Raw genomic sequence first — 57671 nt, forward strand, 5'->3', positions numbered from 1 at the left:
TCGTGGACCGTAACGGGCTGGTGGAGAGCGGGACGGAACTGGTCATGAAGCCGCTACTCCCCGATCAGCTCCTCGGCGCGGTCAGGGAACGGCTGGACGCTCCCCGCAAAAGGAGCTAGCCGGGCGCGTCCCATCCCAGCGACAGGCGGACGCTCCGCCGCCACCTTTCCAGAAGCTCCCTCCTTCTTTCTTCGCCGATCCCCGGCTCGAATCTCTTCTCCAGGCGCCAGCAGGCGGCCGCCGCCTCCGCATCGAGCACCCCGGCTCCGATCCCCCCCAGAAAAGCCGCCCCGAGCGACGTGCTCTCCGTGCAGGCCGGGCGCAGCACCGGCGCCCCCACCACCCCCGCCATGAATTCCAGCAGAAGGTCGTTGGCCGCCGCCCCGCCATCTACCCTCAACTCGGAGAGGGATACCCCGCAGCCGGCCGCCATGGCGGCGGTGGCGTCGGCGGTCTGGTAGGCGATCGCCTCCAGCGCGGCGCGGGCCAGGTGGGCGCGGCTGCTCCCGCGGGTCAGTCCGGCGATCACCCCGCGGGCGTGCGGGTCCCAGTAGGGGGTGCCGAGCCCGGAAAGGGCCGGGACGAAGAAAACCCCGCCCGCGTCGGGGACGCTCCTCGCCAGTTCCTCCACCTCGGCCGCCGACCCGATGATCCCCAATCCCTCCTTGAGCCATTGCACCGCCGCACCGGCGATGAAGATCGATCCCTCCAGGGCGTAGGTCACCGGTTCCCCCGGGAGCTGCCAGGCCACCGTGGTCAGTACCCCCTCCCCTTTCCCCCCTTCCCTGCCGCTGTTCATCATCACGAAGGCGCCGGTGCCGAAGGTGGCCTTGGCCATCCCGGGCTTCAGGCACCCCTGCCCGAAGAGGGCCGCCTGCTGGTCTCCGGCTACCCCGGTGATGGGGACGGACATCCCGGTCACCGCCGGGTCGCAATGGCCGAAGAAAGAGGCGCTCGGGAGCACCCGTGGGAGGATGGCGGCCGGGAGCCCGAAGATCCGGAGGAGCTCCTCGTCCCACTCGAGGGTGTGGATGTTGAAGAGGAGCGTGCGGCTCGCGTTGGAGAGGTCGGTCAGGTGGAGGCGGCCGCCGCTTAAGCGGTAGATCAGCCAGGAGTCGACGGTACCGAAGCAGATCTCCCCCCGCTCCCCCCGTTCCCGGAGCCCCGGCACGTTGTCGAAGAGCCAGGCGAGCTTCCCGGCCGAAAAGTACGGGTCGAGGAGGAGGCCGGTCCGCCGTGCGATTTCCGGCTCGAGCCCTTGGGCGGCCAGCCGGTCGGTCAGCGGCGCGCAGCGGCGGTCCTGCCAGACGATGGCGCGGTGCAGCGCTCGTCCGCTCTCCCGCTCCCAGACGATGGTAGTCTCCCGCTGGTTGGTGATCCCCAGGGAGGCGATGGAGGAAAGGGGGACCGGGGCGCTGGCCAGCACCTCCTTGAGGGTGGCGAGCTGGCTCTCCCAGATCTCCTCCGGATCGTGCTCGACCCAACCCGGCTCCGGGTAGTGCTGGGCAAAGGGGCGGGAGGCGGTGGCCACCGTTTCGCCGGTGGCGGTGAAGAGGGTGGTCCGGCTCGAGGTGGTCCCCTGGTCTAAGGCAAGCAGATAGCTCACTTGAACCTCCAGATGATGCGGGTCCCGATCCGCTCCTCCTGCTGGACGGGGCCGAGCAGGGAGCCGGCGATCTGGCTCTGGTCGTAGTAGAGGGTGAGGTCGCTGGAGCGGCCGAGATGGATGCCGAGCTCGCCGGTCCAGGAGGGGGTGGAACGGAAGGGACGGGTGAAGTCGTAGCCGCGCCGGCTGCCGAGGTCCTGGCCGGTGTAATTGGCGGCGTTCTCGACGGTCAGCACCGGGAGCTTGGCGGCCGCCGAGAGGTACATGGTTTCCGACAGCGAAAGGCGCCCTCCCGCCTGGGCGTGCAGCATGTGGATCGACTCGTCGAGGCCGCCGGTCTGCTCCCGCTCGGCGATCCGGTAGCCGATCCCGAGCTCGGGCTCCAAGGTGAACTGGGGTGCCTCGAACTTCACACCACCGGTGGTAAGGAGCCGGTCGGTGTCGAAGAAGCGGGCGGCGGAAAGGGGGGGCGAAAGGGTGGGGGTGCCCAGGCCGCCGGCCAGGGCCGGGGAGGCTGTCGCGAGAACCATGAGGAGTGTGGCGGAGACCCTTTTCATGAGGCGAAGTGTAGCAGAAAATCGGGGAGGGTGCTCAAACTTTCATGAGCGTGTGATGGAAAAATCGGGGAGAGGAACGACCCGGCAGGAAATCAGCGGGTAACCGGCGGGGGGATAACCGGCTCGGTCTCGGAGGAGACCAGGCGGGCGGTGACCCGTCCGACCGGCAGCGTGGTCTCGATACGGACCGGGACCTTGCGGTCGTCGTCGGTCATCCAGATCACCAGGTCGGCGGTACGGCGGAAGATGACGCCCGAAGCGGCCAGCGGGCGGATCACCAGGGTCGGGACCCGGGTGAGGTTCGGAAGCGTGATGACCTCGCGGCGCACCACCTCTACCGGCACCTCCGCGTAGCGCTCGGAGTCGTAGATCTGGAGCGTCTCGTTGCTGCCGACCTTGAGCGGCCGGGTACGGAGCGAGTAGATCCCCGAAAGGGAGTCGAGCACCTCGGAGTTCGGGACCTCGGTCACCTGGCTCCGCGCTCCGATGAGGTCGAACCAGGAGACCCGCTTCTTCCGCAGGTTGATGGTGAACATCTCGTCGCTCGCGAAGTTCCCCTCCTGCTGGCGGATCTTGGTCTGGATGTACATCCCGGCCACCTGCTGGGTCTCGATGACATCGTCGACCCGGTAGAAGGCGGAGACGGCGGGAGAGGTCTTGACCCGCAGGGTGATGGAGGTGATCCCCTTCTCGTTCTTCGCCTCGAGAAAGGCGTCGCCGATGGGAAGGCCGTGCATCATCATCTGGTAGGTGAGCTTCTCGTGCTTGGCGCCGATGAACTCTCCCACCCCCGTCAGGGGGGTACTCCCCACCACAAGCGCCTTGGCTCGTGCGGGGACCGGCTTGGCGGCCTTCACCGGATGTGCCTCTTCGGGAACCGGGGGCGCGGGCGCGGGGGCCTGGGCGGCCACCTTCTCCGGCCCGGCCGGAGCAGCAGCAGCCTGGACGCTCGCAGGCGCCTGGGCAGGGGCCGGTACGGGAGCATCGGCCTCGCGCTCCTGGGCGGGATCCGGGTCACTGGCGGCCGGGGACGGTTCCTGGGCGGTTTCCTCGGGAGACTCCTCATCGTCCGCCGCTGCCGGCTCCTCGGCCGGCTGGCTCGCCGTAGAGAGATCAGCCAGGTCGACGGTCACCGCGGGGGGGGCCCCCACCGGTTTGCCGAAATCGTAGTGCCCGAACAGGGCGATCAGCTGGACGAAGAGGATGTGGGCCGCCACCGAAAGGAGACAGCAGACCAGAAGGAGGCGAAGCGAGCGGAATCCGCCATGGAGGGCGTGACGGGGACGATCGGTGCACTCCCGGGGGATCAGATCGGCAGAGGCCGAAGCTATGTTGGATGGCGGAGGGGTCATGGTCGTAGCAACTTTACCAGCAATGCCGCCCCCTTCAAGGGAGCGTATCCCGGGACGGCAGACAGCCGCCTGCCGCCCCGGGAGTTACGGACATTAAAAGGCCCCGCCTCTTGCGAGGCGGGGCGGATACTGCGGGTGGTCTACCTCGGAGTCCTTACGGGCGTTCCGGAGAAGACCATGCACCGGTGGAGCGGCTCCAGCCGACCAGGTAGAGCATGCTCTCGGTGGTGCCGTTAGCCAGCACGGTAAGGGTGCCGTTGGTGTAGGCGGTGGACCCTTTGGTGTAGAGGCCGGCGACCGGGTTGGCGATGCCGTTGACATTGCCGCTGATGGCGGAGATGGCAGTAGCGGTGCCGCTCACCGACATGTCGAGCTTGCCGTTATCGAGGAAGTCGATGGAGTCGTAGATCAGCCTGCGGCTGTAGGTCCTGGCGTGGGCGAAGCCACCCTGGTCCTTGGCGAAGAAGGCCAGGTTGGAGAGGGCGCCCACGAACTTGGTGTAGCCAGCGTCACCGGCGGACTGCGAGTAGCCAAGGGCGATGGCGGTGTTGGTCCAGTCGGTGGAGTAGTACGGGTAGGTGGTGGCCGCCGGAGCAAGGTAGTTGGCGTAGGTGGTGCCCGGAGCGGCGTAGGTGCTGCTGGTGGTGCTGGAGCTGGCGGTGAAGATGGTCCCTTCGGTCGGGTCGTAGGTCGGGTAGGTGGCATTCCCTGCCGGCTCGAGGAACTTCACGAAGGAGAGCTTACCCGGCTGCACGGAGGTGAACGGGTTGATGGCGACCAGGAACTGGAGCGGGTTGGTGGTGCTGTAACCAAGCGCGTTCGGGGTGCTGGTCAGCGCGGCGTTGTAGTCGGCAATCTTCTTGTTCACAACGGTGGCGCCCAGGGCGATGGCGTTGTTGTACACCTCTTTCTGGGGATCGAGGAAGAACTGCTCGAAGGCCGCCTGGGTAGCGATGGCCTGGCCGTTCTCCGAGGTGTGGCAGTTGCTGCAAACCGCGTTGATGGCGGCCTGGTCGATCCTGAAGCTGTGGCTGCCGGTGACGTGGCAGGTAGCGCACGGGCCGTTGCTGTCGAGGTTCCCCGGGACGAAGAAGGACGGGTTGTGGGAATCGCCATGGATAGCGTTGGTGCCGAGCTTGCGGTGGGTACTGCCGATGCCGCCGACGGCCTGGCCGTAGCCCGGATCCTGGTCAGAGGTGAGGCCGTTAAGGTAAGCGTTGCTGGTCACGCCGGTGACGCCGGTCGAAAGGTTCATGAAGCCGAACTTCACGTACATGACGGCGGCAGACGGCATGTTGTGCTGGGAAATGGTGGAGGAGCGCTTGAGCTTGAGAGCCGAGGTGCTGTTGGCGAAGTACGGATCGGAGCAGCCGAAGCTGGTGGCCGAACCTTCGGTGGTGCCGGCGTGGCAGACGATGCAGACGTTGGAACCGGCCATATCCGGGTAGTACGCCTTCTTGTTGGGGTTCAGCTTGTTGTACGGAGCGAAGCCGTAGCCGGGGTTGGAGGTGGTGTAGGCCCTGAAAGCGCTGGCGCTGGTCCCCGGGAGGTTACGGATCTTCCCGAGCGGTGCGTTGCTGTGGCAGGCGTTGCAGGTGACCATCTGGTCCTGGGCAGTCATGGTGCCGCCCACAACCTTGGTCGGATTGGCCATGGCGGCGATGAAGCCGGCCGCGTTGTGGCAGCGGGTGGAGCAGCCGCTGCCGCCGCCAGCCAGGCGGGCGAAGTCGGTGCTGCCATGTGCGGACTGGGCCCAGGTCTTGCGCTCCATGTTGCCCGCCAGGGTATTGTGGACCTGGTGGCAGGCGGAGCACTCGGTGCCGTTATTGAAGTAGTAGTTGCCGTGGTTGGCGACCAGCTGGGTGTTGGTGTTGTTGATGTTGTGGCAGTCGAAGCAGCGGGCCTGGGTCCCGTTGGCAGACGGATCCGGGATGTTGTGCGACGGGCCGTGGCAGCCGACGCAGCCGGCGCCCTGGCCGTTGGCATCCTGGAAGGTGGTGTTGGTGTAGTGGCCGGACTGCTTGTAGTTGGCCACGACGCTCTGGCCGGTGAGGTCCAGGGTGGTCTCGTGGCAGCCGAGGCAGGGGACTTCCTCACTCTTGACGATCGGGACGGTCATGTTGATCGTGCCGGCGTTGGTGGTGGCGTTGGGGGCGACGTCGAGGTTGATGGCGTACCCTTCGTACACCATGGCGCCGGTGGAGTCGAGGGCCTTGACGGCCACGGCGACGGTGCCCGGGTAGATGCCCGGGATGGAGCCCGAGGCGGAGTTGGCAGCCGCCACGGTGGTTTTCACGACCGGGATCGGGCCGTTGGTGCCGGTGCCGGTCACGGTGAAGACGACGTTAGCGACGTTGGAGGGGATGGAGGAGGTCGCTTTCGCCTTGGCGAGCTTGGTGCCGTTAGACCAGGTCAGCTTCGCGGTCACCGAACCCGGGGCGGCGGAGGTGCCGGTTCCGGCATTGTTGGCGCCGCACCCCGTCATTGCCGCCAGCAACAGTACTAACAGAAGGTGTTGCAGCATAAAAAACGTTTTTCTCATCTTGCTCTCCTTACTTTGGGTGTTGGATCGTCTCATTACTGCCCGATTGCAGGTTTAAGGTCTCCGGGAGGTCCCGGGGAAGTAGGCCCCGCCCGGAGGCGGGGCTTCGTTCTTACTGGTGGTGTCTCGACACCGCGAATACCCTACGGGCGCTCGGGGCTCGACCAAAGGCCAGTGGAGCGGCTCCAGCCGAGCAGGTACAGCATCGCTTCCGAGGTCCCAGTGTAGATGGTGGTGATGGCACCGGCAGAGACGTTGTAGGCATTGGTGCCTTTGGTGAAGAGGAGGTTGCCGTTGGTATCGGTCAGCCCGGAAGCAAGGGCGGAGGCGCCGGCCGAGAGGTTCATGACGCCGTCGTCGAGGAAGTCGATGGAGTCATACAGCAGTCTCCTGGAGTAGCTGCGGGCATGGGCGTAAGCGGCCGGATCCCTGTTCAGGAGGTTGATGTTGAAGCAAGCACCCATCATCTTCTTGCCGAAGGCCTGGTTGCCGGTCCCCAGCGTCCAGTCTTTCACCTGGTTGGCGTTGGTGTGGGCCAGACCGTGCTTGAAGAAGTACGGGTAGGCGGTGGAGTCGTAGTCGATCCCTTTGGCGGCCAAAAGGGTGACGGCCAGCTTGATGGTGCTCTGGAAGGCCGAGGACTGCGGCTCGATGAACACGCTCTGGAAGTTGGTGGAGTTGAGCGGGATGGTGTTTTCAGAGCCGTGGCAGTTGGTGCAGACCTGGTTGTAGGTGTTGGCGTCGATGGCCAGGGTGTGGCCGTGGGCGGCGCGGTCGCCGGCCGGGGCGCCGTTGGCGTTCAGGTGGCAGGTCACGCAGGGGCCGTTGGCGTCAAACTGGCCGGGGATGAAGACGGCCGGGTTGTGGGTGTCGCCGTTGATGAGGGTGGTGCCGAGCTTACGATGGGTACTGGAGACGCCGCCGGCGATCCCGAAGCCGGGGACGGTGACGTTGTCCGGGGAGAGGGTCTTCCCGTAGGTGGTGGTGCCGAGGACGGCGCTAGCCGAGGTGAACTGGGTGAAGCCGGTCGACATGTACATGAGGCCGGCGGCGGCCAGGTAGTGCGAGTTCTTGAAGGAAGCGTTGGTGAAGTCGGTCACCGCGTCGACGCCGTTCTCGCGAGCGGAGTGGCAGGCGATGCAGAGGTTGGACTCGCCGACGTCCGGGAAGGTGGCGGTCACCGAGTTGTTGTTGATCTTGTACTGGGTGGTGAAGGCGCCTACCTGACGGACCGCGAAGGTGTTGTCGGTGTGGCAGCCGTCGCAGCCGAGCACTTCGCGCTTGTGGTCGCCCACTGCGGCGATCGAGGTGGTCGGGAAGGTCTGGAAGTTGCTCTTGGCGAAGTTCTTGAAGCCGGTGCCGGTGTGGCAGCGCTGGCAGGCGATCTGCCCCGGAGCCTGCATGTCCTCGGACGCCCAGGCGGCGCCGTTGATGTCACCGTGGGCGGAGGCGGCCCAGGCTACCCGCTCGGGGTCGGCCACCTGGGAGTTGTGGAACTGGTGGCAGGAGGTGCAGGCCTCGTTGGTCGGCACGAACATGGCGGCATGGACGCCGGCGCCGGTGTAGTTGTTGAAGTGCATGGCCACCTTGTCGGTGTGGCAGTCGAAGCAGCGGGCGGCGGCACCACCGGCGGAGGGATCCGGGATGTTGTGGGAGGCGCCGTGGCAGCCGACGCACCCTACCCGCACGCCGTTGGCGTCGGTGAAGGAGACGTTGGTGTAGTGGCCGGCGCTCTTGTAGTTGGCCACGATGTTCTGCCCGGTGGCGTCCAGGGTGTTCTCATGGCAGCCGAGGCAGGTCTGCTCCTCCGCCTTGACCACCGGCGGGGTCATGGCGATGTTCCCCACGTTGGTGGTGTTGTTGGCGGTCACCGCCACGTTAAGGGCGAACCCTTCGTAGACGAGCTGGTTGTTGGAGTCGAGCGCTTTGACCGAGAGGGCCACGGTGCCCGGGTACACGCCGCCGATCGAGCCGGTGGTGGTAGAGGACGGCAAGAGGCTCTTGACCACGGGGACCGGGGACCCATTGGTGCCGGTACCGGTCACGGTGAAGAGAATGTTGGCCACGTTGCCCGGCACGGTGGCGGTAACCAGGGCATGGGCTGCGTTTCCGACCGGCCGCCACTGCAGCTTGGCGGAGATGGACCCGGGGTCGCCACTGGCGGCGGGGGTGGCGGCATTGTTGGCACCGCAGCCTGTCATGGCGACCATGAACAGGACAAACAGAAGGTAGTGTAGCTTGGTCAGACTGTTTCTCATCGTGCGCTCCTTACCTTTGAGTGTTGGAAACCTCGTTCCTTTGTCGTTGATTACCGATGTCCCTTCACAGCGATCTCGGGAAAACTTCAGCTTCAATGGCACCTCCGTATGGATTGGGTATCTCTGCTTCCCTTTCATATGCATGGTTGGCATCCGTCAGCCGTCCTACCAGGTGAGCGTCCCGCTGATGCTGCCGCTCGGGTAGCCGATGGTACCGCTCACCGTTCCGGCCGGGTAGAGTACGCCGCCGGAGATGATCCCGGCCGGGTAGAGCACGCCGCCGATGACGACGCCGGTGGGGAATCCGATCGAGTTGGTGATGGTCCCGCTCGGGTAGGTCACCCCGGTGGTCACCGCGCCGGTCGGGAAGGCCACCCCGCCGACGATGGTGCCCGGCGGATACTGGACCCCGCCGATGATGACGCCGTTGGGGTACTGGATGCCGCCGATCACGGTACCGGTCGGGTAGCTCACCCCGCCGATGATGGTCACCCCGCCGTAGCTGATGCCGCCGATGATGGTGCCGTTGGGGTAGGTGGTCCCGGTATTGAGGGTGCCGACCAGCACGGTGGCGAAGTTCTGGCCGGTCACGTTGGCGCCCGCCACGGTGACCGTCCTGGTGATCGGGACGAAGCTGTAGAACCCGGCGGCCGAGGCGCTCAGGGTGTACGTGCCGTTGGGGACCGCGGGGAAGGAGAAGTTGCCGTTCTGGTCGCTGGTCGCGGTGGTGGCGTTGCTGCTGGCGTCGGTCAGGGTCAGCATGACCCCGGAGAGGCCGGCGTTGTTCAGCACCACCTGCCCGTAGATGGTGTAGGTGTTGGGCGGCGGAACCGGGGTCTGGACCTGGACGGCGCTGCTGGGCGGCGAGAGGTTGCCGGCGGCGTCGTAGGCCTCGACGGTGTAGCTGTAGGTGACGCCACCAACCACGGTGGGATCGGTGAAGGTGGTGCCGGTGGTGATGTTCGCCACCTGGACGCCGTCGCGGAATACCAGGTAGCCGGCCACGCCGTCGCTGACGCTGTTGGCGGTCCAGGTGAGGACCACCGAGCCGCTCGTGGGGGCGGAGGCCGCCACGCCGGCCGGTGCCGACGGCGGGGTCGTGTCGCTCAGGTCGACGGCGGCCGGTACCGGCGCGAGCCAGATCGCGCTCGGTGCGGAGTAGATGCCGGCATCGGAGAAGGCGAGCACGCGGTAGCTGTAGGTGGTCGACGGGGAGACCGTGGTGTCGGTGTAACCCGGAACCCGAGTGGAGGCGATGTTGACGAAGTTGTTGCCGGTGGCGTCACCCCTTTGGACCAGGTAGCCGGTCACCGGGTTGCCCCCCACGAGCGAGCTGTTCCACATGAGCGAGACGCCGCCTGCGTTCACCGAGACCGCGACGAAGTTGGTCGGGGTGTCGGGGACGGTGGCGCTCGGGTTGTTCGGGTTGGCCGGGGTGGTGACGGTCAGGACGTTGCTCGGTACCGATTCGCCGCCGTTTTTCACCGCGGTCACCGTGTAGTGGTAGCCCGTGTTGGGGGTCACCGCGGCGTCGCCGTAGGAAAGACCGGTGAGCCCGACGGCGACCGGCGAACCGTCGCGGTAGACGGTGTAGGTCACCCCGGCGTCGGCCGAGGCGGTCCAGCTCATGGAGACCAGGTTGTAGGCCGCGGTGTCGGTAAGGCCGCTGGGAGCGCCGGGAGCGGTGGCGGTCGGGGAGGCGTCGGTCCGCACGGTCAAGAGGGCCGAGGCGTCGGAGAGGTTGCTGTCGCTGTCGGCCGCCTTCACGAAGTAGATGTAGGAGGTGACCGGGCTGACCGTGTTGTCGATATACGAGGTGGTCGGGACGGTGGCGATCAGCTGGTAGTCGCGGTAGACGTTGTAGGCGGCGGCCGGGGTCACCGACCCGTCGGCGTTGGTCTTGGTGGAGGCCTGCCAGGTGAGGGAGACCACCTTGTCGTTGAAGCCGCGGCAGACGAGCCCTACCGGGGTGGACGGGGCCACGGTGTCGTAGGGGGCCGGGGTGGTCACGTCGATCTCGTTGCTCGCCTCGGAGTAGTTGCCGATGGCGTCGATGGCGTAGACCTTGTAGACGTAGTGGGTGACCGGCTCGGCCAAAAGGTCGAAGTAGGTGAAGGAGGAGGCGGAGGAACCGCGGGTGTCGACGAGCGCGACGGTGGCGGCCACTCCGACGTCGTTGACGCGGCAGACGGCGTATCCGGCTACCCCGTTGGAGGTGGAGGCGTTCCAGGTCACCCGCACCTTGCGGGCGGCCAGGGCGCTCGCGGCTGCCCCGGTGGGCGCGTTCGGGGGCGCTGCGTCGGTGACGGAAGGCACGGTCACCGGTGCGGTCATGGCATTGGAGAGCGCGGTGTTGATCACGGTGCTCGGAACGTACTCGGGGGGGACCGTCCCTTCCTGGGCCAGCTGGGAGGTGGAAACCACGATGGCGTTCTTAAGGGCGGCGGCCACGTTCCCCATCCCGTTGGCGGAGAGCATGGAGGCGACGATGTCGGCCAGGGTCGGGGTGGTGGCGGCCAGCGCGTGGGCCGCCGAGACCGAGACCTGGCCGGAGGTGACCAGGTTCACCGCACGGATGCTGACCGCGAGGTCCTGCTGGGCCTTGGAGGTGAAGCGGTCGTTGATCCGGCGCGGGGGCGCGGTCTGGTAGAAGCCCAGCCCGAACAGGTTCTCGAGGGCGGCGTAGGACTTCTTGATGTTGCCGGAGGAGAAGCCGGTCGCGGCGTAGTTCTGCTTGATGAACTCGACCGAGGCCTCGGTGGCCAGGCTGACCATCACCGGCGGGATGTTGGCGCGGGTGACGAAGTTGGCCGGTACCGCGGCCCGGATGGTGCTCAGCCCGCCGACGAAGAGGGCCCTCCGGAGCTGCCTCAGCGCGCTGCCGCCGGAAACCTTGCTCTCTACCACCAGGGCTCCCGTGTAGCTGGTCGGGATCTGCAGGCGGTAGGCCCCTTTGCTGTCGGTGGTGGCGGTGACCGGGTAGATGCTGAGGGGGGTAGTCGACTCGACGCCGTTCTGGTCGACGGGGTAGGCGGTCACCGTTGCCCCCGCCAGCGGCAGCCCGGTTGCCGGGTCGGAGACTATCCCGGACAGCGTTTTCGCGGGCACGTTGGGTGCCGGTGTGTTGCCGGCGAAGTCGCCACATCCGGAAAGGAGCAGCGCCAAAGAGGCGAGCACCAAGGCTCCGAAGGTGAACCTCTTCCAGTTAATCGACATACAACTCCTCCTTCTGCTTATGGTTAGGCTGATTGCGTGTCATGGTCCCAGGCGCCCCCGTTGGCAGCGGGCGCCTAATCTTTTTCACAGGGTCACGGTGATGGCGCCGGACCCGGAGTTCGCCGAGGAGGCGGAGATCGCGTTCCCGGTGTTGTCCTGGCCGTTGACGTGGACCAGGAGCGGGTTGGGAACGAAGTTGTACCCGGAAAGGGCCGGGGTCATCGTGTAATAGCCGTCGGGGATCCCGGCGAAGCTGAAGGCCCCGTTGGCGCCGGTGGTGGTCCGGTAGCTCGCCCCCGCCTGGTCGGCCAGCACCAGGGAGACTCCCGCCAGGGCGCCGCCGCCCGAGACGCTGACGCTTCCCGAGATGGCGTAGGTGGCCGCTGCCGCAGCGGTGAAGTCGGCCGTCTGGCTGGCGCCGGAGAGGGTCACGGTCTGGGTGGCGGACGGCGAGAAGCTGAAGCCGTCGGGATGGGAGACCGCCACGTGGTAGCTGCCGGCGGTAAGACCCGCCGCCGCGTAGTGCCCTGCCCCGTCCGTCACCAGGCTCGCCACCTGCTGGCTGGAGGCGTCGGTGATGGTCACCGTGGCGCCGGCCAGCCCGGCGTTGTTGCCGGAGGAGACCGTCCCGGAGATCGAGTAGGTCGGGATGGGGACGGCGGTGAAGTCGGCCGCCGCCCCGTTGTTGTTGATGGACACCGTGACACTCGCCGGGGTGAAGGTGTAGCCGGCCCGCGAGGGGGTCACCGTGTAGCTCCCGTTGGAGAGCTGGGTGAAGCTGAAATTGCCGTTGCCGTCGCTGAACTGGTTCCCCACCCCGTTCACCGCGAGGGTCACCTGGCCGAGGCCGGCGCCGTTGAGGGTGACCTGCCCGGCGATGGAGTACGCTGCCGGGGCACTGGTCCCCGTGACGCCGCTTCCGCCGGAGCCGCCGCATCCGAAGATGAGCGGCAGGATAAGGATGAACACCAGGGCAATTATCTTTCTCATCTGACTTTTCCTTAGCTTAGGCCGTTATTCCCAGTTGGCCGTCGGAGGTGCCACCGTGTGGCAGGTGTTGGTGCAGGTGGTGGTGGTGCCGTTGTAGGTCGTGATGCTGGTCGCCCCCCCGCCGATGGTGTTGGCCGGGTCGAACTCGAAGGCCGGGGTGGCGAGGCCTCCGAAGTGGTTGGCGGTGGTCAGCTGGTTGACGTTATGGCAGTCGGTGCAGAAGATGAGCCTCCCGGCGCCCGGCTTGGCGGTCGCGAGGTGGAAGGCATGCATGTTCTCCCCGTTGAAGCTCCCCGAGTGGAAGCTGTTGTACTGGGGAGCCGTCGGGTCGAGCTGCTGGTGGCAGGAGAGGCAGTCGGTGGCGACGTTGATGGAGCCTACCCCCCAGGCCGGGGTCTGCTTGCCGCCGTGGCAGCTGACGCCGGAGCACGAGCCCCCCTGGTAGCGGAAGCCGCCGGTCTCGGCCGCGAACACCGTCGAGAAGTTCATGAAGGCCTTGGAGCCGTTGGTGGCCGCCCCGGTGGCATGGCGGTCGGTGCCGGTGCCGTAGCCGGAGTGGCAGGCGAAGCAGTCGATCCCCACGGAGATGTGGGCCGCATGGGAGCCGGCGCGGTTCGGGTAGACGGTCCCGTTCGGGGGTGCCCCGTGGCAGGAGGCGCAGCCGCTCGACTTCTGGGCCGGGCTCGTGCTGTGGCAGGAGAGCCCGAACTGCGGGTCGGTCGACAGGCAGGAGGGTGTCCCGGCCACCTGGGTTCCGCCGCTGCCGGTCGCGTGGCAAAGCCCGCAGGAGTTGGCGGAGTCGAGCACCGCGCTCCCCCTCACGGTGGTGCCGTTATACATGGCCCAGGCGTGGAACTGGTCGTCGCCGGGGGTGACCCAGCCGGCGGGGTGCCCGAGGGTGTGGTCGGCGTTGGCGTGGCAGGACTGTCCGTTGAGGCTCGGGGTGAAGCAGCTCACCTTCGAGATGCCGCCGGAAAGGTCGTAGCTGTGGCACTCGGAGCAGGCCGTATTGGCGGTGACATCGGAGCTCCCGCCGTTGGCCTGGTCGTAGGTGACCCAGTGCTGCTGGACCCAGTTGTCCGGGTGCTTCCCGTTAGGGTCCACCGTCGGGGTTGAGCCGCCACCGCCGGAGCAGGCGGCCAGGGCAGCCAGAGCCAGGGGAACGGAAATGGTCATGAGCAAGGCGGTTTTGATACGCATTATCCTCTCCTATCGATGGCAGGCGACGCAGCGCTCGTTATTGGTTCGGCCGTGGCAGCGGTAGCAACTGGCGGGATCCAGTTTCCCTTCGATCTTGTGAAGGGTGATGTAGTCGCCGCGGTGCGGCATCATCCGGTCCGGGCGGTCGCCGTTTTTAACCGACGGCTTCATCTCGATCTTGTTGGTGTGGCAATCGGCGCAGAACGAGAGCTTGTGGCAGGTAGCGCACAGGGCGTCGTCGGTTGCCGCATAGAAGCGGTGGTTTTTCACGAAGATGCGGGAATGGTTGAAGGCGGCGAACGGCTTCATGGTCCCCTTTTGCTGATCCTCATGACATTCGGAGCAGCTCACCGGCCCGCTGGAAAGCTCTTCCGGATGGGTGGCGGGGAGGTTCGGCAGCGCCTTCATCTGGGCGCAAGCAGCCAGAGAAAGGATCGCGGCCAATAAAAGCAGCGCGGATATCAGCGGGGAGCGTCTCATTTCTTGTCTCCTTTGTCGGCGAATTTGACATTGTAGGTGAGCCGCACCAGCCCCTTCAGCTCGTCGTTGTACTGCGGGTTTTGACCGTAGCTTAAGTCACCGGAGAGCGAGAGGTCGGGGGTCAGGTGGTAGCCGAGACCGGCCACCGTCTCCCAGGCGTTGTTGCGGTTCTCGATACGGGTCTTGAAGAAGTAGCCGATCAGGTCGAGCGAGGCGAAGTACCCCTTGGTGTCGTGCATGACGTAGCCGCGGGCCGCGTGGTAGGAGCCGGAGGCGCCGTCCACCGGGACGACGGCGAAGTTCTCGGAGGCGCGCAGGTAGTGGTAGTCCACCCCGGTCCTCAGGGTGTTCTTCAGGAAGTTCCCCCTCACCTCGCCCCCGAACCGCTCGGCGCGCCCGACGTCCCGCTTGTAATTCTTATAGTCGGCGGTGACATCGACGTTGTCGGTCAGGCTGTAGGTCGCCATCCCCCCGATCGCCTTGGAATTCTGGTTGAGATTCCTGAGCATGTCGGCGAAGAGCAGCGAAGAGTAGAAGAAGGAGCGGTCGCGCTGCTCGTCGTAGCTCGCGGCCAGGGTCAGCTTGCTGACCGGGAAGGCCTGCACGAGGTAGCTGTGCTCGGCGATCCCCTTGGTCTCGGTGTTGTAGCTCGTGTGGCCGGAGACCTGCACCATCTGGAAGGGCCTCAGCCAGATGTCGCCGCCGATCAGGCGATGGCTGCCGAAGGTGCCGGGGAGGAAGTTGTTGCTGGAGACGGTCGGGGCGTCGGTCTCGTAGACGCCGGAGAAACCGAGCTCGAGGAGGCCCCCCTTGCGGTAGTTCACCCGCCCGCCGGCGATGGCGTCACCCTTGCCGTCGGTGTCGGCGCCGAGGATCTTCACCGTGTGTACGGTGGCGCCGCCGAAGGCCGAGACCCCGAAGCCGTACGGGAGGTCGGTCTTGAAGCTGCCGCCGTCCACCTGCTCGTTCACGATCCCTTCGCTGATGAAGAAGCGGCCGGCGCGGGCGCGGGCGTTGGCGTGATCGAAGCGGTACTGCAGGAAGCCGTAGTTGAGCGCCCCACCTACGCTGCTGTCCCCCCCGTCGACCGGGTCGTAGCGGTCGGCCAGGCTCACCCTCCCCCACCCGTAGAGATGCACGGAGAGCCTGCCGTCACCCAGCTGATCAGCGTCGAGCCCTAAGAACTCGGTAAGCGGAGCCAGGGTCTTGCTCTGGAATCCGGCATGGTTGTCCTCCTCGATCCTCAGGATCGTGGTCGAGTCGACGGACCCATCCGCCAGCGCCGCGGCAGGCAACGCCGCCAGTAAAAGGGCGGGCAGCAAACGGCAGAACCTTTTGAAGTCAATGCACATGCAACTCCTCCTGTTTCGCGAGTATCTAGGGAAATCTGGTTCTTGAGGGAATTCTCCCACTGGTTGCGCGGATCTACCGTACACGGGCGCGAAAAGACCGGTGGAGCGAAGAGCACACCCCAAGGCAGAGGAACCCACCGGGTTCGCGTCAGTCAAACTATCGAACTGTTCGTTGTTACCGGAGCCGTGCGTAAGGCTCGGCCCCCCGGCCGGAAGCTAACGCCCCGGGCCGGCCGATGACACCCGGCCCCTTCCCGGGGAGGTGTCAGCCTGCGACAAAGTATGGATGTGAGTGGGAACTGTATATGAGGGTGGATCTATGATAGACGAGGGCCTTCCGGTCAGCTGGCGGCCGGCGGCACTCTCACAAGCGAAGGGTTTTGATGACATTGCAAGTGGCAGCATTAATACTCTCTTAAAAAGAATACACTACTCAAAAATCCGAAATTCAAGGACGGTGCTACCTGTCTAAATTAAAATACTTTCAGAACAACTCGGCAAACACACTGCTGCATACGTATACTGTATCGAGCGGTGTCCGGAAAACTTTAGCGCTTTTTTTCACACTGTCAAATTTTTCCCGGTGATACGAATATTACTAGCAGCACTTTCTCAATGTCAATATTAATTATTTTTAACAGTCATTATTTTTCAGTATCTTATGCGCGAGAACCTCCAGTCTGAGAGTAACTGTTAGTAATCATTGTGACACAAGAAACCCGTGCCATATAAAGAGGCAGATAATTCAATAGAGGGAAAACCGATCAGAAACAGTTGGGATTGCCGGCCAGGGGCTTACGGGGAGTCAGGCAAGGTTATGACTGAGTAAGGGCGGGAAATCTAAGCGAAGTGCAATCGGAGATCAAGCCCAAAAGAGAGTCCGGACGGGGAGGCTACTGAGCATGAGCGGGAGGCTTCACCAGGAGCAGTAACAGTACCACCGAAACGCCAGCCAGTCCGGTCCCGACCAGGAAGGAGGCGTGGGATCCGAACCGCTGCCAGATGAGGCCGAAGATGAGGCTCGCCGGGAGCGCCCCGGCCCCGATGGCGAAGTTGTACCAGCCGAAGGCCGCCCCCCGCAGGAAGGGATCGGAAAGATCGGCCACCAGGGCCTTCTCCACCCCTTCGGTGAGGCCGTAGAAAAGGCCGTAGCAGGCAAAGAGGATCCAGATGTGGGACTCGCGGGAGGCAAAGGCGAAGCCTAAGTAGCAAAGGGCGTAGACGAGCCAGCCGGCCACGATCACCTTGCGCCGCCCGATCCGGTCGGAGAGGACGCCGAACGGCATGCTGGCGAGCATCTTCACCGCGCTGAAGAAGGCCCACAGAAGAGGGATGCGAAAGACCGGCACGCCGAGCTGGCCGGCCTTCAGGAGGAGGAAGGCGTCCGAGGAGTTGCCGAGGGTGAAGAGGAAGAGAATAAAGAGATAGCGGCGCAGGGGGCCGGCCGGGAGCGAAGAGAGGCGCACCTGCTGTTTGGGGGGAACCTCCCGTCCGGAATCCTGCACCTTGAAGACGATGAGGGCCACCGCGATGAGGCCGGGGATGCCGGCCAGCCAGAAGAGGGTCCGCAGGTCGTCGTGGAGCCAGACGGCCAAAAGGAGGGTGGCGATGAGCGGGCCGATGAGGGCCCCCGCGTTATCCATGGAGCGGTGGAAGCCGTAGGCCTTACCGCGCAGGGAGGGATCGACCGAGTCGGCGATGAGGGCGTCGCGCGGCGAGGTCCGCACCCCCTTCCCCACCCGGTCCCCGGCGCGGATGATGAGGACCGCCAGCGGCGACTGGGCAGCGCCGATCAGCGGGCGCATGAGCGACGAGATCGAGTAGCCGAAGAGGACCAGCCCCTTTCTCGCCCGCACGCGGTCCGACATGATGCCGGAGGCGAGTTTCAAAAGCGACGCGGTCGACTCCGCCACCCCCTCGATGGCGCCGAGGAAGGCGGGGCCTGCCCCCAGCACCGAAGAGAGAAAGAGCGGAAGCAGGGGATAGATCATTTCGCTGGAGACGTCGGTAAAGAGGCTCACGAAGCCGAAGATCAGCACGTTGCCGGATAGCCCCTTGAAGAGTGCGGTCATGACCTACCTCCTTGGTAAACTATAGCAGAACTGCTAATCCTCACCCGGCGATGGCGGAATCCCTTTCCCGCCGGAGCCTCCCCCTGCCCTTTCGGGTTGACATTTACCCCTTATTTGATTACCTATCACAGTCTTAGTTAGAAATTTGCTATGGAGGGACGCGATGCACAAGGAGATGAAAACAGGCTTCATCGGCGGGGGCAACATGGCGGAAGCCATCATCAAGGGGCTTCTGGCCGGAGGTGTTCCGGCGGCCAACCTGACGGTGTCCGAGCCGAGCGAGCAGCGGAGGGGGCACCTGTCGGAACGCTACGGCATCCGCACCATCTCGGACAATGGCGAACTCTGCCGCCAGAGCGACCTCGTCATCCTCGCCGTCAAACCGCAGGTCTTCAGCCAGGCGCTCAAGGACGTCCAGGGAAGTAACCAGCTCTACATATCCATCATGGCCGGCGTGAAGTGCGCCGCGATCGAAGAAGTCCTCGGAGCCGAGGCCCGCGTGGTGCGGGTGATGCCCAACACCCCCGCCCTCGTGCTGGAAGGCGCTACCGCCATCGCCCGCGGCACCCGCGCCACCGACGACGATCTCTCGATCACCCGCCGGATCTTCGACCTGGTCGGGACGAGCTGCGTGGTAGAGGAGAAGCTCCTCGACGCGGTGACCGGGGTATCCGGAAGCGGCCCCGCCTACGTGCTGACCTTCATCGAGGCTCTGAGCGACGCCGGTGTGAAACACGGGCTCACCCGCGACGTGGCCACCGCACTCGCCGCCCAGACCGTCTACGGCACCGCCAAGCTCCTCCTGGAGACCCGCGAGCACCCGGCCGTTCTCAAGAGCCAGGTCGCCTCCCCGGGAGGGACCACCATCGCCGCCATGCACCAGCTCGACCGGGACGGCTTCCGCGCCGCCACCATCAACGCGGTCGACGTCTGCGTTGCCCGTTCCATGGAGCTCGGAAAGAAATGAAGACACGGGTAACCGTCACCGTCCGCGGGCGCGTGCAGGGGGTGGCCTTCCGGCACTACACCGCACGCACCGCGGCCAAGCTCGGAGTGAGCGGCTGGGTGGCGAACCAGGCGGACGGCTCGGTGAAAGGATGCTTCGAGGGGGAAGAAGAGGCGGTGCGGGCCATGGTCGACTGGTGCCGGCGCGGTCCCGACCTCGCCCATGTGGAACAGCTGACCGAAGAGCCGGGCGAGTACACCGGCGAGTTCGCCGGCTTCGGCATACGGTACTGACATGAAGACGCCACGCCACCTGATAACGATACTGGCCGCCCTCCTCTTCGGGGTGACGATGGCCGGGGCCGCGTGGGGCGCAGAGAGCCTCGACCTCGACAAGGCGGTCAAGGTCGGATCCGGCAAGATCATGGTGATAGAATTCACCGATCCCGACTGCCCCCACTGCCGCAAGGCCGAGGCGTACTTCCAGGGGAAACCGCAGGTGACCCGCTACATATTCTTCCTTCCGCTGGCCATCCATCCCGGCGCCAAGGAAAAGGTGCAGTACATCCTTTCCGCCAAAGACCGGGAGCGGGCGTATCTCGAAGTGCAGAGCGGGAAGTACGATCCCCGGACGGCGGTCATCACCCCCGAGGGGATCCGGCTGCAGAAAGAGCACCAGGAGATAGCAAAGAAGAACAAGGTGAGGTCAACCCCGACCTTCATGATCTACGGCAGGATAATGACCGGCTTCGACATCAACCGCATCGATCCCCTCCTCCGCTGACCTCCGCTAACCTCCGCTTCCGCCCACGACCGGACGCTTCTCTATATATCCTCGCCCTTTAAGGGCAGCCGAAGGCGGGATTCCGGGGGGTACCCTTCTTCGAATTTCCTTGTCTCGAACAGTCTCGTTCTGTACTGTGGCGAAAAACCCAACCAAAGGAAACGCCATGACACCGATCGACGAGGCGCTCGCCAAGCTGCGCGAGAACGCCCACGACCCGAAGAAGCAGTCCCAATTCTACGACCTCTTCCTCAACTCGACCTTTTTCATCCCCATCCTCGGCGACCACCAGGATGGCGCGCCGGAAGGTCAGCGCGAAATCATCCCGGTGATCACCCAGGCCAACGGCAACGACTACCTCATGCTGTTCGACACCATGGAGCGCATGGTGGCCTGGATCGCCGACGGCGGAGAAAAGCGCTTCGTGGAAGTCCCCGGCCACATGTTGACGCTGACCACCACCCCTCCGCTGCACTGGGCCCTCAACGTGGGGACCGAGTACACCAAGGAGTTCCTCCCCAACGAGATCGACTGGCTACGGGAAGCGGTCGAAAAGTGCAACGCCCAGGCCGCCGCCGAAGCTTCGGAGAACTGCTGCGGGTAAGGCACCTCCTCCAAAGCGTTGCGAGGGAAACCAGGTCCCCCCCTTTGCGAAGGGGGGACAGGGGGGATTTTAGCCGCCGCCGGATCGACTGACTAAACCAAATCCCCCTAAATCCCCCTTTTTCAAAGGGGGACTTTCGAATCTTCCCCGAAATTACCCGATCCCCTTCGGTTTCCCGCCCCTAAACGTTTCTCAGACGGAACTGGCGCTGAGGCCTCCCGACCGCTCCGTACTGCAGCGACTCCTCCACCATCCCCTGTTCCACGAGATGATCGAGGTAGGCGCGCGCCGTCGAGCGGCTCAACCCAGCCGTCTGGGCGATCTGGTCGGCGGTACGGAAGGAGGCATCGGCAACCAGCACCCCCTTCACCAGTTCGAGGGTCCGCTGGTCGATACCCTTCGGCAGCTGCTGCGGCGCCGTCTTGGGACCCCGGAACTGCTTCAGCCCCTCCACGAACTTCTGGTCCGCGTTCCCCCCCGACAGCAGGTGGCACTTGAACTGCCGGTATTTGCCGAGCGCCCCCTTGAGGAGGTCCAGGTCGAACGGCTTGATGAGGTAATCGAAGATCCCCAGCCTGAACGCCTCCTCGATGGTTTCGATCTCCTTAGCCGCGGTAATGAGGATGACGTCGCAGGGGAGGTTCTCGCCGCGAATCTCCCGCAGGGCCTCGATCCCCGAACGGTCGGGGAGGTAGACGTCGAGGAGAATCAGTTCCGGGCGGAGCTCCCGGGCCAGATCGATCGTCTCCTGGAAGTTCTTGGCGATTCCCACCGGGCGGTACCCCTCCTGCTGCTCGATGAACTTCGCATGCATCCGGGCGATCATGAAGTCGTCGTCGACCACCAGCACCTTAAGGCTATCCATTCAATCCTCCTGACGTCGGAAGCACGACCCTGACCATGGTTTCCCCTTCCCGGCCGGTCACCCCGATCTCCCCTCCGCAGCTTTCCACCATCTTCTTCACCAGGGCGAGGCCGAGTCCCCTCCCCTCTCCCTTGGTGGTGACCCCGTCCTCGAAGATGCGCCCGGCGACCGAGGGATCGACGCCCGGCCCGCTGTCGGCGACCTCCACCCGCACCCGGTCCGTCTCTTCGCGCACCAGGACGGATACCTTTCCCCCGGTGGAGAACGGCTGGAGCGCGTCGAAGGCGTTCTCGATCGCGTTTCCGAGCACCGCCACCACCACCTCGCGGTGCGGGCAGTGCTCCGACACCAGGGATTCCGAAGAGACCTCGAGCTGGATGCCGAGCTCGCCGGCCCGGTGCGTCTTGCCGACCAGGATGCCGGCGATGGCGGTGTCCCGGATACGCGCCAGGTAAAACTCCATCGCCTTCTGGTACTCCTCGTTGACCTGGTCGATGACGGCGGTCGCGGAGTCGTAATCGGACATCCTGATGAGCCCGGAGATGAGGTGGAGCTTGTTCATAAACTCGTGCCGCTGACTTCTCAGGGTGTCCACGTAACGGCCGATGTCGGCCAAGCGCCGGTCGATCTGCTCCAGGGCGACCTTGTCGCGAAAGGTGCTGACCGCGCCGATCACCTTTCCGCCGAGGACCACCGGGACGCGGCTCACCACGGCCAATGTGTTACCTACCACCATCGGCTGGTCGTACTGGGGAAGGCCGTCGCGGAGCACCTCGGGAAGCCGGGTGTTGGGGAGCAGGTCGGCGATGTGGGAGCCGGCCAGCTCTTCCCGCTCCCGGCCGAGCATCTTCTTCGCCTCGTGGTTGCAGCTCACGACGATCCCCTCGGCGTTGACGGCGATGATCCCCTCACGGATCGCCTCCAGGATGGCGGCCTGCTCCTGGACGCTGAAGGCGATCTCGCCGGGCTCCATATTGAGTATCTGCCGCTTGACGTGTCCCGACAGGAGATAAGAGCCGGCGAGCCCGGCCAGGAGTGCAACCGCGGCAATGCCCAGGAGTTTGAAGAGGAGGCTGGAGACGTTGGCCCGCACGTTGTGGACCAGAAAGCCGGTGGATACCACCCCGATCTGGCGGTGGCTGGCGTCGAAGACCGGAGCCTTTCCGCGCACGGAGTACCCGAGAGTGCCGGTGGCGCGGGTGATGCTCTCCTTGCCCTTGAGCACCTCGGCGTTGTCCTCCCCGACCATGTGGTGGCCGATCTCGGCCGGATTGGGATGGCTGTAGCGGATGAGCTTGAGGTTGCTGACCACCACGAACTCGGCGCCGGTGTCGCGCCGGATCATCTCGGCCAGCGGTTGAATGGTGCGGGAGGGATCGGGGTCTGCGAAGGCTTTCACCACCTCGGGGAGCCCCGCCACCGTGCGCGCCACCACGAGTGCGCGCTCGCCGGTCTCCCGGAAGGTCAGGTCCACCACCAGGTACCAGGTGGCGGAGACCACCATGGCCAGGACGAAGAAGATGGTGAGGGACACGAGCCCATTGATCTTGCTGCGCAGCGACATCCTGCCGAATCTAATCACCATGCGGCTCTCCCGGCGTCTTCTTCCGGCATTCCCTCCCCCCCACCCCCTGCCCCCCTCCCTCAAGGGGAGGGGGAAAACAGGTCTCCCCCTTTAACAAGGGGGACTTTTACACTGAGGCTGGGTTTTAGCGAGGCGAGTGTACTTTATGAGCGAAGCGAAAGCAAACGAAACGGCCCTTTTCCCGCTCGAAACCGTCTGCTTTCATGGCAAAAAGGGCGGCCTGCGCCCGCTGCCAAAATCGCCAAAAATGCCAATAAAGATAATACGTTCCTTTTCAGCCCAATGTTTACAGCAGGCCGCCGGATCCATAGAATCCCGTTCTAGAACTACCATCCGCTTCGCGAGGAGGAGAGACTATGTCAACCGGGCAGCAATCGAAACTAGGGGCCGTGTTTCGGGTAACCAGCGGTAACTTCCTGGAGATGTTCGACTTCTTCCTCTTCGGCTTCTACGCCACCTACATCTCCAAGGCCTTTTTCCCCGCGGGGAGCGAGTTCGCCTCGCTGATGCTCACCTTCGTCACCTTCGGGGCAGGCTTCCTCATGCGCCCCCTCGGGGCCATCATTCTCGGCTCCTACATCGACCGGGTCGGGCGCCGCAAGGGACTCATCGTCACCCTCGCCCTGATGGCGCTCGGGACCGTGATGATCGCCTTCGTCCCGGGCTACGCGACCATCGGCATCCTCGCCCCCCTCTGCGTCCTCATCGGCCGCCTCTTCCAGGGCTTCTCGGCCGGGGTCGAGCTCGGCGGCGTCTCGGTCTACCTCTCCGAAATGGCCACCCCCGGCCGCAAGGGGTTCTACGTCAGCTGGCAGTCGGCGAGCCAGCAGGTGGCCATCATCGTGGCGGCCATCATCGGCTACGAGCTCAACATCCTCCTCACCAAGGCGGAAGTCGCCTCCTGGGGGTGGCGGGTCCCCTTCTTCATCGGCTGCATGATCGTCCCCCTCATCTTCTTCATCCGCCGCTCGCTGCAGGAGACCGAGGAGTTCCTGGCCAGAAGCCGCACCCATCGCCCCTCCACCAGGGAGATCTTCCGCTCCATGCTGGAGAACTGGGGGGTGGTGACCGCCGGGATGATGCTGGTCATCATGACCACCACCTCCTTCTACCTGATCACCGTCTACACCCCCACCTTCGGGAAGAGCGTACTGAAGCTGAGCGACACCGACAGCCTGGTCGTCACCTTCTGCGTCGGCGTCTCCAACTTCATCTGGCTCCCGATCATGGGCTCCCTCTCCGACCGCATCGGCCGCAAACCGTTATTGATCTTCTTCACCCTCCTCACCCTGGCCACCGCCTACCCCGCCCTCTCCTGGCTGGTGGCGGGCCCGACCTTCATGAAGATGCTGGTGGTCGAACTGTGGCTCTCCTTCCTCTACGGCAGCTACAACGGCGCCATGGTGGTGGCCCTCACCGAGGTGATCCCGGCCCACATCCGGACGGTCGGCTTCTCGCTCGCCTATAGCCTCGCCACTGCGCTCTTCGGGGGCTTCACTCCCGCGGTCTCCACCTGGCTCATCAAGGCGACCGGCGACAAGGGGGCTCCCGGCTACTGGATGATGTTCGCCGCCGCCTGCGGCCTGGCCGGAACCCTCATCCTCTACCGGAAAAAATCCGAGGTTGCGGACGCCGGTCTCTGCGCCATTCCGGCCGTCGGCGAGGCAGAGGAGCTCCGGTGACGCCCGGGGAAGATTGCATGACAGGGGAGCCGCCAGCGGTCGAGGAGCGGCTCTCCTCCCCCGTTGGGATCAGCCACGCCGGGCTCTTCTGGGGCTTCACCCGGATCTCGCTGGTAGGTTTCGGCGGGGTGATGGCCTGGGCCCGGCGGGCGCTGGTCGAGGAGCGGGGATGGCTCACCTCGCAGGAATTCACCTCGCTGTTCGGCCTGAGCCAGCTGATCCCCGGGCCGACCATCACCAACCTCTCCGTCTGCGTCGGCGCCCGCTTCCAAGGGGCAACCGGCGCCATCGTTTCGCTGCTCGGGCTGATCGCCGCCCCCTTTCTCCTCGTGTTGGCCATCGCCTCGCTCTACAGCCGTTATGCGGCGCATCCGGCCGTGCAGGCCATGCTGCGCGGGATTGCGGCGGTCGCGGCCGGGCTGATCCTTGCCATGGGGGTACGGATGGGGAGGGATCTCGGCCGCAGCCTTCCCTCCTGGAGCTTCACCCTCCTCATCCTGGCAGGGGTGCTCCTTCTCCATCTCCCGCTCGCCCTCCTCATGCTGGCCCTCGCCCCCGCAAGCATGCTGGTGGCTGCCTGGCAAAAGCGGAGGACGCCATGAACCCGCTTTTCGAACTGATGTACCGCTTTGCGGCGCTGTCGCTGCTTGCCTTCGGAGGGGCGAGCACCGTGGTCCCCGAGATGCACCGGCTGGTGGTGGGAACTCACCACTGGATGAGCGAGGAGACCTTCACCCAGCTGGTGGCCATCTCGCAGGCCACCCCGGGCCCCAACTCCCTGATCGCCACGCTGATCGGCTGGCAGGTCGCCGGACTGGCCGGGGCGTTCGTCGCCACAGCTGCCATGAGCGGTCCCCCTGCGCTCATGATGTTCGCGGCGGCCAACCTGTGGGAAAGGATGAAGAATTCGCCCTGGCGGGGGATCGTCCAGCAGGGTATCGCTCCCCTCTCGGTCGGGCTCGTGCTTGCCAGCGGCTGCATCATCTCCCGCGGCGCCGACCACACCCCTGGCGCCTGGCTTTTGACCGCCGCCACCGTGGCCGCCGTCCTCGCCACCCGCCTCCATCCCCTCTGGCTGATAGCCGCCGGTGCCCTCCTGGGCCTCACCGGAGCCGTCTGATTTCAGCCTATCCCCCACCGCGCCACCATCTCCCGTGACGGCTGCAGCGTTAATGAGATAGCCGACGGCACTACAATTGTGAGAGAATGCGTGTCGGCCTCCGGTATCGTCTTCACCATTGCCTGGGATGGAACCCCCATCCCGGCCTCGGGCAACTATTGGGGAGCGTACGCGGGGGGAGTACTCGGCGGCACACCGGAAGGCGCCGCTGGTGGCCGGACGCCGGCGTCAGCGGCTGGTGACCGGTGCGATGGTCGTGGAGAGTTGGGGGTGAGCGTGCATGAAATTAGCTAGTTTGCTGGGCTTTTTGATGGTGATGCTGGTACTGGCCGGTTGCGGCGGCGGAGGGGGCTCCGGCGCCCCGGCGAGCACCGCCTCCAAGACCCTGGTTTCCCTCAACGTGATCCCCGGCAGCCAGGGGATCGCCCTCGGCACGAGCCAGCAGTTCACGGCGATCGCTACCTATTCCGACAGCACCACCGCCGATGTCACCGGCTCGGTGACCTGGAGCTCCTCGTCGACCGCGGTGGCTACCGTCAGCAACAGCGCGGGATCGATCGGGAAGGCGACCGCGGTGGCGGTCGGGGCGGCCACCATCACCGCCACATCGGGAACGGTCAGCGACTCGGCCACCCTCACGGTGACCGCGGCCACCCTTACCGCCCTGACCGTGACCCCGGCCGCCCCCACCCTGGCCATGGGGCTTAGCCACCAGTTCATCGCCACCGGGACCTTCTCGGACAACTCAACCCAGGATCTAACCGACCGGGTGCTCTGGACATCCACCGCCCCCGCGGTCGCCACCATGAGCAACCAGTCGGGAAGCCAAGGGGTAGCCACCGCGGTGGCCCCCGGCACCTCCACCATCACGGCGAGCTCGGGAGGGATCACCGGTTCGGCCACCCTCACGGTGGTCCCTGCCACCCTGGTCTCCATCACCGTCGCACCGGCCAATCCGAGCATCGCACTCGGGAGCTCCCAGCAGTTCACCGCGACCGGCACCTACTCCGACACCACCACCCAGGACCTCACCGCCTCGGTCACCTGGAGCTCCTCGCCCTCCTCGGTGGCCCTCATCGGCAACGCCACCAGCTCGGCCGGGAAGGCAACCTCGCTCACGACCGGATCGGCCACCATCACCGCCACCATGAACACCACCCAGCCGATCGCGGGGACCATCTCCGGCTCGGCCACCCTGACGGTGAGCGCGGCGACCGTCGTTTCGCTGGCGGTCTCCCCCCAGGCGCCGACGGTGACCGCCGGTAACACGCAGCAGTTCGGCGCGACCGCCACCTTCTCGGACAACTCGACCCAGGACGTCACCTCGCTGGTCACCTGGAGCTCATCCTCCACCGCGGTCGCCACCATCAGCAATGCCTCCGGCGCGGCCGGGATTGCCACCACGCTCACGGCCGGGGTCACCACCATCACCGCGACCCTGCCGGTGACCCAGCCGGTGGCGGGCTCCCTTTCCAGCTCCGCCAGCCTCACGGTCACCGGACAGCAGGCCTCCACCGGCTCCGGGAGCAACGTGATGACCGTCACCGTCAACGGCTCGCTCTGCTCGAGCGGCTCCTATCCGAACAAGCCGTGCGTGAGCGTCACCATCTGCACCCCCGGGACGGTGAACTGCCAGACCATCACGGACGTATTGCTCGACACCGGGAGCTATGGGCTGAGGATCTTCAAGCAGGCCGTCAACGTCACCCTTCCCCAGCTGTCGGCCGGATCCGGCACGTTGACCGAATGCGTCCAGTACGGCGACGGCTCCTCGCACTGGGGACCGGTGGCGAGCGCCGACGTGGTGCTGGGGGGCGAACCGGCGGTCACCGTCCCGATCCAGGTCATCGACTCCACCTTCGGGACCCGCCCCAGCGCCTGCAGTAACGCCGACACGAGCCCGGCGGCCGGCGGCTTCAACGGGATCCTCGGCGTGGGGCTCTTCGCCCAGGACTGCGGCGCCGCCTGCGCAGCCAGCGCCGGCAACGGGAACTACTACAGCTGCAGCGGATCGGCCTGCAGCGGCACCACCGTTTCGCTCGCCCGCCAGGTCCAGAACCCGGTCTCGCTCCTTCCCCTGGACAACAACGGGGTGCTCCTGCAGCTTCCGGGAGTCTCCCTTTCCGGGGCCACCAACGTAAACGGGTCCCTTATCCTCGGGATAGGGACCCGTTCCAACAACACACCCTCCGGCGTCACCGGTTACCCGGCCGACGGCTACGGGGAGTTCACCACCACCTTCAACGGCACCGCCCTGTCGAGCAGCTTCCTCGACAGCGGCTCCAACGGCCTCTTCTTCCCCGATTCCGGCATCCCGCTCGACTCCGGGGGGTGGTTCGCCCCCTCCCAGACCATGACCCTCTCCGCCACCAACAGCGGCGCCTACGGGTCGCCCAGCGGCCAGGTAAGCTTCCAGATCGCCAACTCGACGGCGCTCTTCAACAGCTACAACAACGTCTTCAACGACCTGGGCGCCAACATGCCCGGAGCCTTCGACTGGGGACTTCCCTTCTTCCTGGGAAGAACCATCTACGTCGGGATCGAGGGGACCAATTCGTCCCTGGGGACCGGCCCCTATTGGGGTTACTAGGAGGGGGGCAGAGCCCTCCCGGTTGCAGCGTCAGTCGCCGTTTTCGAGATAGACGCTGACCGTGAAGTGGCCGGCGCCGGTTTCGAAGCGGAGGGTGAGCCCGCCGGGGAGGGTGCCGACCGTCATGTGGTACTCGTCGCCCCGGATGACCGAGGGGGTGGAAAGCCGCACCTCGTGGCCGTCCTTCACGAACTGGTGCTTGAAGCTCCCCCCGATCATGTTGGCGATCTCTCCCATGGCGTCGTCCATCTCCCCCTCGCACTCGTCCTCCCCCATGCCAAGCATCTGGGAGGCGAAGTGCAGGGCCAGCGAGCGGGGGGTGTTGAGGCTGATCATGCCGTTATAGCCGCCGGCAAAGCCGACCATGGCGCTCACGCTCTCCTTGAATTGGGTCGCCGTCTCGGCCACCTCGCTCGAGGTAATCTCGACCCCGATCATGGTGGTGAAGATCTCGGCCACGTCCTTGTGAAGGTTTTCTACCAGTTTTTCCTCGGTGGTGTTCAGCAGTTCCAGAATCTTGGCATCTACCATGGTCTCGTTCCTTTTACGTTATGATCCTGTCGTAATCGTTATCCTTTTCGCTTCGTAACAGACTCCGCAAACCTGCTTCCAGCTCCGGCACCGGCGAGGCAAACGCCACTCCGATCCCCGGTGGACGGTGCTCCCCCCACAACTGCACCCTGGCGACCCTCACCGGGACATCGCAGCCGAAATCCGGAAAGGTGACGGTAAGCCGGTCGTCGGCCGTGAACCGCTCGGGATTCATGTCGGCGATGAAGGCCCCTCCCCAGGAGAGATCGAGGGTGAATCCCCGGCACCCCTCCAGCGAGACCGGGAGGCAGATCGGCTTGCGCCGGTGCCTGCGAAGCCGCCGGGGAAGGTATCCCGAGCACCCCTTGATCACGAAGTCGCTAACGCTCTTCTCCTGGCGCGCGTCCCCCGGCATCGACATCGGGACGACCACCGGCCCCATGGCCCTCACCCGCAGGACCGGGAAGAAGGTCGCCAGGGTGTGGGCGACGATCCTCTCCTCCGACTTCGCCTTGATCATGGCGGTCAGGTCCACCAGCACCCCCCGGCAGGCCTGGGCGAGCGCGACCTGTTCTGCCGCGCAGAAACTCTCGCAGGCGACGGTCCGGATGCCTAACGGCGTCAGGCTCTGGGCCAGCAGGGTCCGGACCTTCTCGTCGTAGGCGATCACCAGGACCGGGGGATCCTCCACGACGGCAGCGGTATCAGACATGGACTCCCCCAGGGTGCGCTGGTCCCTGCACGGGACCGGACGCCGGCGATGCCACCACCGCAGCCGTATCGGCCATGCCCGGGCCGATCGGAGAGCGTCGAGGGGCAGATGAACGTTGGGTGCGGCAGATGTAGTGAAGCTTATCGGCAGGAGAGTGGTTAATGATAAGTGGCAGGCAAAACTTTTTCCGGGGTGAGGCGGAACCGGGCGCCGGTCAGCATTCGGGGGAGAGCTTCGCGTAGCACTCCGGGCAGATTCCGTGGGTGAAGTCGACGTCGTAACTACCGGTGAGGTACTGTTCGAGGGGAGTCCAGATTCCTTCGCCGGTACGGATTTTCTTGCACCAGGCGCAGATGGGAAGCAGCCCCTGTATGCTCTTTCTCTCGTTCAAACGCGCCTCCTGTTCGATTTCAACGGACGATTGTATCTGCCCTGGCCGGAATCAAGAAGGGAGAGTGACTGCTCGTCTTCAATGTCTCTGGGGAAAATGGTGATACAGTTGTCATGGCTCGTTATGAGCTTTCGGGGAAGCTAACCTGCGGTCCTCACCAAGCTTACCCCTCAGCTATGCTCTGTCAAACACACTTTTCCGTAGCCTATTGACTGCTTTCAAGGAAACACATTGCGGCCTGAGAGCATGATCGGGCGAAAACAGGTCCCCGCGGGGCGAGGACGCCGCGGGTGAAACGGTATCCCGGAGACACGAATGTCCTGGCTTCCCTTCGCCGCCATATCGACCGCCTGCTCGGTCTTCATCCTGATGCTGGTGAACACCTATCTCTACCGCTGTTACCGCGAGCCGTTCCTGAAGAAGTGGGCGATCGCGTGGGGGATCTACGTCGTACGCTACGTGGCACTCGCCTCGTCCTCCATCGGGAGCCCGGGCCTTCCGGCCACCGTCATTTACTATCTCTCCATCATCTTCAGTTCCGTCGTGCTGCTGGCCGGCACCCGGCAGTTCATCGGGAAGCCGCCTGCCAGGTGGCTGGTGGTCTGCGGCGCCACCCTCTCGGTCTGGACTCTCATCGCCACTCTTTGGGCAATTCCTTCCCTCTGGCTGATCATCCCCGTCTTCGCCTTTTTAGGCTGCACCTATATCCACACCGGCTGCCAGGTCATCAGGGCCTCCCGGTCCGGCGACTTGGCGGGCCCGATCGTCGGCTGGCTGTTCGCGATCTGGGGGGTCCACCAGTTCGACTACCCGCTTTTGCGTCCCATCCCCGCGATCGCCCCCTGGGGCTTTCTCTTCGGCGGGATCATGGCGCTGGGGATCGCCATCGGGATGCTGCTGGTCTATTTCGAACGGATCAACCATGAGCGGCGGGAGAGCGAGCAGCGGTTCCGGGCGATCTTCGACAACTCCCCGATCGCCATCGGGCTTGGGGAACTGGTGGGAGGACGGCTGGTGGAGCTCAATCCGGCCTGGCTCGCCCTCTTCGGCTTCAAGCGGGAGGAGGCGATCGGCAGGACCACCGACTCGCTCGGCGTTTACCTGCGGGAGGAGGACCGCGACAAGATCATCGAGACCCTCCAGAGCCAGGGGAGAATCGTCAACAGCAGCCTGCAGATGAGGCACCGCTCCGGCGAGGCGCGCGACATCATGTTCTCCGCGGAGACGGTGGACCTCGGCGGCCGGCCGTACCTGCAGATGATGATGACCGACGTAAGCGAGCTGAGAAAGATGGACCTGGCGCTACGGACGAGCGAGGAGCGATTCCGGAGCATCATGGCCCTCTCCCCGGACATCATCAGCACCATCGACGAGCACGGGATGTTGACCTACAACTCCCCCGCCGCCAGCGCCATCCACGGCTACAGCGACGACGAGATGCGCGGGCGCAACACCTTCGACCTGATCCACCCGGAGGATCAGCCCAGCGTCGCGGCCGCCTTCCAGGCGCTTTTGGCCGATCCCGCCACCCCCCAGTCCGTCCGCTACCGCTACCGCAACAAGGACGGAAGCTATGTCTGGATGGAGGCGACCGCGGTCAACCGGCTCGCTGCCCCCCTGGTACACGGCATCGTCACCATCTCGCGCAACATCACCGACCGCGTTCTCGAAGAAAGCCGCCGGCTCGACCTGGAGCGGGGCCTCCTCCACGCCCAGAAGCTGGAGAGCCTGGGGATCCTGGCGGGGGGAATCGCCCACGACTTCAACAACCTGCTGGCCGCCATCCTCGGCAACCTCGACCTGGCCCAGATGAAGCTCCCGCCCGGTTCACCGGTGACCGCCAACCTGGAGCAGTCCATCACCGCCTGCCGAAGGGGAGCCGACCTCACCCGGCAGCTGCTCGCCTACGCCGGGCGAGGGGTGTTCCAGCTAAAGCCCCTGGACCTCGACACCATTGTCACCGGGAACACCGGCCTCTTCAGGACGGTGATCCCCAAGGGGATAAACCTGACCATGCTCCCCGGCGGCCATCTCCCGGTCGTGATGGGGGACCCCGGGCAGATCCAGCAGGTCGTGATGAATCTCATCACCAACGCGGCCGAGGCGATCGGCAACCGCCCGGGCATCGTCTCCGTCTCCACCGGAGTTATGCAGTGCGACTACGAAACGGTGCAAAAAAGCGTGCTGGCGGAGAAACCATCGCCCGGGGAGTTCGTCTACCTGGAGGTGGCCGACAACGGGTCGGGGATGAGCGAGGAGACCCGGGCACGTCTCTTCGAGCCGTTCTTCACCACAAAGTTCACCGGGCGCGGACTCGGGATGGCGGCCACGCTGGGGATCGTCAAGTCCCACCGGGGGCTCATCCTTTTGGAGAGCGAGATCGGGAGAGGGACCACCTTCCGGATCTGCTTCCCCGCCGCCGAAGGGGTCTCCCTCCCCGCCGCCGGCCCGGGCACCCCCTCCCGTCCCGCCGCGGAACGGGGGGAGAGGAAAGGGACCATCCTGGTGGTGGACGACGAGGACCAAGTCCGCGACCTGGGGGCGGGCTTTGCCGAGCACCTCGGGTTTGCCGCCCTGGCCGCCCGCAACGGCGAGGAAGCCGTGGAGATCTACCGGGAGCGCGCAAGCGAGATCGACCTGGTGATCCTCGACCTCACCATGCCGGTCATGGACGGAGTGGCGACCTTCCGCGAGCTCAAGAAGGTCGATCCCTCCGTGCGCACCATCCTGAGCAGCGGCTACAGCGAACAGGCCATCGCCGACCAGTTCCCCGGCGAAAAGCCCGACGCCTTCATCCAAAAACCCTTCCAACTGGCCGACCTCGAACAGAAGATTCAAGAGGCAATGAGGTAAAAGCGGTACGCCGAAAGCGATCATGATCGCAGGAGTGCAGCCAATCGGCCTCACCCTCATTCCGGCCGGAATCCCTGCACCGGCCGTAGCCGTTACTAGCCATCCCCTCCCCCGAGACCTTCTCATTACCCCCCACGCCCTTCGCCGTCCCGCTCTCTGCAGCGCCAAAAGATGCATTTTGGGACGGGAGTGCAAAAAAACGGCTTAACCACAGGATATAGCAGAGGATTACCCGAAAAACCCTCAGCCGGGAGCTCCTGACCGTGGAAGGGGATCCGCCGCCAGCGCCTTCAGCTACCAAGCTGGAATTACAGTAAAAATCTGGTTCACCGCGACTGCACGTCCTGCGACCGAAGCACGCGATTACCCCCCTCCTCACCGGGAAAATGGTTACACCTTTCAGGCTCCCTCGACCGGGGGGGCGAGCAGGCCCGTTGGTAGCGGGGGATGCTATTGCCAGGCGAGGGCGGCAAGGGGGACATTAATGAGATGGAAGAAGCAGCTTCACTCCCTCACAGAATCAGTCCTTTTCACCACACTTAATACTCAACCACCTTTCCAGGTTCACTTTGACAAGCGCATTGAATGCCTATATAGTCCCTTCCACTTAGTGATCGAGCAGTCTGAACCTGACGCCACCGCCACAAAAAATGCTGGCACAGCCATCGCAGGAAGCTTGAAAGATTCCTCTATGCCGCCCGTACGTTTCCACATCGATAAGTGATATGGAAGCAAAGACAGGGAAGGGGTTTGTGAGTAAATAAAAGTTACATCAGCTGTTCCAAGGATAAAGCATGAAATTTAATGCAGTAAAAGTGGCGATTGTCTTGTTGTTTGTTGCTGTCTTTGGCTTGTCTGGGTGCGGGGGTGGCGGAGGGGCTCCGGCACCTGGCGACAGCTTGATAACCTCGGTCGGATGGTACTTCGACAACGTGGCGCCTGCTGACACCTCGAATGGCGAAACCTGCGTCTTGAACGTCTTGGTGTACTACAATTTCGTCGCCGCGAGTGATATCCAAAGTTTCAGCGTGACCTCGCCAACCGGGTGGACCTGGACCATTCCGGCGCAGAACTTCCAAACGGGAACCAGCAGTAGCGGAAAACCGTACGTCCGCGCGGGAATCTATTACGGCGCCAATCCGAATGCGTTTCCCCTTGGTGGTGCTTGGACTGCCAAGATCACGTTGAACAACGGGCAAACGTCAAGCAAGCAGGTAACCCTGCACGATCCCGGCAGCGCAACCGATGCGACGCACCAGTATATCTATACCCAGGAGGACTGGACACCATCATCGGCAGATCAACCGCAGTATGAACCAGCACTGGCTCGCTTCCCCTCCCAAGGGTACACCGTTACATATTCCGCAGCGAACGGAGGCAGCATCACAACAACTGGTTTTGCGGCGGTGAGGACGAGCTATCTGGCTAATGAACCGCGGGCCTACAACATGCTTTGCTGGCTCTATGACGCCAACAAAACGTATCTCGGCAACACTACCGGTACATATTCGACGCAGGACCATTCGAGTACCAACCTGATAGGCGGCAATGGCGAAGTTTCCATCACGCCGGCGGCCACGACATCGCCGACTGGACAAGTCGACCTGTCCTTGGTCAGGTACGTTAGATTCGTGTACCTTGATGGTGCCCAATACGCGCCGTCATCGTATTCAAAAGCGGACTACCGCTCAATCTCGTCCCTTGTTGATGTGGATAAAGTTAGCTTCGCTGCAGCGGTCCGATATCCGGTGCCAGATTCCATCGGAACTTTCTGGGGTGGCGATACCGCCATGGGGGATCTCAACGGGGACGGCCGCAACGACATCGCCGTTATGGAGGAAAACGGACAGCGCATTCTCGTTTACTACCAAAACGCTAACGGCACCTTCGATCCGCCGCAGGTCATCACCACGTCGTTGATGCTGAAAGGGATCGCTATCAAGGATATTAACAACGATGGTCTAGCCGACCTGGTGGTGACCGGTAACGCGAGTACGCCGCTCGGGGGATGGCTCGGAAGAATGGTCGTTTACAAGCAGGACCCGGCAACTCATACCTTCAATGCCCCCCAGGAGTTCGCTCTCTCAACGAACACGGCAGGAAAGTTGGCGATTGCCGACTTGAACAGCGATGGTTTGCCGGATATCGTCGTGGCAAGTCCCCGGAGCAGCGGCAACGGCGTGCTTTCGTTCTTCTTCCAAGGGGCAGGCGGCACCTTGGGAACAGAGCATGCCTACACCTCCGTCCCTGTGGTGGGAGAGATTCACGTAGCGGACATGAACTCTGACGGGCGAAACGATGTTGTCGTGCAGAGCGATGCCAAGCAACTGGCGGTGATTAAGCAGACGTCTCCAGGAGTCTTCAGCACTTCACCCGACTTTTACACGGTCCAAACGAGTTACTGGATGTCGTTCGAATCCTTCGCCCTGGGGGATCTCAACGGCGACGGCCGTCCAGATATCGCGGTGGCCGATCCGGGAAACAGCGGCTACCTCAACATTTTCCTTCAAAATTCTACGGGAACGTTGACCGGCCCAACGACGATAAACTTCACGACAAGCGTTCAGGATGAGGTCAAAATCGCTGACATGGATGGCGACGGCTTGAACGACATCCTGATCCTGAGTTACGGTCACGAGGTCATGTTGCTCCGGCAGTATCCAGACCACACATTCAAGTACGAGAAGAGTTATTACCTGCCTAATCAAACCTGGGGTGGAACGGTCGTCCATCAAGCCATGGCCATTGGAGACGTAACGGGCGACGGCCTGCCGGATGTCGTCGCTTCCTGGTCGACTGAGGGGCTCTTTGTGCTGCCTCGACGCTAGATAGAGGGAAGGCACGCCGGGAGAGTGCGGGACGCGAGGACTTTTTTGGAGAACGCAGGAGTCAAACCATGAGCACGATGACCTACCGGGAATACGCCGCGAAAATCGAGTACAGCGACGAGGATGCCTGCTTTGTCGGGCACATCGCAGGGATCAAGGACGTCGTCGGGTTCCATGCCGACTCGGTTAAAGAGCTCAGGGTGGCGTTCCAGGAAGCGGTGGACGACTACCTGTCCACCTGCGAGAAACTCGGACGTCCGCCCCAAAAACCCTACTCCGGCAAGCTCATGCTCAGGGTCCCGCCCGAGGTCCATGCCCGGGCTGCCATGATGGCTGAGGCGCACGGGATGAGCCTCAACCAGTGGGCTTCCGAGGTACTTTCCAAGGCTACCTGAGCCTCCCGCCATCCATTCTCTCCCCCATCCCTCCCTTCGAAACACTCAAAGCAATCACAGAGAGTGCGGTAGCCGCCGACCTATGTCAGTAACTGAGCCGGAACGGTTGACAGTAACGCCATCTGTGATTGAATTAAAAAGTTTAAACACCTGTAATTTTCCCAACATACTTGGAACCAGTTACCGGCCGCCGGTGGCTTGTGACATTGCCAGGCTCTACCCTCCAGCAGATCTATGTGACGAAGGAGGCGCTTATGACTGAGCACCCGCAGATTGGCATGCAGGTTTTCGAGCAGATTGCCACCGAAGAGGCCGGCCTCCTGCTGGAAAGCTGGCAGGGGAGCTACCCCGGCATGGGGATCCTGGCCCTGGTCGCCGAGAAGGAACGCGAACAGTGGGTGCCGCAGTTGCAGAAGCTCTGCAACGATCGCGGTGTCGCGCTCTGCGGCGCCGTCTTTCCCGCGCTCCTGGCGAAGGACCGCTTTCTCGACCACGGCTGCATCCTCCTCAGGTTCGACGTCATGCCGTTCGCGCGGATCTACGAGGCGCTGGAGCCGTACGACAGGACGGCCGCGGAGACGACCGCCAGGCTCGCGGAGGAGGTAACCGCGCACCAGGAGCGTCCCCGCGACAGCTCGCTCTTGCTGATCTTCGACGCCATGGTCTCCCACATCGCCACCATCCTGGACGAGCTCTACCTTAAACTGGCGGACCGGGTCCGTTACATGGGGATCAACGCCGGCAGCGAGACCTTCCGCCCCATCCCCTGCCTGTTCGACAACAACCGCACCACTCAAGGGGGAGTCCTCGCCATCCTCCTCACCGAACATCCCGGCGCGGTGGTCGAGCACTGCTACCTGGCGCCGCAGCGGATGATCTCCGCCACCTCCACCGAAGGAAACCGGATCATCGCCATCGACTGGCGTCCCGCCTTCGACGTCTACCAGGAGGCGGCCCGCGAGGAGTACGGCATCGACATCGACCGGGACAATTTCTACCAGTACGCGGTCCACTTCCCGTTCGGGATCATCCGCGCCAACGAGGAGATCGTGGTCCGGATGCCGGTGGCGGTCGAGGATGACGGCTCCATCTTCTGCGTCGGCGAGGTTCCTCCCAACGCCCTTTTGACCCTTTTGCGCGCGCCGGAGGTCGATTCGCGGCAGACGGTGGAGAAACTCGCCCAGGGGCTCGCCACCATCTACGGCTCCCTGGCTGGCGCCAACCTGCTCACCTTCTACTGCGCCGGCCGCCGCATCCACCTCGGAGAGGCGGCGACCGGCGAACTGGCGGCACTTTTCCAGCGCACCGGCGCGGCCCGCCAGGCGGGCGCCCTCACCCTGGGAGAGATCGGCCAATCCATCCAGATGGGGTATCCGTTCTTCCACAACGGGGCGCTGGTCTGCAGCCGCTGGGGGAGATGATGAAGCGGGAGCAGATCCTCGCCATCCTGTACGAGATGGCCATCACCATCGGCGGGGAGATGCGGCTCAAGCCTCTGCTCACCAAGACCCTCCAGCGCCTTTTGTTTCACACCTCCTTCCCGTGCGGGCTGATCTTCCTCGACACCGAGGCGATCCGCTCCGGGAACGCGGAGGAAACGGCCGAGATCAGGCTCGAACAGTCGATCGGCGATCTCGATCTCTCCGGCCACGACGGCTCCCCCATCCTGGTCCCGGCGGCCCTGATCCGCGGCGGGATCGAGCTGGTCGAGGACCGGGAGCTTTTGAGCCGCCTCCCATGCCGCCAGGATTACTACCACGTCTTCTTGCGGCTGCCGGTCGACGACTGCGGGGTCATCATCCTCATGGCGCCCTCCCTCCCCTCTACCAACCTCCCGCTCACCCAGATCTTCCAGCCGGTGATGAACAACTTCGCCAAGGCGATCCACCTCTGCCGCGGCTACGAGGCCTACACCGAGGGGATCATCCAGCACCAGCGGGTGGCGGAAGCGGCCTTCAAGGACATAAGCTACCGCCACCGGCTGATCCTCGACTCGGTAGGGGAAGGGATCTGCGGGCTCGACCTGGAGGGGAACGTGACCTTCGTGAACCCGGCCGCCGCCAAGATGCTCGGTTTTCGGCCGGCCGAAATGGAGGGAAAGCCCCTGCACAACCTCATCTCGGATGGAAGCGAAGAGGGAGCCCGCCCGGAGCCGGGCGCCGTCATACGCACCCTGCTCAAGTGGAACAACCAGGGGGTGGTCGACGACGACTTCAGGCGCCGGGATGGCAGCTCCTTCCCGGTCGAGTACGTCACCACCCCGCTCATGGTGGACAGCCGCATGGTGGGGGCGGTGCTGGTCTTCCGGGACATCACCGAACGCAAAGGAGCCGAGGAGGCGATCCGCAAGCTCAACGAGGAGCTGGAAGAGCGGGTGCGGGAGCGGACCGCGGAGCTGGAGCAGACCAACGGGGAGCTGGCCCGGATGAACAAGCTGTTCGTCGGGCGGGAGTTGCGCATGGTGGAGCTCAAGGCGCGCATCCGCGAACTGGAGGGGCGTCTGCCGCATTGAACGGAGCTTAGCCGTCGAGCATCTGCCGGACCTTTCTCAAGAGCATGATCGGCTGGACCGGCTTCATGATGAACTCCTCGCCATGGGAGAGCTCGAGCTGGTCCAGCATCATCTCCGCCGAATAGCCGCTGGAGAAGAGCACCTTCACCTGCGCGTCCATCCGGCGGATCTCGTCGAAGACCTCCTTCCCGTTCATCCGCGGCATGATCAGGTCGAGGATCACCAGTCCGATCGCCTCCCGGTTTTCCTTGAAACGCTCCACCGCCTCGCCGCCGTCGGCGGCCACGATCACCCGGTAGCCGTACTGGCCGAGGATCGACTCGATGAAGAAGCTCACCGAGGAATCGTCCTCGGCCACCAGGATGGTCTCGTCCCCCCCCTTGACCTGTTCGCCCACCGGGATCGTCTCGGCCGGCGCCTCCCCGCGTGCAAGCGGGAGGTAGACCCGGAAGGTGGTCCCCCGGCCGGGCGCGCTGTCGAGCTCGATAAAGCCGCCGTGCTGGGTGACGATGCCATGGACGATGGCCATGCCGAGCCCGGTCCCCTTCCCGAGCTCCTTGGTGGTGAAGAACGGCTCGAAGATCCGCTTGCTGGTCTGCTGGTCCATCCCCACGCCGGTATCGGAGACCGAAAGGAGCACGTAGAGGCGCCCGTCCCGGCCGGCCTGCGCCGGGGCGGTGGCCACCGTCACCACCCCGCCCTTGGGCATGGCGTCGCGGGCATTGGTGATGAGGTTGATGAGTACCTGCTCGATCTGCCCCCGGTCGGCGTCCACCTGCAGATCCCCCACCCCGGGCTCGGATCTTAACTCCACGTTCTCGCCGATGATCCTCACCAGGAACTTCTCCACCCCCAGGACGATGTCGTTCAGATCGAGGAGCTGCGGGTTCATCTCCTGCTTGCGGCTGAAGGTCAAAAGGGAGCGGGTGAGCTGGGAGGCCTTCTCGGCCGCCACCAGCATCTGGCCGACCTTCTCCTTGAGGGGGTCGTCCTGCTTCATCGCCTGCTCGACCATGCTCCCGAAGCCGAGGATCACCATCAGGATGTTATTGAAGTCGTGGGCGATCCCTCCCGCCAGCTGTCCCACTGCCTCCAGCTTCTGGGAGTGGCGAAGCTGCTCCTCGAGCTGTTTCTGGCCGGTGACATCCAGGGCGACGGAAAGGATGCACGGCTGGTCGTGGACGGTGATCAGCTCGCCGTAGTACTCGCACTCGAGGCAGCGGCCGTCCTTGGCGGTGAACGGGAGCACCAGCCCCGCGATCCGGTCGATATCTCCCAACTGACCGAGGATCTGTTGCCGCGCCTGCGGCGAGATCCACCCAAGCTCCAGCGAGGTCCGTCCGATCACCTCCTCGCGGGAATACCCTGAGAGCTCCAGGAAGCGCTCGTTGACGTCGAGAAACCTCCCGTCCTTGGCATCGGTGATGCTCATGATCAGCGGGGCCAGCTGGAACGCCTTGGAGAATTTCTCCTCGCTAAGCCGTCCCGACAGCTCCGCCATCTGCCGCTCGGCGATCTCCTCCTCCAGGAGCACCGCCTGCTCCTGCAGGCTCTCCTGGGCCAGCTGGCGCTCGGCGATCTCCTCCTTGAGGGTCTCGGTCTGCTCCTGGAGCCTCGCCTCGGCCTGCACGCGGAAGGTGATGTCCCGGTTGCTCCCCCGGCGGCCGCTCGGCTCCCCGTCGGCCCCGTACACGTTGCGGCAGACGTGGGCCATCCAGCGGATCTCGCCGTCGCGGGTGACGATCCGGAAATCGAGCTGGTGAGGGCCATCCTCCTCGTGAAGGTGCTCCTGGAAGCGGGGGAGGTCGTCGGGATGGATGATCCGGAGCATCAGGCCGGGGTCGTCGTAGAACTCGTCGCGGCTATACGTGGAGACCGCCTCGCAGCTGGGCGAGACCCACCGGAAGTTCCCCTCGGGATCGAGCCAGTACTCCCACGCGGCGGTGTGGTCGGCCACCGTCCGGTACCGTTCTTCGCTCGCCTCCAGCCGGCCGAACATCTCGGCCAGTTTTTTCTTCCCGAGCGCCAGCAAGGCGATCCCGAGCATCCAAATGATCCCGTAGGCGACCGCGGCGCTGGTCACCACCCTCCCGCTGTAGCCGGCGAAGATCGCCAGCGGCACCGTCACGCTGATCCCCCCGCGGAGGTCCCCCAGCCGGTACCCCTGGCTCGCGTGGCACTTGAGGCACCCCTCCTCCACCCTGAAGGGGCGCATGAGCCGCATCGAGGGGACGCCGCCGTCCTCGACCTCCGCGCTGACCTCCCGGGCCCCCTTCTCCAGGGCGGCCAAGGCCTGCTCCTCCCACGGGTCCGGTGCGTTGGCGGCCCGGATCGGGCGGGAGCTGGTGATGTGGCCGCGCACCATGGACTTCTCCCGGCCCGCCAGCTCGAAGACCTGGCGGGTCATGTAGGCCGGGTTCATCAGGGTGAGCCGCCGCCCGGAGGGGGTGGTGAGATCGCGCTCGGGGATGTGGGAGAGGTAGGGATTGGGTGGGGTCCGCTCGTCGACCGGGACGTAGACGCCGCCGTGGCTGGTGGCCCACTTCCGGTACAGGGTATCCTTCTCGAAGGCGACCCGCGCCTCGGCCCGGGCCATCTCCCTTACGTTGCGCCGCTCCTGCAGCCAGAGCCATCCGAAGGAGACCGCGATGGTGACCGTCCAGGCCGCCATCAATGCCGCGCCGTAGCCGCGCAGGCGGTGCGACCGGGAGGAGTCTCCCCCCGGCGTGCCACTTCCCCCGCGGTGCTGGTGGCTGTCCAAGCCGTGCTGCTGGCTTTTCTCGCGATATTGTTCGCTGCCCGAGCTGCGCTGATCGCCCTGCATGCTGCGCTCTTCACTATCCTCGCGGTGCGGCTCGCTATCCTCGCGGTGCTGTCCGTTATCCTCGTTCTTCATCTATAATTCCCGCTTCCTTTTTTCCGCCCGGCTCCGAGGCTCAAAAAGCTCCCCGGCTGATCGCTTCCCGCAGTGCCCCCACCGTGTACGGTTTCTGGATGAAACCGGCCACCCCCTTGCCGGAGAGCCGGGGTGCGATCTCCTGTTCGCTGTAGCCGCTGGACATGATGACCCGCACCCCCGGCTTGAGGCGCTGCAGCTCCTTCAGACACTGTTCGCCGTCCATGCGGGGCATGGTGAGGTCGAGGATCACCAGCTCCACCGGGTTGGCCTTGAAGATCTCCACCGCATGCTCCCCGTCCACCGCCTCGATGGCGGAGTAGCCGAGCTGGCCGAGCATCTCCACCCCGACCCGGCGGACCGCCTCCTCGTCGTCGACCAGCAGGACCTTCCCCCCCCGCGGCAGGAGGCTCTCCCGGGCAGCCGGCTGCTCGGTCTGGTCGTGGGTTTCCCGGTAAGCGTCGAGAAGCTCCGCCACCCGGCGGCTGGCAGGCAAAAGGATGCTGACCGTCGCCCCGCGGCTGGGCTCGCTCGTCACCCGCACGCTCCCCTTGTGCCCCTTCACGATCCCGAGTACCGCCGCCATCCCGAGCCCGCGGCCGGTGAACTTGGTGGTGAAGAAGGGATCGAAGAGCCGCTCGAGGGTCTCCTTCTCCATCCCGCAGCCGGTGTCGCGCACCTCCAGCACCACGTAGCGCCCCTCGGCGAGCTTCTCGTCGTGCCAGTCGCGGCGCAGGGCCTCCCGGTCGCAGTCGGCCACCCTGGTGGAGATGGCAATGATGCCGCTCTCGTCGCCGAGCGCCTCGGAGGCGTTGAGCACCAGGTTCATCACGATCTGCCGCAGCTGGGCGGCGTCGGCCTCCAGGGGAGGGAGCGGCTTCTCCAGCTCGAGGACCAGTTGAGCCTTCTTGGATACCGAAGCCTGCAGCAGGTGGAGCATGTTATCCAAAAGGAGGTTCAGATCCACGATCTCCACCATGAAGCGCCCCTTGCCGGAGTAGGCGAGCATCTGCTTGGTGAGATCGGCGGCCCGCTTGGAGGCCTCCTGGATGCGGTGCAGGTTCTCGAGCACCGGGGATTGGGCGCTGAGCTGCATGGACGCCAGGTCGGCGTTGCCGATGATGGCCATCAGGATGTTGTTGAAGTCGTGGGCGATCCCCCCCGCCAGCACGCCGAGGCTCTCCAGCTTCTGGGCGTGCAAAAGCTGCTGCTCGAGCTCGGCCTTCTGCTTTCTCTCCGTGATGTCGCGAGTGATGCCGTGGTACCCCGCCACCCTCCCGGCGTGATCGCGTTCGACGGTCGCGGTCACCTCGGTCCAGATCAGCCTGCCGTCCTTGCAGCGCTGCTGGATCTCCATCACCGTCGGTCCCCCCGCATCCGGCTGGGTGGGATCGGCCTCCTGATGGAGCTTGTCCATGATGGTCTGGCTCCCCTCCTCGGTGGTCAGCTCGAAGATCGTCCGCCCGACCATCTCGTGGGAGGGGTACCCCCTCAGTTTCTCGTCGGCGGGGCTCAGGTAGGTGATCCGGTAACCGGCGTCGAGCTTCCATACCACGTCCGAGACGTCCTCGGTCAAGAGCCGGTAGTGGGCCTCCCGGTCCCGCAGCTGCGACTCCATCGACTTTCTCTCCGCGATGTCGTGAATGATCCAGAGGGCCCCCTCCTCGGGGCGGTCCACGGAGATGGCCTGCCCGATCAGGTGGCACCAGCGCGGGATCCCCCCCTTGGCGGCAAGCTCCAGGTCGGCGCTGAAGACCTCCCCCCGGGAGATCAGCGCCCCCCACCAGACCTCGCCGCTCCCCGCCGCCGCGTCGACATGGAAGCTGGCGGTTGCGAGCCCCACCGTCTCCCCCGGCTCGTAGCCGAGGATGCGGTCGAAGGCGGGGTTGGCCATCTCCACCTTCCCGTTTTTCACCAGGCAGACCCCCACCGGCATGTTGGCGAGGATGATGCGCTGCTGGTTGGCAAGCTGCTCGAGCTGGCGGGTCCGCTGCTCCACCCGCAACTCCAGGGAGTCGTTCAACTGCTTGAGGGCCTTTACGAGCTGGTCGATCCTTCCCCCCATCTGCTGGAAATTCCCCACCAGGTTGCTCGTTTCCTCCAGGCCGCTCACCGGCCACTCCACCGCCTCGCCGCTGCCAATCCGCGCGGGGAGGTCGTGGGTAACCAGGGAGAGCTTTTCCAGGGTACGGACCAGGGCGCGGCTCAAGAGCTCCGCGAGGGCGAGCGAGATGAGGAGGATGGCAAACAGCAGGGTGAACTTTTGCGTGTAGCTGTCGTTGAGCCGCATCTGGAAGGGGGCCACCGGCTGTTCGAGGACCAGCCTCCACTCCGCCAGCTGGCCGATGGTGGCCTGGGAAACGTAGTAGGATTTACGCCACCGTTCGGCCGCCGGGGTGTTGGGGGGAAGGTTCGGAATCCATTCGCTGATGGTGCCGTCCAGGCGGGTGAGCTTTCCGGGGCCGCGGACGAAGGGGGCCATCACCCCCAACTCCTTACGGTTGGTCATCACCACCTTTCCGTTGCGGTCCAGGAGGGTGTAGAGCAGGCCGCTGCGCCCCGAGGCGTGGTCGAGCAGTTCCTTTATGTACTGAAGGCTCAGGACCCCGATGACGTAGCCGTGGTACTCCTTTCCCACCACCACCGGGGCGACCACCGAGACCACCGGGGCCGGCGACCCGACCCTCCCCATGTAGATGTCGGAGAGCATCGGTTTGAGGGTCCGCTTCATGACCGGGATGAAGGGGCGGTCGGCGAAGCTCCTGCCGAGGTTGGGGGCCCCGAGCTCGTCCCGCAGCGGGTCGAAGGCGACGGTGACCGCCTCCCCGTCGAGGAGCCCCATCCGGAGAAAATTGGGATCGGAGCCGCGTGCCCACTCGAGGCGGGACTGCATCTCGCGGTGGGCCGTGGTGCCGGCGATCTCGGCCAGCCGGTTGATCACCCGCTGCCGGTTGCCCACCCAGGTCTCCATGAGGCGGCTCTTGTCGGCGATGTCCGCCATGAGCCCGGCGCGGATGGTGTGGTCCACCTCGGTAAAGTCGGAGCGGCAGCCGATCACCAGGAGGATCAGCCCGGGTCCCAAGACGAACAGGGCCAACAGGTTGGAGAGCACCTCCCTGAACGGAACGGTGACCTCCCGGGAGCGGAAGGAGTAGCCGGTGATCAGCATGCGCGCCACGATGGCGTTGGCGATGCCGTTGACCGACTGCTTGATCATGATCATCTTGACCATGTTCCACGGGACATGCATGGCAACATGGTAGAAGAGGTAGACGAGCGGCATGCCGATGAACAGCCAGTAGAGGGCGTCCCCCGGGACCATACCGATCTTGCGGCGCCTGAGAAGACCCACCACCGCCACCTCGGCGGTCATGATGACGATCGCGTAGGGATGGTTCCAAAGGACGAAGGTATAGCCGGAGATGACGGCGGAGGCGATGAGGGCGGGGGCAAAGCCGAAAAACTGGAGGGCGAGGAGGGCGAAGATGCTGCCGAAGAGGAAATCGATGTTGAGAAAGAGGGTGACCTTGAGATAGTTTCCGGCCAGGCCGGCTACGCACAGCGCCAATAACAGGAGGGGGTCCCTCCCTATCCACCCGCCACCTCTACCGGGTTCAACCGCCATGATTGCCCCCCATCGGACCGCGCGGCCTGCTCTTCCGGTTCGCGCACGGCGACAGTCAATTCAGAGTTGGACAGTTAAAACAAATTCATTCACACAGCAAGGCAATACATTCCAGGGGCCGGGGTCATCACGGAAGCCGCCACTTGATTTCAGATGGCGGCCGGAACAATTAAATACCACAAATAAAGAAAAAGGGACAATTAATTTACTTTAAAGTCAATGAGCAGCGGACGAAACCTTCGCTAGTTCTATTCGGCAGCAAGGTGCGGATTTTAAGACTGAATCAGTTTAGCAGCTAAAAGATAGCGGTCAAATTTTAATTTTTCCGTATTCAAAGCGGGGCCTCCCTTTCGGTGACCTGATTCCAATCCTACTCCTCCCCCGCCCCCCGCCTGGCCATTCCCGCCGCCCCGGCCTCCCGGCAATTCCCTGCCAGGGGGCGTCCGCGGCGAATCCGTTAAAGATAACGCCGCCATGTCCGATACATGAACCACGCCCCCCCCAGTCCCGGTCCGCCGAAACTTCCAGCAACAGGTGCCCTGATGATATCCCGCGTCACCCTTACAACCAGGATGAGCCTGGTGGTATCCATCCTGGTGATGGCGATACTTTCGGTCATGACGTTCTCGTCATACTGGTATCAGCGCAGCCAGTTCATGGATACCATCGCCAAGCAGCAGTTCAGCGTCACCACCATGCTGGCCGAGGAGATGGACGGCAAGATCTGGATGTCCCAGCGCCAGTTGGTCGCCCTCGCCCGCAGCGTCAAGGCTGAGGATCTGGCGAGCCCGCAACGGGCCGAAGCGTTCCTTAGAAGGCAGCCGGACGAATTCGAGGTCTTCGACGGCGGCATCTACCTCTTCTCCATCAGCGGACGGATGCTGGCGGCCATGCCCAGCGGCCAGGAACTGGTGGGGAGGGATTATTCCTACCGCGAGTACTTTCAGCAGACCGTCGCCACCCAAAAACCGTTCATCTCGCAACCGTTCCAGTCCACTCTGCCACACCGGCATCCCACGGTGACCTTCACCGCCCCGGTCTTCGACGGCGCAGGAAAGATGATCGGCCTGCTGTGCGGCTCGCACGATCTCATGAAGGTCAACTACCTGGGGAAACTGGCCGCCGCCAAGCTCGGAGAACGCGGCTATCTCTACCTGTGCAACACCGCGAGAATGCTGATCGTGCATCCCGACCGCCAGCGGATTATGAAAACCGACATCCCGGCCGGCGCCAACAAGCTCCTTGACCGTGCCATCGGCGGGTTCGAAGGTACCGGCGAGACGGTGAACTCGCGCGGCGTCCATCTGCTTTCCTCCTTCAAAAGGCTAAAGAGCACCGGGTGGATCCTGGCCGCCAACCTCCCGCAGTCCGAGGCCTACGCCCCGCTCTCCCGGGCCACATGGTACCTCGCGAGCACCTTCCTGGCCGCGCTGCTTTTGACCCTGGCGATCACGCGGCACCTGATGCTCCGGCTGACCGCCCCACTGGCACGCCTGACTTCGCACGTGGTGGGAATTACCGGCAAGGAGCAGGAGCCCTCCCCCTTCGAGGTCTCCGGCGACGACGAGATCGCCACCCTGGCCCGCGCCTTCAACAACATGGTTCACGAGGCACACCGGCAAAAGGAAGCGGTGGTGGCGCAGGAGGCCTTCACCGAGAGCCTGATCGAGAACTCGGCGGTCGCCACCCTGGTGGTCGACCGCACGCACCGGGTGGTCTGCTGGAACCGCGCCTGCGAAGAGCTGACCGGGCTCCCGGCCGCGAAGGTGCTCGGCACGAACGAGCCGTGGCGGGGCTTCTACGCGGAAAAACGCCCCCTGCTCGCCAACCTGGTGATCGACGGGGAGACCGGCGACCTTTCCAGTTTCTACGCCGTCTGCCGCAGGTCGGAGCTCGCGCCGGACGCCCTCCATGCCGAAGGGTGGTTCGCCTCCCTGGGCGGCCGCAAGCGCTTCATCTGCTTCGACGCAGCCCCCATCCGCAACCCGCAGGGAGACGTGGTTGCCGCCATCGAGACCCTGCGGGACATCACCGAGCGCAAGGAGGCCGAGGACGCCCTACGCAAGCTTTCCCTCGCGGTCGATCAGATGCCGGTCACCGTCATGATCACCGACGTGGAGGGGAACGTCGAATACGTGAACCCGAACTTCACCGCGGTGACCGGCTACAGCGCCGACGAGATCCTGGGGAAGAACCCGCGCCTGCTCAAAAGCGGCTGGCACCCGCCGGAGTTTTTCGCCGAGCTCTGGCGGGTCATCCTGTCCGGAGAGAAATGGCGCGGGGAAACCCGCAACAAACGGAAGAACGGCGAGCTCTACTGGGAATCGGCCTCCATTTCGCCGGTCATGAGCCCCTCGGGCGAGATCACCCACTTCGTGGGGGTCAAGGAGGACATCACCGACCGCAAGCGAGCTGAGGAGGAGCTGCAGCAGGCCACCGAGGCCGCCGAGGCTGCCACCCGCGCCAAAAGCGAATTCCTGGCCAACATGAGCCACGAGATCCGTACCCCGATGAACGCGGCCCTGGGGATGCTCTACCTCCTGCAGCAGACCCCCCTCGACGGCCAGCAGAGGGACTACGTGGACAAGGTGCAAAGGGCCACCAACCTCCTTTTGCGGGTCATCAACGACATCCTCGATTTCTCCAAGATCGAGGCAGGGAAGCTGGACCTGGAGCGGGTCCCCTTCAGCCTGGCCAGGGTGCTGGACGACCTCGGCGCCGTCGCAGCGGCCCTGTTGCTGGGAAAACCGGTGGTGATCCGGGTCATCGCCGATTCCGGCCTCCCGGAGCTGGTGGAGGGGGATCCGGTCCGCCTGGGACAGGTGCTCCTCAACCTCACCACCAACGCAATCAAGTTCACCGAGAGGGGAGAGGTGCGGGTCAGGGTGGCTCCCTGCACCCACGGCGGCCAGCCCCACCTCCGTTTCTCGGTCTCCGACACGGGAATCGGCATGTCCCCCGGCCAGCAGGCCCAGCTCTTCAGCGCCTTCACCCAGGCCGACAGCTCGACCACCCGCAGGTACGGCGGGACCGGCTTGGGCCTCGCCATCAGCAGGCAACTGGTCCAACTCATGGGGGGGGACCTCGACGTCGAGAGCGCTCCCGGGAAGGGGAGCACCTTCACCTTCACGCTCCCGCTGGCCCTCCCCTCCGAAGAGGAGATCGTAGCCTACGGGAAAGCTGCCGCCGCCGGCGCCTGCCAGGCGGGCACCGGGAAGGACTCCGGCCTGGAAGGGGTGCGGGTGTTGCTGGTAGAGGACAACTCGCTGAACCAGCTCGTGGCCCGGGAGATCCTGACGCGGGCCGGGGTACTGGTGGAAGTCGCCGGAAACGGCGCCGAGGCGGTCGCCATGGTCACCGGGCCGGGGGGTGGCTACCAGGCGGTCCTGATGGATGTCCAGATGCAGGTGATGGACGGCCTGGAGGCGACCCGGCGCATCAGGGAGCACGAGGCCTACCGTGAGCTCCCGATCATCGCCATGACCGCCAGCGCCCTTCCCCGCGACCGCGCCCTCTGCCTCGAGGCGGGAATGAACGACCAGGTCAACAAGCCCATCGACGTGGTCGAGCTGTTCGCCACCTTGCGCCGGTGGCTCGGCCTCCCCCCAACGCCCCCCCGAGAGGAGATGGAGGCGGGAAAGGAGGCGGAAACCGCCGGGGCGAGGGTGACGCTTCCCGACGCGCTGCCGGGGATAGATCTCGGCAAGGCCCTGGGTTTTCTGGAGAGCCGCGAGTTGCTCGCCAGGCTTTTGACCGGTTTCCGCCGGGACAACCTGGAAACCGCGTCGCGGTTGCGTGAGGCCCTGGAGCATGGCGACGCCGAGGCGGCCGGCCGCCTGGTCCACACCGTCAAGGGGCTCGGCGGGACCATCGGTGCGGAAGGGCTACGCGCTGCCGCCCTGGAGCTGGAGGGCGCGATGGCCGGGGGAGACGGGGGATCGCTGCGGGAGGCTGTGGCCCGTTTCGAGGAGAGGCTGCAGGAGGTGCTCGACTCGGTCCGCTCCCTGGAAGAGAAGGAGCAGGGGACGCCCCCTCCCGCCCCGGCAGGATCCCCAGGCGTATCCCCCCTGGCCGGCAAAGGGACCGCCGCCCTTCTTCGGCGGCTCGTCTTGCTGCTCAGGGAGGACAACCTGGAAGCCCTCGAGGTATGGGAGGAATTGAGCCGGCTGCTGCCGACCGCTGCGTCGCAGGGGATAGCGGCAGCCCTGCGGCAGTTCGATTTCGAGGCGGCTCGCGCTCTTGCCGAGCGGGTTATGGAAGAAATGGGGATGCCGTGATGAGCAGAAAGGTGAGCGGACAGGAAAAAAAGCAAAGGGTACTGATCGTGGACGACACCCCGGCCAACGTCGAGGTCCTCCACAGGATCCTCAGGGGGGATTACGCGCTCTTTTTCGCCGGTAACGGTGCCAACGCCATCAAGGTCGCCCAGCGGGAGCGGCCGGACCTGATCCTTTTGGACGTGATGATGCCGGACGTGGACGGTTACCAGGTCTGTGCCGCGCTCAAAAGCGACGAGCGGACCCGTGACATCCCGGTCATCTTCATCACCGCCATGGAGAGTGTGGAGAACGAGGCCAGAGGGCTCGACTGCGGTGCCATCGACTACCTGACCAAGCCGATCAGTCCCCCCATCGTGAAGGCCCGGGTGAGAAACCACCTGGAGTCCAAGCGGAAAAGCGACGTGCTGGAGGCGCTCACCGCCGAGCTCAGGGAAAAGAACCGGCAACTGGCGGTCCTCGCCCGGGAGGACGGCCTGACCGGTGTCGCCAACCGCCGCTGCTTCAACACGGTGCTCGAGGCCGAGATCAACCGTGCCATCCGGACCGGGCAGTGCCTTTCCCTCATCATGTGCGACGTCGATCATTTCAAAAGGTACAACGACCACTTCGGACATCCGGCCGGCGACCGCTGCCTGGCAATCATCGGGGAGCTCCTGCGCACCACCTTCCGGCGCGCCGGCGATCTCCCGGCGCGCTACGGAGGGGAGGAGTTCGCTGTCATCCTTCCCGACACCTCCCCCGGCCAGGCCTTCCACCTGGCGGAGAAGTTCCGGGAGGAGCTGATCCGCCGGGCCATCCCCCACGCCGAATCCGAAGTTTCCGGGGTGGTCACCACCAGCATCGGGGTGGCCGGGGGGGTACCGGCGAGGGAACAGGACGCGCAGTGGTTGGTGACGGAAGCGGATCGGGCGCTGTACCTCGCCAAAGAACGCGGCAGGAACCGGACCATGATGGCCGATCCCGCTTCCCCCCGCTAGGAGAGCACCTCCAGGTACGGCCGGATCGCGATGCGGCAATCGCCCGGGCGGTCGGTCCTGGCCAGGGAGCCGATGGCGTCGATGATCTTCTCCACCGAATCGTCCGCCGAGACGATCTCCAGTTTCACCTTCCCGGCGACCTTGGCCACGAATTGGGCCCCGCGGAAGACCATCACCGGTCCGCGGTCGGCGTGGCAGGTCACCGGGCTCTCCATGAAATCCGCCACTCCCATCTCGTCCAGCGCGTTGCGCACGTCCTGCAGCTTCAGCTTTTGGATCACCGCTTCGATCAGTTTCATAGCGTCACCTCTTCCGCGAGGAGATGGACCTCGCTCGTCTTTGTGCTGAGACATCGAGGTGGACGGTTACATGACGCGTGCCAAAACGGCTGCCGCTGTTATCGCCTGCAGTTACGGCAGGTTAGCGCCGGAGCCCGGAGGCGGGAGAAGGACGCTGCCGCCAAGTTGGGCAGGGAGGCGGCCGCTGCCCGGGATTTACTCATTCTCAAGGGGCTCCGCCTCCACCCCGAAGAGCTCCAGAAAGGCGCGGGCGGCCTTGGAGAGGTAACGCGCCTTGTGGTAGACGGCGAAGAGCTCCCGCTTGAGCGGGGCGCCCTCCAGCGGGAGCGCGACCAGCAGCCCGCGCGCGAGCTCCCCGTGGACGACGTGGCGGGAAACGATGGAAACCCCAAGCCCCGCGGCCACCGCCTGCTTGAGCCCCTCGGTGGTGCCAAGCTCCATGGTGTCCCTGGGCGTCACCTGGCTGGAGGCGAGGAGCCCGGAAACGAGCCGCCAGGTCCCCGCCCCTCGGCTGGAGAGGACAAAGACCTCCCCGGCAAGCTCCCCCAGGTGGACCGGCCGCTTGCGCCCCGCCCAGCGATGACCGGGGGGGACAATCAGCAGCAGGTCGTCGGTCATGAACCGGCGGAAGACGAGCCGCTCGTCCGCCCGCTTTTCCCCGACGAAGCCGGCCTCCAGGGTGTTGTCGAGCACCTGCTCCAGGATCTGGTTGCGGAAACCGGTGGCGACCGAGATCTCCACCCCGGGGGCGAGCTTCCGGAAGCGCGCGAGCATCTCCGGCAGGATGTAGGTGGCGATGGTGACGCTCCCGCCGATCCTCAGCTTTCCCCCGGTCAGATCGGAGAGCTCTCCGATCCGCAGCTTGGCCTGCTCGAGCAAGGCGAAGGCCGCCGAGGTCGCCTGGTAGAGGATCTCCCCCGCCCGGGTCAGCATCACCTTTCTCCCCACCCGGTCGAAAAGCGGCTCTCCGTAGTACGCTTCGAGATGCTTGACGTGCTTGCTTACGCCCGGCTGGGTGAGGTGCAAAAGGTCCGCGGCCTTGGTGAAGCTCTGGCACTGGGCGGCGGCGTGGAATATCCTGAGTCTGTTGAGATTCATGGAGGGAAGCATAACACAGGGTAATGCCAAAGATGAATTCTATTCATTTGCGCAATGAGTGAAGGAGACATACTATCTGCATCAGGAAGGAAGTGAGAGGGAAGTCACTGGAGGGAGAATGAAACTGTACCCGGTCTATCTCGTCATTGCCGCCGTCACCGTACTGAGTCCGGGCCCCGGCGTGGTGATGACGCTGACCAATGCGCTGCAATTAGGAGTGAGAGCGGCCTTCGGCGGGATCTTCGGGATCGCGGCCGGAGCACTGGTCATCGCGGCCTTCTCGGCCACCACCGTGGGGGTGCTCTTCGCGAGCTCCCCGGCCGCCTTCACGCTCCTCAAATTCGCCGGGGCAGGGTACCTCGCTTGGCTGGGGGTGCGGCTTTGGCGGGCGCCGCTGGTCCGCTTCGACGAGATCCCGGTCCGGCCCAAGGGGCACCGGCGGAAGTTCCTGGAGGGGATGACCCTGCAGTTCGGCAACCCCAAGGCGATCTTCTTTTTCCTATCGGTATTGCCGCAGTTCATCGACCGCGGCCAAAGCCCCTTTCCTCAGTACGCGCTGATGGCCCTGACCTACAGCCTGCTGATCGTGCTGATCCATGGCCTCTACGCCGTGGGCGCCCAGCGGACCCGCCCTTTCCTGACCTCGGCCAAGGGTGCAATGGTGATTAACCGCACCGGCGGCACCCTCTTCGTCGTCTTCGCCCTCCTCATGGCCACCGCCACACGATAGCCACGGAGAAACTACCGGAAGCCTAACCTGTGCCACGGAGACACGGAGATAAATCTGAGAAGTCTGTTTAGGTGTATCCCGATTATGTTTTCTCAGATTTTTCTCCGTGTCTCCGTGGCTACTGCCTTTCTCAGATTCTCTCCGTGCCTCCGTGGCTACCACTTTCTCCGCCTCTCTCCGTGGCCTATCTCGCCCGCGCCACCAGCCGCTCGCTCAGCTCCCTGAGTCTGCGGCGGGCGGTGGCGTCGTAGGCCTGGTCGTTGGCCCGGGTGGGGCGGCCCTGCTCGAAGTATTTCCCGCTCATCCCCTTCACCTCGGGATCGACGGCCAGCCGCTCGAGGTAGCGCGCCCCCTCCTGGACGGTGGTGCGGGGAGCCCCAAACCATTCCCGGACCATCTTGGTGTCCATCAGCGAAGCCGGATGCATGGCGTTGGCGGTCACGCCGCTCCCCGCCAGTTCCTCGGCCAGGTCGAAGGCGAACATGATGAGGGCGAGCTTGCTCTGGCTGTAGGCCCGCATCCCGTCGTACTCCCTCTCGAGCATCACGTTCTCGAAATCGATCGGCTGCTGGGCGACCGACGACACGTTCAGAATGCGCGCCTCACCGGTGCGCTCCGCGGTCAGCCTCACGAGCGGCAAAAGCGAGCGGGTGAGGAGGTAGTGGGACAGGTAGTTGACCGCGAACCTGAGCTCGACTCCGTCGTGGGAGGTCTCCCGCCACGCGGGATCCGGTCCCGCCCCCAGCCCGGCGTTGTTGATCAGCACGTCCAGCCGGTCGGTCCCCTCCTGCACGGCCGCCGCCAGCGAACGGACCTCGGCCAGCGAGGAGAGGTCGGCATTGAAGTAGCTGACCTTGGCGTTGCCGCTAGTTTCCCGAATCCTTTGCATCACCCGTTGCCCCTTGGAGGGATCCCTTCCGTGCAGAAGGATGGTGGCCCCCCGGGCGGCCAGGCCGCCGGCCACCGCTTCGCCCAACCCGTCGGTGGCGCCGGTAATGAGTATGGTCAACGATTCCACGTTTGTCATAAGTACCTCCCTCGCCCAACGTTGCCGGAGTAGTCACCTCTTCCGCCCGGCCAGTTACTTCCTCTCTCGCGCACCCCTACCCTGCGGAGGAGATGATCCTCAGGTACTCCTTCTCGGTCACCAGGTCGTGACTGGGAATGCGGTCCACGAAGACGATGCCGTTTAAGTGATCGAATTCGTGCTGGAAGACCCGGGCCGGAAATCCTTCGCAATTCTCCTCAAGAACCGCCCCCTCCCGCGTCAGGTACCGGACCCGGAGCCTGCGGTGACGCGGCACGAGCCCCCTGATGCCCGGGATGCTCAGGCACCCTTCCCACCCATGCTCCATCTCCTCCGAGGCCCAGACGATCTCGGGATTGAGCATGGGGACCGGCTCCATCCGCAACGCCTGCGGGTAGCGCGGCGAAGGGCGGATGGCGACGATGAACAGCGAAACGGACTCGAACACCTGCGGGGCGGCGAGCCCCACCCCGTTCGCATCGGCGACCGTGACCAGCATGTCCTCGATGAGCGCCTGGATGGCGGGAGCCCCCGGCTCGGGAATGACCGCCGCCTTCTCCCGAAGGACCGGCTGCCCAAGCTGGGCTATCTGCCTGAGGATGGCCATGATCTTCTCCTTTTCCGGTGACTGGTGGATCATCCGAGGTCCCATGACCTCATAGATGCGTTACTATTATCCCGCCCGCCCCGCGGAAGTGTCAAATGTTGCCTGCTCGAAAAAGCCGCTTCGACAGAGGTAGAACCCCAAATGGGTCCCATTGGGAACCAACGTTCCTTGATTCAGAAAACGGAAACGATTGCGACAACTTCTGTCAGTCCCCGCCGGTATAATGTCAGTTATTTTATTAAATATTTCGCATTTATCTTTGAACTTATTCTTGCCATTTTAACCGTAACGCCGTTTTATCCAGCCGTTAGCGCGGCCTTTGACAGTTAATTTTAATTTTTTTGTAGTAATTTGTATACGCCATACGGTATAATGCCTACTCAAATACAATGCAGGTGCCCTGTATCGATGTGAAGATGGCACAGTGTGATGTAATGGGAGGGCGCCCCTATGCCGCAAGCGATCGCCAGCACCAGCCAGCGGGTTTTGATTGTAGACGATGACAGTTTTATGCGTGCCAGGTTCTCCGACACCCTCAGAGAGGCCGGCATGGAGACCGCGACCGCCACCTGCGCCGCCGAGGCCCTGACGGCGTTCGCCCAGTGGCAGCCCGACCTGGTGCTGCTCGACCTGATCATGCCGGGTCCCGACGGCTTCGAAACCTGCCGCGAGATCCGCGCCCGCTCCCACGCACGGCACATCCCCGTCCTGATGGTCACCGGCAACAACGACTCCGACCTCATCAACCGCGCCTTCGAAGCAGGGGCCACCGATTTCGTCTCCAAGTCCATCGCCCCCGAGCTCCTCGTCTACCGCTGCCTCTGCCTGTTGAGGGGAAGCAGGCTCTTGCAGAAGCTGCAGGAGAGTGAGGATCGCCTGGCCCGCACCCAGCAGATCGCCCACTTGGGAGACTGGGAATGGCTCCCCGAGACGGGAGAGTTCTGGCAGTCCCCAGAGATGTCCCGCATCCTCGGGCTCGCCTCCGGCACCCCGGCCTCGTTCGAGACCCTCCTCGAGGCGGTGGCCCCGGAGGAACGCGAGACGGTGCGGGAGAACCTGGAGTTCGCCCTCACCGCGAGCTCCGGATGCGACTTCGAGTGCCATATCGTCCGCCCCGAAGGCTCGCGGCGGCTGGTCTGGATCTACGCGCGCCACGAACAGGAAGACCTCTCCCTGCCGCTGCGCCTGGTGGGGACCCTCCAGGACGTGACCGAGATCCGGGGGGTGGAGGATCGCAACCAGATGCTCAAGGAGGCGGTGGACAGCCTGCAGATCGGCATCACCTTCGCCGACGCCGCCGGCCGTATCGTCTACCTCAACCCCGCCGAGGCCCACATGCACGGGTTCCAGGTCCGCGACCTGGTCGGCCGCCTGGCGCGCGATTTCGCCGACCCCGGCGCCGGGCACGCCCCCCCGGCCCCCACCGTCGGCGAGGGACGGGTCTGGCGGCGGGAGAGCATCAACGTCCGCCGAAGCGGCGAACGCTTCCCCGTCCTGCTCACCTCCATCCCCATCCGGGACCGGTACGACCGCTACCTCGGGATGGTCACCACCTGCGAGGACATCTCCGAGCAGAAGCTCGCCGAGGAGAAGATCAACCGTCTCGCCTACTTCGACAGCCTCACCGGCCTTCCCAACCGAGCCTTGTTCCTGGAAAGGCTGCACCAGGCGCTGGCGGTGGCAGCCAGAAGCGGCGAGCGGGTCGGCCTCATGTTCCTCGACCTCGACAAGTTCAAGGACATCAACGACACCCTCGGGCACGTCATGGGAGACAAGCTGCTGTGCGAGGTGGCCCACCGGCTGGAGAACTGCACCCGCGAGTCCGACGTGCTGGCCCGGCTGGGAGGCGACGAGTTCGTGGTGCTCCTCACCGTCGTCGTCAGCCAGACCGGGGTGGCCGCCGCCGCCCAGCGGATGCTCGACAGCCTGGCGGCCCCCTTCCAGATCGACGGCCGCACCGTCTATACGAGCGCCTCCATCGGCATCGCCTTCTACCCCGACGACAGCCACGACGCCTCCAGCCTCTTCTGCTCCGCCGACACCGCGATGTACCACGCCAAGAAGGAGGGGCGCGCCCACTTCCGTCTCTGCTCGGCCGACATGAACCGGAAGATCGTTCACCGGGTGGCGATGGAAACGAGTCTTCGCCGCGGGCTCGAGCGGGAGGAATTCTTCCTCCACTATCAGCCGCAGTGGGATCTGAAAAGCGGGGTCATCGTGGGGGCCGAGGCGCTGTTGCGCTGGCAGAGCGCCGAGTTCGGGCTCATGTACCCGGCCGATTTCGTCCCGCTCATCGAAAACTCCGACCTCATCTTCAGCATCGGGGACTGGGTGCTCCGGGAGGCCTGCTCGCAGGCGAGGAAATGGGCCGAGACGGTGGCCCGCGACTTCCGGGTGGCAGTCAACATCTCCGGCAAGCAGTTCAAGCAGCCGGAGTTCGTGGAGAGGCTGGCGGGGATCATCTGCGCGACCGGCGTGGATCCGGCCTCGCTGGAGCTCGAGTTCACCGAGAGCGTCATCATGGAGCACGTCTCCCGCACCCGCGAAAAGCTCAACCAGCTCAAGCGGATGGGGATCCAGCTCACCATCGACGACTTCGGCACCGGCTACTCGTCGCTCAACTACCTGAAGCACTTCGAGGTCGACCGCATCAAGATCGACCGTTCCTTCGTGGCCGACCTCCCCGACAGCGAGGGGGATGCCGCCATCGTCAAGGCGGTGGTCAACATGGGGCGCATCATGAACCTCAAGGTGCTGGCCGAGGGGGTGGAGACCGCAGAGCAGTTGGAGTACCTGGCGGAGCTTGGCTGCGACGAGGTGCAGGGATACTTCCTGGCCCGTCCGATGGCCGTCGAGGACCTGAGCTCCGGGATCTCCTCGCTGCCGGTCGGGACCGAGGGGGTCCTTCAGCGCAGCGAGCCGGCTGTCCCGGTAAAGGTGCTGGAACGGGCCAACCCATGGGCCTACGTGCCGCCGGCCGACGCGGGTAACGTCTAACCCTCCTGCCCCAGAGGGGGACGGGTGACGGCGGCGGCCCGGTCGAGCTCGCGGCGGACGGCGACGCCGATGGCTTGCAGCGTGTACGGCTTGGGGAGAAAGACCTCCACCCCCAGCGTGTGCAGGGTCTCGATCCGTTCGGAGCGGCAGTAGCCGCTGGTGACGATGGCGCGCTGGCCGGGGCGGAGCTCGACGATCTTGCGGTAGCTGTCGAGGCCGTCCATCCCCCCCGGCATGACCATGTCGAGCACCACCAGGTCCGCGGTCTCGCGCTTGAGGTACTCGACCGCCGCCTCGCCGCTGGGAAGGGCGGTAACCGCGTAGCCGAGCTTGGCGAGCATCTGCGAGGTGATCGCCAGCTGGTCGGGGGCGTCGTCGACCACCAGCACCTTTTCGCTCCCCAGGTAGCTTTCCAGCACCACCCGTTCGCTCCCCTCCCCGACCGCCTCCCGGGTGGCCGGAAAATAGAGCTCCATCCTGGTCCCCTCTCCCTCACGGCTGGTGAGATCGACGAAGCCGCCGTGGTCCTTGACCGTCGCCCAGATCACCGTCATCCCCAGCCCCGAACCGCTGCGTCCCATAGTCTTGGAGCTGAAGAACGGCTCGAAGACCCGGTGCAGGTCGCCCGCCGAGATCCCCACCCCCTGGTCGGCCACCGCGAGGCAGACGTACTCGCCGGGGGGAATGTTCTCGTAACCGTACCAGGGGCCGTCGAGATAGCGGTTGAAGGTCTCCACCCGCACCACCCCGCCCCCCGGCATCGCCTCCGCCGCATTGTTCAACAGGTTCATGAGCACCTTGGCGAGGTGCACCTTCGACCCCCTGATGGATAAAAGCTCGTCGCCCAGCTCCTTTTCGAGGGTGATCCGGCGGTAACCGTTCCACCCCGCCTGGAACTCGATGGAGGCGAGGTAGTCGGAGACGATGGCGTTGAGGGAGACGGGCTCGCTGTTCTTCACCCCGCGCCGCCCCAGGGTCAGGAGGTCCTGCACGATGGCCGCCGCCTTGTGCCCCGACTTCTGCAAGAGGGCGATCTTCTCCCGCAAGGGGCTCTCCGGGGGGAGATCCAAGAGCAACAGGTCCGGGTAGGTGACGAGCCCCATCAGGATGTTG

General features: G+C 64.7%; 43 protein-coding genes (2 of these 43 running past the window's edge). 20 read left to right on the forward strand and 23 right to left on the reverse strand.

Features of this window, described 5'->3' with window-relative positions:
* A protein-coding gene (locus tag L4X63_RS13165) for a hybrid sensor histidine kinase/response regulator (protein WP_250679101.1) crosses the window boundary here: on the forward strand, positions 1–119 show its final stretch. Its footprint begins 2002 nt before the window's first position; the window shows 119 of its 2121 coding nt (coding positions 2003–2121); its start codon lies beyond the left edge, outside the window; the stop codon is at positions 117–119.
* On the opposite strand, the gene glpK is transcribed toward L4X63_RS13165, so the two are convergent.
* The 11 genes from glpK to L4X63_RS13220 form a co-directional block, all read right to left on the reverse strand.
* On the reverse strand, positions 116–1606 hold the full coding sequence (gene glpK / locus L4X63_RS13170) for a glycerol kinase GlpK (RefSeq protein WP_250679102.1): 1491 nt from the start codon (positions 1604–1606) through the stop codon (positions 116–118). The two genes, L4X63_RS13165 and glpK, sit on opposite strands and share 4 nt — an antisense overlap.
* Complete coding sequence (locus tag L4X63_RS13175; RefSeq protein WP_250679103.1) at positions 1603–2136, reverse strand: DUF481 domain-containing protein; 534 nt, start codon at positions 2134–2136, stop codon at positions 1603–1605. The genes glpK and L4X63_RS13175 overlap by 4 nt, the downstream gene beginning before the upstream one ends.
* Before the next feature lie 119 nt (positions 2137–2255).
* On the reverse strand, positions 2256–3515 hold the full coding sequence (locus L4X63_RS13180; RefSeq protein ID WP_250679104.1) for a DUF3108 domain-containing protein: 1260 nt from the start codon (positions 3513–3515) through the stop codon (positions 2256–2258).
* A 154-nt stretch (positions 3516–3669) separates the two neighbouring features.
* On the reverse strand, positions 3670–6057 hold the full coding sequence (locus L4X63_RS13185) for a NapC/NirT family cytochrome c (RefSeq protein WP_250679105.1): 2388 nt from the start codon (positions 6055–6057) through the stop codon (positions 3670–3672).
* A 143-nt stretch (positions 6058–6200) separates the two neighbouring features.
* Entirely contained in the window at positions 6201–8315 is a 2115-nt protein-coding gene (locus tag L4X63_RS13190) for a NapC/NirT family cytochrome c (RefSeq protein WP_250679106.1), read from the reverse strand.
* Positions 8316–8480: 165 nt separating this feature from the next.
* Positions 8481–11531, reverse strand: coding sequence for a fibronectin type III domain-containing protein (locus L4X63_RS13195; RefSeq protein WP_250679107.1), 3051 nt, complete (start codon positions 11529–11531; stop codon positions 8481–8483).
* Between the two features lie 84 nt (positions 11532–11615).
* Positions 11616–12521 carry an MSCRAMM family protein gene (locus L4X63_RS13200; protein ID WP_250679108.1) on the reverse strand — a complete coding sequence of 302 codons (906 nt, stop codon included), beginning with the start codon at positions 12519–12521 and terminating at the stop codon, positions 11616–11618.
* A 24-nt stretch (positions 12522–12545) separates the two neighbouring features.
* On the reverse strand, positions 12546–13721 hold the full coding sequence (locus L4X63_RS13205; protein ID WP_250679109.1) for a CxxxxCH/CxxCH domain c-type cytochrome: 1176 nt from the start codon (positions 13719–13721) through the stop codon (positions 12546–12548).
* 9 nt (positions 13722–13730) lie between these two features.
* Positions 13731–14201 carry a cytochrome C gene (locus L4X63_RS13210; protein WP_250679110.1) on the reverse strand — a complete coding sequence of 157 codons (471 nt, stop codon included), beginning with the start codon at positions 14199–14201 and terminating at the stop codon, positions 13731–13733.
* Positions 14198–15553, reverse strand: coding sequence for a hypothetical protein (locus L4X63_RS13215; RefSeq protein WP_250679111.1), 1356 nt, complete (start codon positions 15551–15553; stop codon positions 14198–14200). The genes L4X63_RS13210 and L4X63_RS13215 overlap by 4 nt, the downstream gene beginning before the upstream one ends.
* Positions 15554–16446: 893 nt before the next feature.
* Positions 16447–17625, reverse strand: a complete 1179-nt coding sequence (locus tag L4X63_RS13220; protein ID WP_250679112.1) for an MFS transporter — start codon at positions 17623–17625, stop codon at positions 16447–16449.
* A 163-nt stretch (positions 17626–17788) separates the two neighbouring features.
* On the opposite strand from L4X63_RS13220, the gene proC reads away from it, so the two are divergent.
* From proC to L4X63_RS13240, 4 genes are all read left to right on the forward strand, one after another.
* Positions 17789–18592 carry a pyrroline-5-carboxylate reductase gene (gene proC / locus L4X63_RS13225; RefSeq protein ID WP_250679113.1) on the forward strand — a complete coding sequence of 268 codons (804 nt, stop codon included), beginning with the start codon at positions 17789–17791 and terminating at the stop codon, positions 18590–18592.
* The gene (locus L4X63_RS13230; protein WP_250679114.1) at positions 18589–18864 is read left to right on the forward strand and encodes an acylphosphatase; all 276 of its coding nucleotides are present in this window, start codon (positions 18589–18591) and stop codon (positions 18862–18864) included. Before proC ends, L4X63_RS13230 begins: the two co-directional genes overlap by 4 nt.
* 1 nt (position 18865) lies before the next feature.
* On the forward strand, positions 18866–19354 hold the full coding sequence (locus L4X63_RS13235) for a thioredoxin fold domain-containing protein (RefSeq protein ID WP_250679115.1): 489 nt from the start codon (positions 18866–18868) through the stop codon (positions 19352–19354).
* A gap of 166 nt (positions 19355–19520) precedes the next feature.
* Complete coding sequence (locus tag L4X63_RS13240) at positions 19521–19958, forward strand: SseB family protein (RefSeq protein ID WP_250679116.1); 438 nt, start codon at positions 19521–19523, stop codon at positions 19956–19958.
* A 181-nt stretch (positions 19959–20139) separates the two neighbouring features.
* Here the strand turns inward: L4X63_RS13240 and L4X63_RS13245 are convergent, their stop codons facing one another.
* A complete protein-coding gene (locus L4X63_RS13245) occupies positions 20140–20823 on the reverse strand; it encodes a response regulator (RefSeq protein ID WP_250679117.1) in 684 nt (227 codons plus the stop codon).
* Complete coding sequence (locus L4X63_RS13250; protein ID WP_250679118.1) at positions 20816–22408, reverse strand: ATP-binding protein; 1593 nt, start codon at positions 22406–22408, stop codon at positions 20816–20818. Before L4X63_RS13250 ends, L4X63_RS13245 begins: the two co-directional genes overlap by 8 nt.
* A gap of 356 nt (positions 22409–22764) precedes the next feature.
* Here L4X63_RS13250 and L4X63_RS13255 point away from each other — a divergent pair, with 356 nt between their 5' ends.
* The 5 genes from L4X63_RS13255 to L4X63_RS13270 are packed head-to-tail and all read left to right on the forward strand — an operon-like array spanning position 22765 to position 27800.
* Positions 22765–24090 (forward strand): MFS transporter, encoded by a 1326-nt coding sequence (locus tag L4X63_RS13255; RefSeq protein ID WP_250679119.1) that lies wholly within the window; start codon positions 22765–22767, stop codon positions 24088–24090.
* A 17-nt stretch (positions 24091–24107) separates the two neighbouring features.
* Positions 24108–24692, forward strand: a complete 585-nt coding sequence (locus tag L4X63_RS13260) for a chromate transporter (RefSeq protein ID WP_250679120.1) — start codon at positions 24108–24110, stop codon at positions 24690–24692.
* On the forward strand, positions 24689–25210 hold the full coding sequence (locus L4X63_RS13265) for a chromate transporter (RefSeq protein WP_250679121.1): 522 nt from the start codon (positions 24689–24691) through the stop codon (positions 25208–25210). The genes L4X63_RS13260 and L4X63_RS13265 overlap by 4 nt, the downstream gene beginning before the upstream one ends.
* Positions 25211–25237: 27 nt before the next feature.
* Positions 25238–25504, forward strand: coding sequence for a DUF2844 domain-containing protein (locus L4X63_RS23900; protein WP_350339190.1), 267 nt, complete (start codon positions 25238–25240; stop codon positions 25502–25504).
* Positions 25491–27800 carry a DUF3443 family protein gene (locus tag L4X63_RS13270; RefSeq protein ID WP_250679122.1) on the forward strand — a complete coding sequence of 770 codons (2310 nt, stop codon included), beginning with the start codon at positions 25491–25493 and terminating at the stop codon, positions 27798–27800. Before L4X63_RS23900 ends, L4X63_RS13270 begins: the two co-directional genes overlap by 14 nt.
* Positions 27801–27830: 30 nt before the next feature.
* On the opposite strand, the gene L4X63_RS13275 is transcribed toward L4X63_RS13270, so the two are convergent.
* The 3 genes from L4X63_RS13275 to L4X63_RS13285 all read right to left on the reverse strand — a co-directional run bounded on the left by L4X63_RS13275 (position 27831) and on the right by L4X63_RS13285 (position 29434).
* Positions 27831–28331, reverse strand: a complete 501-nt coding sequence (locus tag L4X63_RS13275; protein WP_250679123.1) for a chemotaxis protein CheX — start codon at positions 28329–28331, stop codon at positions 27831–27833.
* 13 nt (positions 28332–28344) lie between these two features.
* Positions 28345–29043 (reverse strand): PilZ domain-containing protein, encoded by a 699-nt coding sequence (locus L4X63_RS13280; RefSeq protein WP_250679124.1) that lies wholly within the window; start codon positions 29041–29043, stop codon positions 28345–28347.
* Between the two features lie 214 nt (positions 29044–29257).
* Positions 29258–29434, reverse strand: coding sequence for a hypothetical protein (locus L4X63_RS13285; protein WP_250679125.1), 177 nt, complete (start codon positions 29432–29434; stop codon positions 29258–29260).
* A gap of 315 nt (positions 29435–29749) precedes the next feature.
* On the opposite strand from L4X63_RS13285, the gene L4X63_RS13290 reads away from it, so the two are divergent.
* The 6 genes from L4X63_RS13290 to L4X63_RS13315 all read left to right on the forward strand — a co-directional run bounded on the left by L4X63_RS13290 (position 29750) and on the right by L4X63_RS13315 (position 38022).
* Positions 29750–32287, forward strand: a complete 2538-nt coding sequence (locus L4X63_RS13290; protein ID WP_250679126.1) for a PAS domain S-box protein — start codon at positions 29750–29752, stop codon at positions 32285–32287.
* Between the two features lie 484 nt (positions 32288–32771).
* Positions 32772–33011 carry a hypothetical protein gene (locus tag L4X63_RS13295; protein ID WP_250679127.1) on the forward strand — a complete coding sequence of 80 codons (240 nt, stop codon included), beginning with the start codon at positions 32772–32774 and terminating at the stop codon, positions 33009–33011.
* Between the two features lie 70 nt (positions 33012–33081).
* A complete protein-coding gene (locus L4X63_RS13300) occupies positions 33082–35115 on the forward strand; it encodes an FG-GAP repeat domain-containing protein (protein ID WP_250679128.1) in 2034 nt (677 codons plus the stop codon).
* A gap of 68 nt (positions 35116–35183) precedes the next feature.
* Positions 35184–35510 carry a type II toxin-antitoxin system HicB family antitoxin gene (locus L4X63_RS13305; RefSeq protein ID WP_250679129.1) on the forward strand — a complete coding sequence of 109 codons (327 nt, stop codon included), beginning with the start codon at positions 35184–35186 and terminating at the stop codon, positions 35508–35510.
* A gap of 254 nt (positions 35511–35764) precedes the next feature.
* Positions 35765–36931, forward strand: a complete 1167-nt coding sequence (locus tag L4X63_RS13310) for an FIST signal transduction protein (protein ID WP_250679130.1) — start codon at positions 35765–35767, stop codon at positions 36929–36931.
* Positions 36931–38022 carry a PAS domain S-box protein gene (locus tag L4X63_RS13315; RefSeq protein WP_250679131.1) on the forward strand — a complete coding sequence of 364 codons (1092 nt, stop codon included), beginning with the start codon at positions 36931–36933 and terminating at the stop codon, positions 38020–38022. Before L4X63_RS13310 ends, L4X63_RS13315 begins: the two co-directional genes overlap by 1 nt.
* 7 nt (positions 38023–38029) lie before the next feature.
* Here the strand turns inward: L4X63_RS13315 and L4X63_RS13320 are convergent, their stop codons facing one another.
* Entirely contained in the window at positions 38030–40918 is a 2889-nt protein-coding gene (locus L4X63_RS13320; protein WP_250679132.1) for a PAS domain S-box protein, read from the reverse strand.
* A 40-nt stretch (positions 40919–40958) separates the two neighbouring features.
* Positions 40959–44543 (reverse strand): PAS domain S-box protein, encoded by a 3585-nt coding sequence (locus L4X63_RS13325; RefSeq protein ID WP_250679133.1) that lies wholly within the window; start codon positions 44541–44543, stop codon positions 40959–40961.
* A gap of 572 nt (positions 44544–45115) precedes the next feature.
* Between L4X63_RS13325 and L4X63_RS13330 the strand changes: the two genes are divergently transcribed.
* Both L4X63_RS13330 and L4X63_RS13335 read left to right on the forward strand, forming a co-directional pair.
* Positions 45116–48820, forward strand: a complete 3705-nt coding sequence (locus tag L4X63_RS13330) for a PAS domain S-box protein (RefSeq protein WP_250679134.1) — start codon at positions 45116–45118, stop codon at positions 48818–48820.
* Positions 48820–49800, forward strand: coding sequence for a diguanylate cyclase (locus L4X63_RS13335; RefSeq protein ID WP_250679135.1), 981 nt, complete (start codon positions 48820–48822; stop codon positions 49798–49800). The genes L4X63_RS13330 and L4X63_RS13335 overlap by 1 nt, the downstream gene beginning before the upstream one ends.
* On the opposite strand, the gene L4X63_RS13340 is transcribed toward L4X63_RS13335, so the two are convergent.
* Both L4X63_RS13340 and L4X63_RS13345 read right to left on the reverse strand, forming a co-directional pair.
* A complete protein-coding gene (locus tag L4X63_RS13340; protein WP_250679136.1) occupies positions 49797–50099 on the reverse strand; it encodes a P-II family nitrogen regulator in 303 nt (100 codons plus the stop codon). The genes L4X63_RS13335 and L4X63_RS13340 overlap by 4 nt on opposite strands.
* A 195-nt stretch (positions 50100–50294) precedes the next feature.
* On the reverse strand, positions 50295–51197 hold the full coding sequence (locus L4X63_RS13345) for a LysR substrate-binding domain-containing protein (RefSeq protein WP_250679137.1): 903 nt from the start codon (positions 51195–51197) through the stop codon (positions 50295–50297).
* Between the two features lie 118 nt (positions 51198–51315).
* On the opposite strand from L4X63_RS13345, the gene L4X63_RS13350 reads away from it, so the two are divergent.
* Positions 51316–51927: a LysE family translocator gene (locus L4X63_RS13350; protein ID WP_250679138.1), complete on the forward strand. Its 612-nt coding sequence runs from the start codon at positions 51316–51318 to the stop codon at positions 51925–51927.
* Positions 51928–52111: 184 nt separating this feature from the next.
* On the opposite strand, the gene L4X63_RS13355 is transcribed toward L4X63_RS13350, so the two are convergent.
* Positions 52112–52954 (reverse strand): SDR family oxidoreductase, encoded by an 843-nt coding sequence (locus tag L4X63_RS13355; protein WP_250679139.1) that lies wholly within the window; start codon positions 52952–52954, stop codon positions 52112–52114.
* A 76-nt stretch (positions 52955–53030) separates the two neighbouring features.
* On the reverse strand, positions 53031–53594 hold the full coding sequence (gene def, locus L4X63_RS13360; RefSeq protein WP_250679140.1) for a peptide deformylase: 564 nt from the start codon (positions 53592–53594) through the stop codon (positions 53031–53033).
* A gap of 417 nt (positions 53595–54011) precedes the next feature.
* On the opposite strand from def, the gene L4X63_RS13365 reads away from it, so the two are divergent.
* Entirely contained in the window at positions 54012–56558 is a 2547-nt protein-coding gene (locus tag L4X63_RS13365; RefSeq protein ID WP_250679141.1) for a two-component system response regulator, read from the forward strand.
* On the opposite strand, the gene L4X63_RS13370 is transcribed toward L4X63_RS13365, so the two are convergent.
* Positions 56555–57671, reverse strand: partial view of a CHASE2 domain-containing protein gene (locus tag L4X63_RS13370; RefSeq protein WP_250679142.1) — the 3' portion only. Its footprint extends 1838 nt past the window's final position; the window shows 1117 of its 2955 coding nt (coding positions 1839–2955); its start codon lies beyond the right edge, outside the window — the gene reads right to left on this strand; its stop codon occupies positions 56555–56557. The genes L4X63_RS13365 and L4X63_RS13370 overlap by 4 nt on opposite strands.

This window comes from Geomonas sp. Red32, from assembly GCF_023652955.1.
GTDB lineage: Bacteria > Desulfobacterota > Desulfuromonadia > Geobacterales > Geobacteraceae > Geomonas.

Bases quoted from the DNA above. Each gene is read 5' to 3' on its own strand.
- L4X63_RS13330 (WP_250679134.1), top strand. From the start codon at position 45,116: ATGAGCCTGGTGGTATCCATCCTGGTGATGGCGATACTTTCGGTCATG.
- L4X63_RS13210 (WP_250679110.1), bottom strand. From the start codon at position 14,201: ATGAGACGCTCCCCGCTGATATCCGCGCTGCTTTTATTGGCCGCGATC.
- proC (WP_250679113.1), top strand. From the start codon at position 17,789: ATGCACAAGGAGATGAAAACAGGCTTCATCGGCGGGGGCAACATGGCG.
- L4X63_RS13240 (WP_250679116.1), top strand. From the start codon at position 19,521: ATGACACCGATCGACGAGGCGCTCGCCAAGCTGCGCGAGAACGCCCAC.
- L4X63_RS13340 (WP_250679136.1), bottom strand. From the start codon at position 50,099: ATGAAACTGATCGAAGCGGTGATCCAAAAGCTGAAGCTGCAGGACGTG.
- L4X63_RS13260 (WP_250679120.1), top strand. From the start codon at position 24,108: ATGACAGGGGAGCCGCCAGCGGTCGAGGAGCGGCTCTCCTCCCCCGTT.
- L4X63_RS13265 (WP_250679121.1), top strand. From the start codon at position 24,689: ATGAACCCGCTTTTCGAACTGATGTACCGCTTTGCGGCGCTGTCGCTG.
- L4X63_RS13280 (WP_250679124.1), bottom strand. From the start codon at position 29,043: ATGTCTGATACCGCTGCCGTCGTGGAGGATCCCCCGGTCCTGGTGATC.
- L4X63_RS13335 (WP_250679135.1), top strand. From the start codon at position 48,820: ATGAGCAGAAAGGTGAGCGGACAGGAAAAAAAGCAAAGGGTACTGATC.
- L4X63_RS13215 (WP_250679111.1), bottom strand. From the start codon at position 15,553: ATGTGCATTGACTTCAAAAGGTTCTGCCGTTTGCTGCCCGCCCTTTTA.
- L4X63_RS13200 (WP_250679108.1), bottom strand. From the start codon at position 12,521: ATGAGAAAGATAATTGCCCTGGTGTTCATCCTTATCCTGCCGCTCATC.
- L4X63_RS13300 (WP_250679128.1), top strand. From the start codon at position 33,082: ATGAAATTTAATGCAGTAAAAGTGGCGATTGTCTTGTTGTTTGTTGCT.
- L4X63_RS13345 (WP_250679137.1), bottom strand. From the start codon at position 51,197: ATGAATCTCAACAGACTCAGGATATTCCACGCCGCCGCCCAGTGCCAG.
- L4X63_RS13255 (WP_250679119.1), top strand. From the start codon at position 22,765: ATGTCAACCGGGCAGCAATCGAAACTAGGGGCCGTGTTTCGGGTAACC.
- L4X63_RS13220 (WP_250679112.1), bottom strand. From the start codon at position 17,625: ATGACCGCACTCTTCAAGGGGCTATCCGGCAACGTGCTGATCTTCGGC.
- L4X63_RS13205 (WP_250679109.1), bottom strand. From the start codon at position 13,721: ATGCGTATCAAAACCGCCTTGCTCATGACCATTTCCGTTCCCCTGGCT.
- L4X63_RS13195 (WP_250679107.1), bottom strand. From the start codon at position 11,531: ATGTCGATTAACTGGAAGAGGTTCACCTTCGGAGCCTTGGTGCTCGCC.
- L4X63_RS13245 (WP_250679117.1), bottom strand. From the start codon at position 20,823: ATGGATAGCCTTAAGGTGCTGGTGGTCGACGACGACTTCATGATCGCC.
- L4X63_RS13190 (WP_250679106.1), bottom strand. From the start codon at position 8,315: ATGAGAAACAGTCTGACCAAGCTACACTACCTTCTGTTTGTCCTGTTC.
- L4X63_RS13175 (WP_250679103.1), bottom strand. From the start codon at position 2,136: ATGGTTCTCGCGACAGCCTCCCCGGCCCTGGCCGGCGGCCTGGGCACC.
- L4X63_RS13230 (WP_250679114.1), top strand. From the start codon at position 18,589: ATGAAGACACGGGTAACCGTCACCGTCCGCGGGCGCGTGCAGGGGGTG.
- L4X63_RS13290 (WP_250679126.1), top strand. From the start codon at position 29,750: ATGTCCTGGCTTCCCTTCGCCGCCATATCGACCGCCTGCTCGGTCTTC.
- L4X63_RS13310 (WP_250679130.1), top strand. From the start codon at position 35,765: ATGACTGAGCACCCGCAGATTGGCATGCAGGTTTTCGAGCAGATTGCC.
- L4X63_RS13320 (WP_250679132.1), bottom strand. From the start codon at position 40,918: ATGAAGAACGAGGATAACGGACAGCACCGCGAGGATAGCGAGCCGCAC.
- L4X63_RS13270 (WP_250679122.1), top strand. From the start codon at position 25,491: ATGAAATTAGCTAGTTTGCTGGGCTTTTTGATGGTGATGCTGGTACTG.
- L4X63_RS13180 (WP_250679104.1), bottom strand. From the start codon at position 3,515: ATGACCCCTCCGCCATCCAACATAGCTTCGGCCTCTGCCGATCTGATC.
- L4X63_RS13325 (WP_250679133.1), bottom strand. From the start codon at position 44,543: ATGGCGGTTGAACCCGGTAGAGGTGGCGGGTGGATAGGGAGGGACCCC.
- L4X63_RS13305 (WP_250679129.1), top strand. From the start codon at position 35,184: ATGAGCACGATGACCTACCGGGAATACGCCGCGAAAATCGAGTACAGC.
- L4X63_RS13355 (WP_250679139.1), bottom strand. From the start codon at position 52,954: ATGACAAACGTGGAATCGTTGACCATACTCATTACCGGCGCCACCGAC.
- L4X63_RS13250 (WP_250679118.1), bottom strand. From the start codon at position 22,408: ATGGTGATTAGATTCGGCAGGATGTCGCTGCGCAGCAAGATCAATGGG.
- L4X63_RS13350 (WP_250679138.1), top strand. From the start codon at position 51,316: ATGAAACTGTACCCGGTCTATCTCGTCATTGCCGCCGTCACCGTACTG.
- L4X63_RS13235 (WP_250679115.1), top strand. From the start codon at position 18,866: ATGAAGACGCCACGCCACCTGATAACGATACTGGCCGCCCTCCTCTTC.
- L4X63_RS13275 (WP_250679123.1), bottom strand. From the start codon at position 28,331: ATGGTAGATGCCAAGATTCTGGAACTGCTGAACACCACCGAGGAAAAA.
- def (WP_250679140.1), bottom strand. From the start codon at position 53,594: ATGATCCACCAGTCACCGGAAAAGGAGAAGATCATGGCCATCCTCAGG.
- L4X63_RS13315 (WP_250679131.1), top strand. From the start codon at position 36,931: ATGAAGCGGGAGCAGATCCTCGCCATCCTGTACGAGATGGCCATCACC.
- L4X63_RS13365 (WP_250679141.1), top strand. From the start codon at position 54,012: ATGCCGCAAGCGATCGCCAGCACCAGCCAGCGGGTTTTGATTGTAGAC.
- L4X63_RS13185 (WP_250679105.1), bottom strand. From the start codon at position 6,057: ATGAGAAAAACGTTTTTTATGCTGCAACACCTTCTGTTAGTACTGTTG.
- L4X63_RS13295 (WP_250679127.1), top strand. From the start codon at position 32,772: ATGAGATGGAAGAAGCAGCTTCACTCCCTCACAGAATCAGTCCTTTTC.